We start from the raw sequence: 57,671 nt of genomic DNA on the forward strand, positions 1-57,671 counted from the left end.
AATCGCCGAATTCTGGTCCGCCTGTTCCAGTATCGTCACCGCTGCCCCATCCGTAGACTTCAACAGGATATTCTTGCCAAGAAAGTTAATGTTCTCGACATAAGTCCCGGGAGAAACATAAACCGTATCACCACTGTTGGATGCAACAATGGCCGCCTGAATACTCGGATAGTCGGTCGGGACGTTTATTATCGTAGCGAAAGACGGTTGCGTTAAGACCAACAATGCCATTGCCACTAATAGCACACGAAGTACCCGCGAATCAGCCTTTGAGTTGTTTTTCATCTTTTTGAGCCTATCCCCAAGAGAGTTAACTAATTGGCATTCAATATACATAAACTCGACAAATCTGTCAACGGCAATGAGCCGAATTGCGGCCTGTGAACTACTTGTAATCACTCGTCAATATTGCGTATATTTCTAACGGAGAAGATACAACTTGAAAACAGCCGCACCGACATCCGACCCCACTTCAAACTCACCAACCACCAGTCGAATACGCACGACCTTGCGGGCATTCCAGCACCGCAACTATCGACTCTACTTTTTCGGCCAGGCAATTTCTATTACCGGCACGTGGATGCAGTCGATAGCGCTTAACTGGCTGCTGTACAAGCTGACCGATTCGGTCTTTATGCTGGGACTGGTCGGATTTGTCCTGTACGCGCCGAATTTCTTCTTCGCTCCGATAGCAGGAGTATTCGCCGACCGCACCAGTCGCTTCAAAATGTTCTTCACTGCGCAAGTACTCGCCATGCTGCAAGCGCTCACGATGGCGGTACTGGTTCTGACCGATACGGTTCAAGTTTGGCATATCGTGACTCTGGCGGGTGTTTTAGGTGTGATCAATTCCTTTGATTTTCCCTCCCGCCAGTCGATGGTGGTCCTGTTGGTTGAGAACAAGAACGACCTTAGCAATGCAATTGCTCTCAATTCGTCGATGGTTAATCTTGCGCGGGTACTGGGTCCTTCATTAGCAGGTATCTTGATCGCCTTGATTGGCGAAGGTTGGTGCTTCCTCTTAAATGGTGTCAGCTATATCGCTGTACTCGGATGCCTGATGGCGATGCGCCTTCGACCACAGGAGGCAACGAAGTCCGTGGGCAACATCTGGGGCGGTTTCCGCGAAGGCGTCCGCTATGCCTTTAACTCGCCTTCGATACGCCCAATTCTGATACTGTTGGCGTTTGTGAGTGTGATCGGCATGCCTTACGCAGCTCTGATGCCGGTCTATGCTCGCGACATTCTCCTTGGTGACTCGCGCACGCTTGGATTCCTGATGGGCGCAACTGGACTCGGAGCAATCACGGCAGCAATCTATCTCGCCTCGCGACAGCGCGTACTTGGACTTGAAAAAATGTTGGCGATTGCAGCGACCGGCATGGGTAGCGGTCTTATCGCAATTTCCTTCATCCGCGATTTCTGGGTGGCAGTGCCATTCATGTATCTGATTGGCATTGGGATGATCTCGCAGATAGCCTGTACGAACACCATTCTGCAGACCCTCGTTGATGAAGACAAGCGCGGTCGCGTGATCAGCCTTTATGTCGCCGCCTTTGTAGGAATGTTGCCGTTCGGAAATCTGATAACTGGCACGTTGGCAAGCGCCATCGGCGCTCCGCATACGATGCTGGTCACTGGAATACTGTGTGTTGTCGCTTCAATCGTGTTTGCGACTCGACTGTCTCAATGGCGTTCGTTTGCATATCCAATCTTCATCGAGCGTGAGAAAGCAGCACTGAACAAAACATAGTCCAAATGAACTTGCGGAAAAGGGCTTGGATTTAACTGCCAAATTCTTTTACGTATCGCAGATGCCGAAACAAATCGGACCCGATTTTTGGAATCTATCGAAAGACTTGAACGCGTGAAATTACTTCGCAATTGCTCACAGCTGGTCACCTGCTCGAACGATGACTCTCAACCGAAGACAGGTGAGAAAATGAGTCATCTTGAGCTGATAGAGCAGGGTGCTCTCGTCTTTGAAGGCGAAACAATCAAATGGGTGGGAATTGAATCAGACGTCACCGCAGCTTTCCCCAAAGCACGCTTTGAAGAAGTCATCGACGCCAACGGCATGCTTGTTACCCCCGGCTTAGTCGATCCTCATACGCACCCGGTGTTTGCGGCGACTCGCGAAGATGAATTCTATATGCGCAATGCCGGCAAAACCTACATGGAAATTGCCGAAGCCGGCGGCGGCATAAGAAACTCCGCCCGACGCCTCCGTCAAGCAGACGAGGGAACTCTCTACAATAATGGCATACGTTTTCTCAACCGAATGCTCAAGAGCGGCACAACCACCGCCGAGGCCAAATCTGGATATGGACTCTCCACCGAATCCGAGGTAAAATCACTTGAAGTCATCCAACGTTTAGACAAAAATCACCCTATTGACTTAGTGCCGACTTTCCTCGGCGCTCACGAGTTTCCGGATGAATATCGCTCAGACCGCGAAGGCTACGTCCGGCTCCTTATCGAAGAAATGATACCGTTAGTTGCCAAACGCAATTTGGCGAAGTACTGCGATATCTTCACTGAAGCCGGAGTGTTTGATATCGATCAATCCCGGCGAATCATGTCGGCCGCCAAACAGAATGGATTCGAATTGAAGTTTCATGCCGACGAACTAAAATCGGTTGGCGGAGCCGAGTTAGCTGCCGAACTTGGCGCGGTTAGCGCTGACCATCTCGTTTACGCATCCGATAACGGAATTGCTGCTATGGCGAAAGCTAAGACCATTGCAGTGTTTCTGCCTTCGACGACTTTCTTCCTTGGGCATAAAGAGTACGCACCTGCGCGCAAGATGCTAACTGCCGGAGTCCCGGTGGCGCTGGCGACTGACTTCAATCCGGGTTCGTCCTGCAATACATCATTGCAGGCGACAATGACAATAGCGGCTATCTACCTGAAAATGACGCCCGAGGAGATCCTCAACGCAGTCACCTTCAATTCAGCCTGTGCGATTGGAATGCAAGAGAAGGTAGGTTCATTGCAAATTGGTAAGCTCGCCGACTTTGTCCTTTGGGATGCCGAAAACTACAAGCAGCTGCCTTACTTCTTTGCACAGAATCCAGTGACCGCCGTCTACAAGCGGGGACAGAAAGTCGTATGAAGTACCTGTTGGCGATTATTGCACTCTTGTGCGCCGGGTGCGGCGTCTACTCTTTTTCCAGCTCGTCACTTGGCGGCGTTAAATCAATCGCAGTACCGACGTTTGAGAATCAGTCGCTGGAGTATGGGATACAGGAGGATCTTACTCGTGAAATTATCAACCGCCTGATCCAGGACAATACACTCAAAGTAGTTGCCGCTGCAGATGCCGATGCTATTCTGCGCGGCGAGGTCATAAAATATGAGCGTAATGCTTATACTTACGATAAGTCCGACAATGTCTCAGAGTACCGCGTCAATATCTATGTCAATTTCGTGATGGAGCGCAAGGGTGGAAAGGCGCTGGCGGAACGGACCAATGTGTTGGGTTTCGGAGTCTACTCGGCTTCGACACAAACCGAGGACGAAGGCAAACTTCAAGCGATCGATAAACTGGCGCGCGATATTGTCGATGAATTAACGAAATCATGGTAGGAACTTTCGACGTCCTGCCGTACTATTATAGATGTTCATAGAATTCGCTAACAGACAACCCTGAGGAAATCGCAATGAGACAAATTGTCTTATTCTCCACTCTCCTGATGCTCGTTCTTTCGTCTACTCTTCTTGCCGGCAAGAGCAAGGTTGGTACTACCGCTTACCCGTTTCTTAAGATCGGAGTTGGTGCCAAGGCATTGTCGATGGGTGGAGCCTTCGTCGGATTGGCAAACGACGAATCTGCGATCTACTACAATCCTGCAGGATTGATAGGGATGCAAACCAAAGCGTTGTCGGCATCTTATATGAACTACATCGCAGATATTCAGTCCGGAAGTGTGATGTTCGTTATGCCGAAGGGAACTACCGAGACCGAAGAAGATCAGTACAGCTACGATGAAGAGGACGAGCCGACCATTTACGACAGCAAGTCGGCATTGGCATTTGCGATCACCTATTTGAGCTATGGCACGATTGACGAAACAAATTCATCCGGCCAGGTTATTGGTGACTTCTCTGGTTCTGATATGGCATTTACACTTGGATATGCCAATAAAGTAGCCAAGCAGCTTTCGGTCGGTGCAAACGTGAAGTTTATCTATCAGAAAATAGATGAGTTCTCTTCGCAGGGAATAGCCGCCGACCTTGGTTTACTTTACCGCCTGAAGGACGGGCGCACAAATCTCGGCCTCTCAGCATCCAATCTCGGCGTTCAATTGTCGGGATTATCTGAAGAACATAAAGACCCGCTCCCCATTCTGATTCGCGCCGGTCTCTCGCATCGACTCCGCGAGATTCCAATAACTGTGTCGGGCGAGGGGGTAATGCCGACTGACAATGATCTCTATGGCGCAATCGGACTCGAATTTCAGCCAGATAAAATCCCGCTTGCCGTTCGCGCCGGCTACTCAAGTTTCGGCAGCAACTATAAGACCGACGGCGACAAGGACAATACTGCTGGATTTTCATTCGGTGCCGGCTTTGCATTTCCCAAGATCAATATCGACTATGCTTTCCTTCCCTATGCTGATCTAGGCTCACTGCATCGTGTTAACCTGGCATATCGCTGGTAGCGCTTTGTCTCGACTAATCTGCATTCTCCCGATTGTTTCGGCGCTGATCATTGCCTCATGCGGTAATGATGGACCATCAGCGCGCCATCATGTTCTGGAATTCGTCCGGTTGATTCAGGCCGATTCGCTTGCCGACATAACTCCGTTCATTGACTTGGATTCCGTCGCCACTTACGAGTTCAGCGAAGGGAAGTACGACAGTCTCAACCTCGCAGCCAAGAAACAACGCCTCTTAACAGGTTTCATCGGTTCGGGCGAGTACCGAGGCGTTTGGGCAAAGTCTCAGATTGTCGTCAATGAAGAATTCCGCCGCGATGACTCCACGGCGTTGGTCGAAGTCTCATTTATTGACCGCACCACCCGCATCCAGTATTACTCCCAGATGGGCCTGAAACTCCGAAGCGGAAAATGGTCGATAACTAATTTCAAAGCCAATCAGGAAAATCGCGAATCCCGTTGAGCCGCACGAGCGGACAATCGCGAACTCAATAAATTATCCATGTCATCCTGGTTTCACTTCGGTAGCAACGAGCCCTCATCCAAAAGCATCAGCGAAATCTCAGTACAGGAACTGAAAGAGCGCCTTGATCGGGAATCCACGCTTCTTCTAATTGATGTCCGTACGCTCGAAGAGTACGAAAATGGTAGAGCACCGCATGTCAAGGCACGCATTGAGTATCAGGTCATCGCTGCTGAAATTGACGCCACACAATTTCCAAAAGACCAGCCGATTTACCTCATTTGTCGCGCCGGTCGGCGTAGCATGGTTGCTGCACGAGAACTCGCTGACTGCGGATATCTGAATCTGATCAATATCAAAGGCGGAATGAATGACTGGATAAAGTCGCACTTTCCGGTCATTAAACGATAGCGCCACGCCCAACGTCTTTCCATTGTCACTCTGATTGTCCCGCTCGTTTGAAATTGTGGTCTGCCATTATATTACGTCGTATCCATTTTCAGGAGACCGCCAAAAAATCCCTTGCATTTCCCGGACACGTTTTGTAAAGTGCGGACTGTTATTTTTTGATTATCACGTCTTTTAGATAGCTCTATGGAGGAGATGATGTCGGTTGGGAAGTCGGTTTATCTCGCAATAGGCGTACTGGTTTCGGCTTTGTTCTTATTTGGTTGCGAAGGTGACCAGGGATTAGAGGGACCTCAAGGGTTTGAAGGACCGATTGGTCCTCCCGGAAACAACTTCACGCCTCCACCCATTGCCACACAAAACTTTGGTTTGATGTTGAACAATAGCACCGCCAATGACTATAGCGGCGCTCCAAAGATCGAAATTACTTCTGACGCCAATGCCGTACCAAGTGCAAACAGAGTCGTTGCCCGCTTGATGGACGTTGCTCCGATGATCGACGGAATTGACGGCGGTACTCAGGAATGGGGAGATGCATTAACCTCAACTATTCCTTTGTCGAATCTTTCCGGAGCTGATAACGGAATCGCGACCGTCAAAGTCCGATTCGGTTACGACCGCACCTACGTCTACGCACAATTCATTTGGACCGAAGTCGCCACCGGTGACTTTACGGTAGGTGCTGATACTACCAAAGACTTCTGGAACCTATTCGAAGGCTCGTGGATTCGCTCGGGCGGCGAAGACAAACTTTTCCTTGCCTGGGAAATTTCTGACGTCGTTGGCTGGGATACGGAAGGATTGAATTCGATTTTCGATGGCACTTCCTTCAAGACGTCCAATATTGGTGAACTTGCCGACCTTTGGGTCTGGCAATCGACAGAGTCGTACTACGCGGACATAGTCTCCGATAATGTGGTGACTTTCGCGATCGACAATGGATTGACGAACGACCTTGGCACAACCGCTGTTTTGCCAAACGCTCCGTTGAACGGCCTTCCACGTTACATGAAATCAAATTCTCCAAGAGTGGGTACTAATTATCCACTGCAGATATTTGAATATTCGGAGTTCATAGCCAACTACAACTGGGCTGAAGGAGCGAAAATCCCGGGATACGTCACAAAGGTCCCAGCCGGTTCCGCTGCGGATATCCAAAGCGTCGGGACATTTTTTAGTGACACTTGGATTGTTGAATTGCGCAGACTTCGAAATACAGGACACGCCGACGATCTCGGCTTTTAATCTACGGCATCAATTTTTGGGAGTAATATAGCAATGCTTTTGATTTCGAATTCCAAGCTGCGGAGACTTCAGGGAGGATCAGATGCGTAGGGGAATAATGCTGCTGATTTGTCTCGGTCTGTTTTTCGGGATGTTCGTGATGAGTGGTTGTGAAGGCGATCAGGGCGAACCAGGCAAGATTGGCGATCCCGGCGACCGCGGAATCCCTGGAACTGATCCGGACTTGGATCGTCCACAGGACCGCTATTTTGGCGTTGGTGTCGTCAACGCGAATGATCGCGCTGTCAGCGGTAACAAGCGAGTGTTTGTTACTTTTGACTCAACTGCCCGTGCCACGCGCGACACTGTAGTTGCTGCACGCGCTGCCAATCCGCCTCTGATAAACGGAATTGACGGAGAAGAAGTCGAGTGGGGTGAACAAAAGTCCCGTATTCGTTCGAGCTTCCTGAATACAGGTGTTGGTCTCACTGATCCGGAAATATCCGAAATCGTCTGCCGAGTCGCTTGGGATGACTACTACATCTATTCCTTCTTCCAATGGAAGGAGCGCAAAGTATCGGTTATCACCCAGGCTGGCGACTCTACCATTTATGAGGTTACTACCTCCGACGGTCCGAACGAATTGGTGATGGATGCGCTTAGTAAGATTATCGAGGAGATTGAGCCATTCGATACGACACTTTTCAGTTGGGTACGCGTACCGGTGCTTGGTGTAGAAACACTTTTCTGTTTCTTTGATCCGACTGTACAGGAAACGATTTGCGAGGTCGATACCACCTTTGGCGATACAACATTGATCTGGGTTGACCCCAGTGTCGGCGAAGATAAACTCGCACTTTTCTGGGGCGATACAGAAGTTCAAGAATGGTCGGATTTGGCATTTCGCGAGTTCTTTGGAATGTCGGGTGCCGGCGGTGCGCTTCCGAATGGGCTGTTTGTCGATGCTTGGATTTGGGGTGCCGGAACTTCCAATCCTGTCTCAACCGCCGACGATTGGAATCTTACCAGCCGGGGGAAAGCCCCGGACGCCGGTGCCGCATCGTATATTCTTAATCACGTGCTGCCAGACTCAGTTCCACTTTACCAGAGCTTCCGTGATCCCAATTACAAATCTCAATTGAATCTTCAACGGGAAATCTATCCGCTGTGGTATTTCGATGTAGTTGGATTTAGTCCGGCAGGCTGGGATTTCGAACGCCCTGTATATCTTCCCGGAATTATCTCAACAATTCCTAGCGGCAGTCGTGCCGACATCTATGCCCGTGCAACTTTTGATGATTCGGGTGGCGGCGTATGGACCTTGGAAATTCGCCGTGCTCGCAGAACACATTCTGGCGACGACGTGGTCTTTTAGGAGGAGTGAGAAATGACAAATAAGATATTCTTGATACTTGCTGGGTTGTTGCTCAGTCTACTCGTGCTCACCCTAGTTGGCTGCGACGGCATTTCCGGAGATCGTGGCCTCAGCGGCCCTCCCGGGCCGGGTGGCGACGACTACGTATTGCCAATTCCTGAGAATCGATTCTTCTCATTGGCAATTACCAACAACAGTCAGCGCAGCCACAATGGTGCTCCCAAACTCTATCTCGCCTTTGATGGCGAACACCAGGCTGCGGGCGATACGGTCTATTGCTACCAGCTTCCAACAGGTGTCGCTCCTGCTATTGACGGCAAAGACGGCGAGGACGCTGGATGGGGAGATAAGTTCACGAACATTGAACTTGTCCGTGCTGCCGGAGACTACAACTTTATAGAATCTGCGCAAGTCCGTTCCGCATTCGATAATGAGTATCTCTACTTCCAGATACAATGGACTGAAGTTGCTAACGCCCAGTACGGACTTGAAGTCAGCAACAGTAATAATCCAGAGTACTGGATCTATCCTACAGACGGTGTGGGCAATCCTGATCGTTGGTCGAAATCGACCACGAATGAGGATCGCTTAAATCTGTTCTTCGAGATTACGTCGGTTACTCGCTATGCAAGCGACGGCTGTCTTGTTACGTGTCACACCGATGACGGAGTCGTTAACGGCAATTTCCACGCCACCAGAGGCTCACGCGAGCGCATGGACATTTGGCATTGGACTTCAGCGACAACAAATTTTACCGGCTATGCATTAGATCGCTTCTTGGATAACGGAGCAAGTGGTGGCGTAAAGAATGATGTCGGGTTGCCGGTTTATCGCCTCAATCGTGAATTCACGATTACCGCCGGTGATACGATTGATCGCCCGAAGTACATGGCGCCTGCTGATCCTAATAGCAATGCGAGTTATCCGCTTTGGGACTACCAAATCAGACCAACCACTTCGACTAATTGGGTCGTTGGTTCGACCGTTCCTGGATTTATCAACAGTATTCCTTGGGGCTCTACCGCAGACATTCAGGCTGTGGGCGAGTTCGACAATGGAGTCTGGACGGTTGAAATGAAACGCAAACGCTTCACCGGAAACGGTGACGACGCCCGCTTCTAAGACTGTTACATCATTTTGTAGGGTCATTGGCTTACTGCCAATGACCCTTTTTCTTTTTGGGAAAGATGATTGATTTTTGCAACATTTGAATGTAGCTTAGAAACACCATATTAAGGGAAACCACTCGATGATGCTGAAATCGAAGAGAATCTATCTGCGGCCGCCACGACGCAGCGACGCTAATGCGTTGTTTGACGCCATTGCGGCAAGCCGGAAAGAGCTTGATCAGTTTTTGCTCTGGCCGCCGCACACGACTAAGGTCAAACACAGCTCTGAGTTCATCCGCCGGACATTTGTTTGGCGCAGACGCGAAATGGCCTATGCGTTCAGCGTTTTCGACTCGGCGACCGATGAATATCTCGGAAACTGTGGGCTCCACGACGTCCGGCAACGAATTCGTTCTGCCGAAATCGGATACTGGATTCGTTCGGATCATGCAGGCAAAGGACTAACCACTGAAGCAGCAGCATTGCTCCTCCGATTTGCCTTCGAGGGGTTGCGACTCCATCGAATAGTCCTGCGTGCTGCCACAGACAATGCGGCTTCGATCCGTGTCGCCGAAAAACTCGGGTTCCAATTTGACGGAATTCACCGTCACGAGGATCTCTTGGCGCGCGGATGGATTGACTACAAGTATTTTTGTATGATCGAAGACGAATATCGGGCAGCGAAAGACAAACTTACAGCACTAATCACAAAGTAGCGCAATCGACGAATAATCTAGAATTTACATATCCCATTCTCAAAGAGGTTTGGCGTGTTAGCAAAGGTTGTTTCTTCGGCAGTATTGGGCATCGACGCCTACACGGTTGAGGTCGAGGCTGACATCACTCCGCAATTGCCCATGTTCGCCACAGTTGGTCTACCGGATGGCGCAGTCAAGGAAGCTAAAGAGCGGGTCATGTCGGCAATCAAGAACAGCGACTTCATTTTCCCGAACAAAAAGGTCACAATCAATCTGGCTCCGGCTGATATCCGCAAGGAAGGCTCAGCGTTTGATCTGCCCATGGCTGTTGGAATTCTGGCTGCGACTGGACAGGTAATGCGTGAAGAATTCCACGATGTCGTCATGCTTGGCGAGCTTTCGCTTGATGGCTCACTCAAGTCAATTGAAGGCGTTTTGCCGATGGCGATGAATGCCCAGAAGGTTGGCCTGCGCGCAATCGTGGTCCCGCGTGGAAATGCCCCTGAAGCTGCTATGGCGCAGGGAGTCGCCGTCTATCCGGTTGGCTCTCTCAAGGAAGCTATCGCATTTCTTGAGGATGAACGCTTGGTTTCGCAATTCACAATTGACATCAAAGCTGTCTTCGATACCGCTCGAAGCTATACCACTGACTTCGCCGAAGTCAAAGGCCAGGAAGGTACGAAGAGAGCCCTCGAAGTTGCGGCTGCCGGTGGCCACAACATCATTCTCGTTGGTCCCCCAGGCTCCGGCAAAACTATGCTCGCTCGACGCCTGCCAACAATCCTACCAGACATGACGCTCGATGAAGCTCTCGAAACTACCAAGATTCACTCGGTAGCGGGGCTTCTGCCTTCTGATACACCGCTCATTGCGACACGTCCGTTTCGCTCGCCACATCACACGATCAGTGATGCCGGTCTCATAGGTGGTGGGCGCATTCCACGACCCGGCGAAGTGAGCCTCTCGCACAACGGCGTGCTATTTCTCGATGAACTTCCCGAGTTTCGCAAGGATGTACTGGAAATGCTGCGTCAGCCGCTCGAAGACGGTTCAGTCACAATCTCGCGCGCGATGACCTCGCTGACTTATCCCTCTAAGATGATGTTAGCGGCGGCAATGAATCCTTGTCCGTGCGGGTACCATGGTGACCTCTCGCATGAGTGCACCTGCAATCCGATGCAGATTCAGAAATATCGCAGCAAGATCTCCGGCCCGTTGTTAGATCGTATCGATATTCACATTGAAGTCCCCGCTGTCAAGTTCAAAGAGCTATCCGATCTCAACCTTGCCGAAAAGTCAGAGAAAATCCGCCTGCGAGTCAATGAAGCACGTTCGCGTCAGCACACCCGCTTCGCCGGTCACAAGCAGCTCTATTGCAACGCCCACATGGAATCGCGTGATATTCGCGAGTTCTGCCCGCTGGATGATAAAAGTCAAGACCTGTTACGATTGGCAATTGGAAAACTGGGATTATCAGCACGGGCCTATGACCGCATTATCAAGGTCGCCCGCACAATTGCCGACCTGGAATGTTGCGACAATATTGATGTCCAGCACATCTCTGAGGCAATCCAGTACCGGAGTCTGGACAGAAGCCTTTGGACAAATTGACTTGGAACTTTGAGGCTGAGATTCTATTACTATTAAACAATCGGAGGCGCCGAACCGTTAAATAGGCGATGGACAAATAGCTTAGGAATGGAGACCAATCGATGAAGTCCGAAATTGTTTTCACTCTTTGTATTTTCCTTTGTATCAGTTTCGCTTCATCAATTTGCGGTTCCTCACTGGCTACCGACAAAGTGAACATCTCTTCTGAAAGACTCACTGGCGACTCCATCAAAGTGTGGATCTTCTTCACCGACAAAGGCGAGTCAGTTGGCGCCATCTCGAAACCAACAGCAGTATCTTCACACGCAATAGCGCGCAGATTGTCCCGTGCTGCTGCTGTCGATTTTGCCGCTCTTGATCGCTCGATTTCCGATGATTACCTCGCGCAAATTCAACCATACATCCTGAGAGTAGACAACCAGTCACGATGGCTCAACGGCGTAAGTGCCTATATCAACCCGTCCAACCTTGATGATTTCGCGCGCCTTGAATGCGTGAAAGAAATCCAATCTGTCGCGGTTTACCGGCGTCCAGCTGAACCCCTACTGCCGGAAATCGAGATTCTCGACAAACCTTCTGCGCCTTATCCGCCCGAATACGGCCCCTCCTGGTCACAGATGAACCAGATCCAAGTACCTGCGCTCCATACCTTGGGATTCAAAGGCGACGGAGTGAGAATTCTCGTGATGGACACCGGTTTTCGCATCGATCATCCGGTCTTTGTCAACACCGATATTGCGGCGACACACGATTTCATCAATGACGATGAAGATGTTCAGGACGATGGCGAGATTCCTGCGACACAGCAGTCACACGGTACGCAAACACTTTCGGTAATCGGAGCAAATGCACCAAACCTGATGTTGGGAGTTGCTTATGAAGCGACCTTTCTGCTGGCGAAGACAGAACTTTACGGCCCAGAAATCATCACCGAAGAGGACGACTGGGTTGCAGGACTTGAGTGGGGCGAAGCTCACGGCTGCGATGTAGTCTCAAGTTCTTTGGGTTACATTGATTGGTACGACTATGCCGACATGGACGGCAATACCGCTATCACAACCAAGGCAGCAGATATTGCCGCTTCGTTGGGCGTGATGGTAGTGAATTCAATTGGCAACGGTCAGCGCGTATCGGTACAACCTACACTGATTGCACCCTCCGATGGCGACAGTGTTTTCGCAATCGGCGCTGTGACTTCCGGCGGCGAGATCACACATTTCTCGTCAAATGGACCATCCGCCGACGGGCGCGTCAAACCCGATCTTTGTGCGTGGGGTTCAGGAAACACCGTCGCCAATCCAACAAGCAACGGCCTAACGACAAATAGCGGTACTTCGTTTTCTTGCCCGCTCGTTGCCGGAACCGTTGCGCTCCTGATTCAAGCAAAGCCCGAGTGGAAGTTCGGCGAAATCTTCGAGTCATTGACTTCCACTGCAACCCGCGCCAACGGTCCCGACTCGGTGTTTGGTTATGGCATCGTGCGAGCGTTTGACGCCCTCAATTATGAAAACCACGAAGAGCGCAATATTGTCGGCATCTCCGCGTATCCCAACCCATTTGCGACGAGGGTGAGTTTTGATTTCGAAGTTACCCCGCCCGGCGAGGTCGAAATCCGCATTTATACCATTGCCGGTGAAAAGGTTGCCACCATAACCCGTCCGCTGGGTGATCCTGCGCCGCTGACTTGGAACGGCACGAATCAGAATGGGGAAGAGGTCGCTGATGGTGTCTACATCGCCTACATCTTGGCGGAGGGCATATCTGAAACTCGAAAAGTCCTAAAAATCACCTCTATCATCAACCTCGATTAGATCAATATCTGGGACATTTGAACGCCACCCTTGTGAAAACCGTCACGTTTTTGCATTTGACTTGCGAAAATCCAGCGGCTATACTGATTGCCGAAACGCGGTTTAGCCCGCGTTTTCGCATAGTTACGTCGGGGCCAAAATCCCGACAAGATTAGTCTTAGCAGGAGTTGTTTATGCGCCTCTATGAATATGAAGCCAAAGATCTCTTCAGCAAGTTCAAGATTCCCATCAGCGCCGGTAAACTGGCAGACACACCAGACGAGACAATTCGAGTTGCTCTCGAAGCTGGTCTTCCGCGTGTGCTCAAATCGCAAGTTCTGACCGGTGGTCGCGGCAAAGCAGGCGGCATCAAAATCGTCAAGTCCGAAGCTGAACTTCGCGAAGCCGCAGCCGCACTTTTCAAATTGTCGATCAAGGGTTATCCCGTCGACAAGGTGCTGGTCGACGAAGTGCTGAACATCTCCCAGGAATACTATCTCGGTGTCACCATCGACCGCGCCAACTACAAGTTGGTTGTAATTGCCTGCGCCGATGGCGGTGTCGAGATCGAAGAGACTGCGCGCACTCACCCTGAAAAGATTCTCAAACTCTCCTACGATGTCGATGAAGACTTCCACAGCTTCGATGCAATCAAGGTCGCCAAATTTCTCGGCTTCTCGGGCGATCAGATCAAGGCATTCACGCCGATTGCAATAGGGCTCTACAACTTCTTTAAGAAATATGATGCCAAGCTGGCGGAGATAAATCCGCTGGTTCGTACCGCCGAAGGCAAACTTCTCGCCGCTGATGCACGGGTATCTCTCGATGAAGACGCGCTCTTCCGTCACGCCGACTTGCAGAGCATGGGAATCGAAGTTCGCCACGAAGAGGGCGAAATGACCCCGCGCGAAAAGCAGGCGCAGGAGTGGGAGATTCCGTACCTCGACTTGGACGGCGACATCGGCATGTTCCCTGGTGGCGCCGGGTTCGGTATCATGGGTAACGACTTCATTCAGTACTATGGCGGCAAACCCGCCAACTTCATGGATTCAGGCGGCGGCCCGACGCCGGAACGTCTCGCTAAAATGCTAATCCTTCTCGATGAAAACCCGCAAGTGAAAGCCATCTTCGGTGCCCGCTTCGGCGGTATCAGCCGCTGCGACGACTTCGCCAAGGGCGTTGTGATGTTCCTGAAGGATCACGGACTCTCCAAACCGATGGTGATGCGCTTCACCGGCAACATGTGGCGCGAAGGAATGCAGATTTTCGAAGATGCCAAGAAAGAAGATCCCAAAATGTTCGAGAAGATCGAATACCACGGCATCGAGACTCCGATCGAAGAGATCGCCAAGCGCGCCGTCGCTTTGGTGAAGGAGGTCAAATAACATGGCTATTCTCGTTGACAAAAAATCGCGCGTCATCGTGCAGGGCATCACCGGCGGCGCCGGATCGTTCCATGCCAAACGCATGAAGACCTATGGCACCAACATCGTCGGCGGCACTTCGCCGGGCAAGGGCGGCTCGTCAGTTGAAGGCACACCGGTATTCGACACCGTCGAAGAAGCCGTCAAGCAGACCGGTGCAGATACATCAGTCGTATTTCTACCGGCAAAATTCGTCATGGAAGCCGCCATCGAAGCGATTCGCGCAGGTATCAAGTTCATCGTCGTCGTGCCGGAACATATTCCGATTCACGATATGCTCAAAGTCCGCAAGGAAGCCGTCAAATACGGCGCAACCGTACTCGGCGGCAACACTGCCGGAATCATCACGCCGGGACAGGCGAATCTCGGCATTATGCCTGATATCGCCTTCACGCCGGGTCGCGTTGGAACGGTGAGCCGCTCCGGATCGTTGACCTACTATATTGCCGATACCCTGACCTCAGCCGGCTACGGTGAAACGACCTGCGTCGGTTTGGGCGGCGATCCGGTTCTCGGTTCAACATTTGATGAAATCCTCTGGAAGTTCGAGCAGGACGACGCTACCAAAGCAATTGTGATGGCTGGTGAAATCGGCGGCGTCTATGAAGAACGCGCTCAGGACGTTATCAAGAAGATGAAGAAACCGGTGATTGTAATGATAGGCGGCGTCTTTGCCCCTCCCGGCAAACGCATGGGTCATGCCGGCGCTATCGTCGAAGGCAACATGGGAACGGCTGAATCAAAATTGAAGATTCTCGAAGAAGCCGGCGCGCACCGCGCCAAGACATTCTTGGATATTCCGAGGATACTGAAGTCGCTGAGTATATAGTTTTCTTCGGTAGGTTAGTAAGTAGGTCAAGAGCCCTGTGCTACTGACAACTCGCCACTGGTGAGTCATTCCGGCGAAAGCCGGAATCTAGGTTTCGCTTCTATCACACGAATCGGGTGCCCCACCGCTTGCGGTGGGACAATAGGTCAATAGGAAGGGAACTCTGCGTTCCTGACAAACACGAACCATTCTTATCCAACGAAACAGATTGCGATGTTCAATGACTAATACCGAAATCCTCTCCGAAGTCCGCCGCAACGGCACCGTCGAGTCCGTTCACTACGGTTCGATCGTCGTCACCGACAACAAGGGCACTGTGCTGTACCATGTCGGCGATCCGGAACTTGTAACCTTCACAAGGTCATCTGCAAAGGCATTCCAATTCCTACCGGTGTTTGAATCGGGTGCGACAAAACACTTCGGCCACAGCCTTCAGCAAATGGCAATTATGCTCGGCTCGCACAACGGCAGCGAATTGCATCAGAAGGTCGCGAAGTCAAACCTCGACCTGATTGGACTCGACGAATCATACCTGAAATGCGGCTCACATTTACCTGTCGAGTTGAAGCTGAAAGGCGAACTCCCAGTGACGGGTGTCAAATACACTTCGCTCGCGCACAATTGCTCTGGCAAACATTCCGGCCAGTTGGCGCTCGCTGTCCACATCGGCGATGACCCAAACAATTACATCGACCCGGAATCCAAAACGCAGAAACTGGTCAAGCAGGCTGTGTCGGAAGCGTACGACTACCCAATCGACCAAATCAAAATGGGCACCGACGGCTGTTCACTGCCGAACTTCTGCTTGCCTTTGCGTAACATGGCGAAAGCCTATGCCTGCATCGTGACCAAGACTTCCGACAGCCCGATTCGTCGCGAAGCGTATCAGACCATCTACGACGCAATGTCACATTTTCCTCTAATGGTTTCTGGCAACAAACGCTGCGACCTTGCCGTAACTGAAGCCTGCAAGGGTGATGTCATTCTCAAAGTCGGCGGCGAGGCAGTCCAAACCATCGGCGTGGTTTCAAAGGGCATCGGCATCGCGATCAAGGTCATCGACGGCAACACGCGTGGGCTTTTCCCAGCAATTTGCGAAGTCTTGCGCCAATTGGACGTCATCGATGACGCAACTTTCAAATCGCTTGGCGTTTTCAGCCGTCCGCAATTATATAATGACAGAAAAATCAACATCGGCGAAATCGTGCCGGTTTTCACCCTTAAACGAGGTTAGTCGTGAGAGAATTCCTCAAATCCAAGTTTCCTGAATTGAACGACATCAAGGATGCCAAACTTCGTGAAAGCGTCCTCGATGTTATGGTCGAAGCCGTCGAGCTTAGTGGCTTCAAGAAAGAAGAACTCGAAAGCGTTCCCTTTACTCTGCTGATTCCAGGGACGCCCGTGGGTCTCATTCATCATATCCGTGCAGTAACCGATACCGCTTTGCGGGCGGCGGATTCCATGACGCAGTTCTTTGGCGACAGAATCCCGATCAATCGCGATTACCTGATAGCGGGCGGATTATTGCACGACATCGGCAAGTTCTCGGAGTACAAGAACGAAGCCGGCAAATTCGGCAAATCAGACTTCGGCAAGTTAGTGCGCCACCCGTTTTCGGGGGCCGGATTGGCGATGAAACACGGCCTTCCGGCAGAAATCGTGCATCTCATTGCGACACACGCGGGTGAGGGAGACAAAGGCTACCGCTCGCCAATGTCAGTGATCTTACATCACGCCGATTTTATCAATTTCGAGGCTCTGGGCGGCAAGATCTAAGCTCACTTCAGATAAACGAGTTACAGGGGCGCAGTTTTCTGCGCTCTTGTTGCTTCTGTACTCCCCAAAACACCTTGTAATCGACACATTTTGCGATATATTGTCTGTTCGGTCCGGCCGGAATTGAGTTTCCTCCGGACAGAGCCGAAGCTTATTAATGGAGCAGACGATGGACCACTTTGCCGAGCCTTACCGAATTAAAGTCGTAGAAGCAATCAATCTCATCTCCCGCGAAGAGCGCGAACAGCGCATCCGCGAAGCACACTTCAATATCTTTAACCTGAAATCGCAGGATGTCTTTGTCGACCTGTTGACCGATTCCGGCACCAGCGCGATGAGCGACAACCAGTGGGCGGGAATGATGCTCGGCGACGAGGCCTACGCGCAATGCCGCAATTACCAACATTTCGAAGAAACGCTGCGCGACGTGTTCGGCTTTAAGTACTTCATCCCAGTACACCAAGGCCGCGTGGCTGAGAATCTCCTGTTCTCGACGATTGTCAAGCCCGGCGACTACATCATCAACAACACGCATTTTGATACCACCCGTGCCAACACGATGCACAAAGGTGGAATTCCGATCGACCTCATCTGCAAAGAGGCTCGCGACCCGCACGCCAAGTTTCCGTTCAAGGGCAATATGGATGTCGCCAAGCTCGAGGATTTCATCCGTGAGAAGGGCGCCGAAAAAATTCCGGCCTGCTTCATGACATTGACCAACAACTCCTGCGGTGGACAGCCGGTATCAATGGAAAATATCAAAGCCGTGAGCGCAGTGCTCAAGAAATTCGAGATACCATTCTACTTTGACTGCGCCCGCTTTGCCGAGAATGCCTACTTCATCAAGACTCGCGAGAAGGGCTTCGAAAACAAATCAGTCAAAGATATTACTCGCGAGATGTTCAGCTATGCCGATGGCGCTCTAATGTCTGCCAAGAAAGACGGTCTCGTCAACATGGGCGGTTTCCTCGCGCTGAACGATGGTGAGTTGGAACAGAAAATCACAAATCTGATGATCTTGATTGAAGGCTTCCGCACCTATGGCGGACTTTCTGGCCGCGATCTGGAAGCCATCGCCCGCGGCATCTATGAGGCGTTGGATGAACGCTATCTCGAGTTTCGCACCAAACAAGTAGCTTTCCTCGGTGAAGAGTTAATGAAGCGCGGGGTTCCGATCATCGAACCGACCGGCGGCCACGCCGTATTCATCAATGCCGGCGAGTTTCTGCCGCATATCGACAAGGGCGCATTTCCGGGACAATCTCTGGTGGTTGCACTTTATCGCGAAGGCGGAATCCGTTGCTGCGAGATCGGCTCTATAATGTTCGAGACTAAGGACGCCATCACCGGCAAGAGCGAATATGCACCTTACGAACTGGTCCGCCTGGCCGTGCCGCGTCGCGTTTATACCAACGCCCACCTGATGCACGTTGCTCTCTGCATGGAGAAGATTTGCAGCTACAAGGAGAAGTTGGTCGGATTTGAATTCGTCTACGAAGCTCAATACCTCCGCCACTTCACCATGAAGTTACGCGAGAAGGCGGCAGTCAGCGCGAAAGTGTAGGACACACTTAAAGCAATGGGTGAATGACCTTCCGCCAAGTTTTACAGCCATTGCGCTGGGGCGGTTGATTCCCAGATAGTCACCCCATCTTGGGACTGGTAGTGCATATACTTTCGTTATTCCCCTTAGCAAAGGGGTTGGGGTGACGCGCCACCACACTGAAGCGCGGCCGAAAAAAGCCCCCGGGCCCCGAAGGTGGAAAGGGGAGTGGGCGCGGGGGAGGCACCAGAGAACAAATGCCAGGACTTCCGTTGCGTTTGATGCGCGAAAGAGTGGAAGGGTACTTCGTATTCTGAACGATCACATCGATAAGTGGAGGGTCGAATACAACCCCCTAACCCCCTTTGCTAAGGGGGAATAACGAAATTATGCACAATGGTTGACCCGGAGTATCGGTGGATCACACTGTGCGCTACTGTCGTTCGCTGGTGCTAAATATCGTCTGAAGGTTTCTCCTGTCTCTACCGACTCACCCTCACATCTCCCAATCCAGCCTTTGCAAACAATCTGATCTTGACGTCCGCGCTACCAAAGTCAGGGTCGACATGCTCCAACTGGCAGCCGAATCCATCTTTGCGTGAACTGAACACTTCAACATCCCCAGCGCCGACCTGCGCTGATACCGATGCCGGTATTCCGTGGGGAAGTACGATCTTCGCATCACCGATGCCCAGACTCACTTCAATATAGTTCTCGCCGGCGTTCAATGTGGTTGCCGACAGGTCAAGATTGATATCGCCCATTCCTTCTTCCACCCGCAACCCTTTAGGGTCGAGGGACTGCGGCTTGAGGCTTACATCGCCAAATGTCTTCTTGTATTGCCGACCATCAAAGTTCTTCCACTCAAAATCATATTTCTTGGGCCGAGTCTTCTCATAAATCATCCAACCGCCAAGCGCAATCAGGACTAACGGCCAGAAGCGGTGAATGAGATCACCGAGGTCAAAATCGAACCAACGCAGATTATCGCCGAGAAAGGCAACACCCAGTAGAACTAACAAGGCTCCCCAAAACATCTTCATAAAGTACTCCCTTCCAACTCCAAGCGGCGTTTGATCTTCGCCGAATCTCACCAACTGTTGCGGCATGCCGAGGCACGCCGCAGTGCTCTGATATCTTTCTCGTAAGTGTACGAAAAACGAATATGATAAGTTCTAATCAACGATATCAACAAATTTCCTTGACTCTTTTCTCCTCCCCCAATAGCTTCAGCGCGATTTGGATTTTGATAATGAGGAGAATTGTGCCATGAAGAGAGACTTTCTTGCCGAGACCGATTTTACGACCGATGAGATCAATCGGGTATTTGAACTGTGCCACCAGATGAAGCAGGGTGAAATCAGCCCAAAACCGCTGCTGGGCAAGACCGTCGGCTGTATCTTCCACAAAGCCTCTTTACGGACCAGAATCTCTTTCGAGGTCGGCGTCAGTGAGCTCGGCGGCACATCCCTTTACATCACCGAAAAGGAAATCGAACTCGGCAAACGTGAGTCGATTTATGATGCGGCCAAGGTGCTGTCCCGCTATTTGGCGATGATCACCATCCGTACCTTCGCCCATTCCGATGTCGAACAGCTGGCAAAGCATGCCGAAATCCCGGTAATCAATGCCCTTACCGATTTGCTTCACCCTTGTCAAATCCTCGGGGATGCTTTCACTATTATAGAGAAGAAGAAAAAGCTCGATGGACTGAAGATTGTCTATCTGGGCGATGGCAACAATATCACCAATTCCTTCATCAATTTGGCCCGTCGATTCCCGATTCACTTCGTCATCGGCACTAACCCCAGCACCATGCCGGATGCCGAGTTAATCAAGCTCGCACAGGCTGAAAAGGTTGGCCGCGTTGAAGTTATCTTCGATCCTAAAGAAGCCGTCCGCAATGCCGATGTAGTCTATACGGATGTGTGGGCGAGTATGGGTCAGAAGCATTTGGCAGAGGAAAAGGCGGCATTGCTAAAGGACTTCCAGGTGAACGACAACCTCATGAAGTTGACAAAGCCTGATTGTCTTGTTATGCACTGTCTGCCTGCTCTAAGAAATGCTGAGATAACCGACTCTGTGATCGACGGTCCAAACTCGGTAGTTTTCGATCAGGCCGAAAACAGACTCCACATCCAAAAAGCGATTATGCTCGTGTTAATGGATGACAAAAGACTGAAGAACTAATTTTTCTTCAAAGGAGTCACATATGTTTCGCCGCAGTATTTTTGCGGGACTTTTCTTAGTCCTCGCGGCAATGTTTACTTTCGTCGGCTGCTCGGATGATGCCAACCCGAACAATTCTAATGTCGGCGATCCCAATTCTCCTGAGTTTCAACAAATGAAAGCGGCAATAACCACCGCGGTTGATTCTACCTTGGGCACTTCCATGAAGTTCGCCTACAAGCCGAATCGTTTTCCAACCGATCTTGGCTGGGACGACGGTCCAGTGCTTGGTCCGACCGACTCGCTGCTGTACAACTATAATGGCGGCTGGCATATTCTGTACCTTGGCCTTACCGCAAGCGTCGACTACAGCTTCACGTTCGTCGACTCAGCCCGTTTCCTGGAAGGCTCGAATGTCGCCCAGTTCTTCCGCTCACGCGCATGTACTGGTCTTGACCTGATCCACCATCAATCGTCGGCTTACAATGGAACTGACGATGATTACACCGATTTGCAGAGCTATGCTGACTTGAGTTTCCGCAATCGTCTCGAACCGAATCCGTACTTCTATGGTCATGTGAACCACACGATTGATCACTACTACAAAGTTGGCGGCGAGCAGAAGCAGATCAGCTACGAATTCGACCTGGTTGCTAATGACGTCACTTACGAAGTCGACTATTCCGGCGAGTGGCAAAATTCTAATGTCACCGGCGGCGAGCTGATAATCTCCGTGATTGTCGACAACGGTACCGACTCGATTGAATGGGATATCAACATCGAATTTAACGAGAGCGGCCAAGCTATGGTCGAAGCCTCAAATGGCGAGAAGACCTACTCATTTACAATCACGCCGCAATACCAGTAAAACAGAATTGGAATTTTGCTGATACGAAGGCGCACCTTTACGGTGCGCCTTCTGCATTTGTGGCTACTTCTTCAGGCACGAACCGCTTTTCCCAATTGACTGAAAGTCAATTCGTCTCTATACTCCTTCAATGCCAAAGGAAGTCGTTAGGTACAACCACTGTTTCGTCTGCGGTCCCGATAATCCGATCGGTCTGAATCTCAAGTTCCTTTCCGAAGGTAACCGCGCCTGGACAGAATTCCAACCCGATCGACGCCACGAGGGCTACAAGGGAATCCTCCACGGCGGAATAATCGGTGCCATACTTGACGAAGTGATGATCAAAGCGGCATTGGCGCAAGGCATCATCTGCGTTACGGCATCAATGGAAATCCGCTACAAAGCCCCCGCGAACTTGACTTCTCGATTTCATTTTGAAGCATTCGTCACTAAGATCCGTGGCAGAATCATCGAAACAAGCGGATTGATGACCGACGAAACAGGGAAGTTGATTGCAGAATCCACTGCAAAATACATGACAGTCACTCCGGAAATGCAGGCACGCCTCAACCAATCCCTCTCAGAATAACACCGGTATTACGCAAAACTGTGCAGCTACTTAGCAGCTTCAGTCACAACCGAATTCTCACCGATGCCACCGCCTAAATCCTCTGGTAGTCCAATGCCTTGATATAGCACGACTTCGGGAAGAGTCATTTTGACTCTGACATTTGACGGCCGAATCTGAATCACGGCACGACGCTTGCAAAAGGAGTAGTCATGCGAGGACCTATGATAAGCTGTTACTTCCACGGAACGAATCTTCATCATGAAAAGCTCACCGTCAACAAGGGACTCATCTCTTTTGCGGTTCCCGACTACGGAGTGATCTTCCGCGCCCAGCACGAGGGCAATCGCTATGAGTGCGAATACGCTGCCGGTATCGCTCTGATCCGGTTTATGCAGGTTAATCAGAATCACTTCCACGGCAAGGGAATCAAGCTCCTTACCGATTCCCCGATCGTCGTTTATCAGGTCAACAACAAGATCTCGGCAACTCAAAGCCTTCTTCGGTTTCGCGATCTGTTTTTGTTCTATAAGCGTAAACTGGGATTTGATCTGACCTGGATACCTACCAAAATGAACCGTGCTGAGATGGGATTGGATGAAATCGCCGTCAACCGAAACGCACTGAAATTCAATTTCGATATCTTCGACGAGTCGACAAGACGCAAAGACCTGACTCGCCCAGCTAATAAACAGGCAATTCGCATTACCTAGTCAGATTCTGCTTTACTCCAGCCACACTTGTTCGATAATAGTAGCAAGCGACTGAACGAAATTTCGGTCAGCCGCGTAACTAACTGAGTACAACCAGGGCGAACTGTCCTTTGATAACGTGTGTTTAGGCAAACAATCGAGCTACTATGATCAAGACTGCAATTCTGTTACTGGCAATTCAATTCACTGCGGCCGCGACGCTCTTGTCGGAGCCATATTCTGTTGATCCTGAACTAATCGACACGGTTGAGACTGAAGGCTATAAACGAATCTGGGGTAGCCCCGAAGGGGCATTCTTCCTGCTCAAGAAATCGGGCGCTGAGATTCGTCAATATCCCGGCTCTGATATTCGCAATATCAGTGTCAAGGGCACACAAAAGTTGATCTCTTCTGAACGGGGAAATTACTATGCCCTTATCAGCTACAGCAATTTTCTGCCAACCCAACTTCAAGTTACTGCCGTCTCCGTTTATGATCGAAGTGGTGAGTTGTTGTGGACTAAAGAAGGCCCAGGCTGCAATGCTTTCATAATGTGTGACAGCGCGCCGCTCTTGGTCGGAATCGAAGGAGCCGAGGGATTCCCGGAGTCTCGATTGGTATTCTTTAACTCATCAGGTGAGACGGTCGGAAACGCCAAAGTACAGAATTTCTACAATGGTCAATTCTGTGAAAACGGCGAGTTCTTCTTCGGCATTTCCGGGGCAGGAAGCCTTCTGAAGTTCACCAATACCGGTAAACTGGTTTACGACTTCGGCCACGCAATCCGATATCATAGCAGCTTCGACGGCAAGCTTGTCGCAGTTGTCGCTGATTCGGTAACGACCATCCATTCCGATGTGAACACTGTCGTCACCTGGCCAGTCTCACAAAGATCATTGCGCGAAATCCGTTTTTCCCGCGACAACGCTTATGTCGCCGCTCTCTACGGCGACCGACTCAATGTCTTTGATATCACCGCAAATAGCATCGTGGCCGAACACACTCTTGACGATCCAGCCTTCCGATTCTTCCGTTTCGATGCCGACCCGAATTTCAACTACTTCGTCTGCGGCGCAAGCAATTCCGCCGATTCACCCGAATCTCGAAACACCAAAGGTCGAGTCATGCTTCTCGGAGCAGGTGGCAACTTGTTGTGGGGCGAAGAAGTTGTCTACGAGGAATGGTCAGTGAAGTATCCGGACGTACGCCTTGATTCTTCCAGACGCGTGCTGTCGCTGTTAACTCCCAGCACACTGCAGGTCTTCAAGTTCTAATTCAGTTTCGGCGTCTTAAAAGCGAAAAAGCGGATCCTGCGATCCGCTTCTCTCAAAAACTAATCCGGAAATTTGCGCGATTCTACTTTGACTCAGCTTTTTTGTTGAGCATCTTCGTCAAACGGCTTTTCTTCCGGGCGGCGGTGTTCTTGTGAACAATATTACGCTTCACCGCTTTGTCGAGCAATGCCGTCAATGATGACATCGCGGCTTTGGGATTCTCCTCACCGGTCTCGACCAATCTCACTGCTGTCTTAAGCTGACCCTTAATCGTACGATTGCGCGAACGCAACTTAACTGATTGTCTGTGTCTCTTTTTAACTGACTTATGTACTGCCAATGTTTTATACCTCCGTATGGCACTCTCTTAAAGCTAACTAATATACGTTTGGGCGATGGGATGTCAATTGGAAAGTAAACAACCCGCCAAGAGCAGTCTGGCGCGTTCTGCCGGCATTGTCTCGGGCGCGACCCTGATTTCGCGCGTCCTTGGTCTTGTCCGAGAGCAGGTTACAGCATATCTCTTTGGTGCCTCGGACGCTGTTGACGCCTTCAAATCCGCATTTCGTATCCCGAATCTGCTGCGAGATATGTTTGCCGAAGGGGCGCTCTCAGCAGGTTTTATCCCTATTTTCTCCGAGAAACTGCGTTCTGGCTCCAAGGAAGAGGCAATCCGCTTCGCTGGGCTGGTTTTCGGTGCAATGACGGCCATCGTCGCTGTAGTCGTTCTCTTGATGATGATGCTCACTCCCCAGCTTGTAACCCTGATCGCCGAAGGATTCGAACAAGTCCCGGGAAAACTCGATTCGACCATTACAATGGCAAGATTTATGATGCCGTTCCTTTTGATGGTCTCGCTCGCAGCATTGCTTATGGGCATTCTCAACTCACTGGGCAAATTCTTCGTCCCGGCAATTGCTCCGGCAATGATGAATCTCGGCATGATTATCTGCTCGGTTGCTCTAACTCCGTTCGTTGATCCACCGGTTCTGAGTCTCGCCATTGGTGTGCTTGTCGGTGGGGCAGCACAATTCTTCGTCCAGTATTTGGCACTCAAGAAGGCAGGGTTTCGCTTTCCGCTGATTATCGACTTCGCCAACCCCGACCTATTGCGGCTATTCTTGCTGATCCTGCCAACTACTATTGGTTTAGCAGCAACCCAGATTAACGTCGCTGTGATTAATCGAATTGCGTCGACAGATTCCGGCGCCGTCTCATATCTTGACTACGCGTTCCGCCTCCTGCATCTGCCGCTCGGCTTGTTTGCAATCGCCATCGCGACTGTTGCTCTGCCGCGTCTCTCTGCCGAAGCCGCTGCCGGAAACGACTCACAATTTGGATACATCCACTCCAGTGCACTACGGCTTGGTTTGTTTTTCAGCCTGCCCGCTACCGTCGTCATGCTTTTGCTCTCAGAGCAGATTTGTGCTGCTGTTTATCAATATGGTGCATTTACATCCGAAGATACGATCCACACCGCTCGAGCGCTGGCGATGTATGCGTTTGGCCTGCCGTTCTTTACCTTAGTCCGAATTACTGTGCCGGCATTTTATGCTCTCAAGGATACCCGCACACCGGCAATCATCTCGCTAATCAGTGTACTCGCCAACATTCTAATGTGTTTTCAACTGAGAGATAACTTCGGATTTGCCGGACTTGCTTTGGCGGCGTCTCTTGCCGGCGTTGTGAACTTCGTCCTTCTAACCTATCTATTGCGCAAGCGCATTCGCATCATCGAAGATGGACCAGTCCTAAAGGCGCTCTTGCGTATTGTCGCCGCGACAGTTTTGACTGGTGCCGTTGTTTGGCTATCTCGCGAGTTCGTTATTGAGCCATATATCGAGGATAAAGCGCACCACATTTTTGAGTTGATTCTTCTCGGCGGAATAGCGATAGTAGCATTTGTAGCAAGTTGCTTTTTGCTCGGAGTTGAAGAATTGTCGCAAATCACGAAAAAACTCAAGGGTAGATTCGGTCGGACTTAGCCAAGTAAGGCGGGCAGATGCGCGCTCCTGCGCTGTACGCACTCATCTTTTTCGTATGCGGTATTGTCATTGCTTCGTACACGTCTTTGCCGGCAATGGCGTACCTTGGAATTGCTGCAATTTCAACTGCCGCTGCAGTAATCTACACACTAGCCAATCGCACTTTATCAAGCAGAATCACACTCTGCATTGCACTGATATCAGCAGCCGCTTTCCTGACATGCCTGCAACTCCGTGAAATTCCTTCAAATCACATTTCTCATTTTCTCGATCTCGACGGAAAGTCAACCATTGTCGGGCGCATCGTTTCTGAACCCGACATTCGACCAACCAAGACATTCCTGACGGTCGAAGCTGAATCATTGAGTCGGCAGGGAATCACGATAGCGACTTCTGGCGCAGTCAGACTGCGAATCAGCAAGGCGACCAATGAGTTTAACATTGATGATCGCATCAGATTCAACGGTTTCGTTGTCCGTCCCCTCGATTCGCGCAATCCCGGCGCCTTCGACTACCGCCGTTACTTGGAAATCCGCGGCATCGCAGCAATCTGCAATCTCGGTGATTATGATCAGGTCGAAAGGCTCGAAACGCAGGGAAGTGTTGGGTTCATCAAGTCAATCGTGGCTCCAGCGCGCAGCTATATCACGCAAGTTTTCGAAGAGAATCTTCAGCCGGACCATTCCGCCCTTATGCGTGGCTTTTTGATAGGGGATGTGCGGTTCATTCCAAGCGATGTCTACCAGCGTTTCAAAGATACTGGCACTTTGCATGTACTCGCTGCATCAGGGTCAAACGTCGGCTATGTGACGCTTACGATATTCCTCGTGGCCAGCCTGTTTAGGCTGCCTCGGCGTTCGCGATACCTTCTGGCGATAGCGGGTGTGGTCTTGTTCTCGTTTCTGGCTTACAATCAGCCCTCGGTGGTGCGTGCTTCAGTTATGGCGGTAGTTGCTTTGATAGGCTTATCGCTGCGCCGCGACCAGAACTGGCTCAACACAATCTCAGTTGCTGGATTGATTGTTCTGGCGTTCCATCCGTTGTATCTGTTTGACCTTGGCACTCAGTTATCATTCGCTGCCGCCTTCGCATTGATCCTATTTATGCCGCCGCTTGAGCCGCTTCTTCCCAAGAGCAAGAGAGTCTCAATGCGCATCATTCGCTACTTCTTGATCATCTTTTTCGGAAGCGTCGTCGCCCAAATCGGAGTCATACCGATACTCCTATATCACTTTCATACGGTACCGCTCGTGAGTTTTCTCTCCAACCTGCTAATCGTCCCACTCGTGGGCGTCGCAGCAATTGTAGGCATAGTACTGGTCTTCATTTCTGCAATTCCGATAATCACCGGAGTTTGCAGCGCCTTCCTGCAGTTTCTTCTTGATTGTATCCACTGGTCGACCTTGTTCTTCGAGAATCTTCAAATCCCTCCCATTCAAATTGGAGCGCCAGAGTTGTTAACAGTGCTCTCATACTATCTCCTGCTACAGATCGTGTTAGCGATCGGCGTCAGGAGCCGGCATTTCTTGTCCTTTCTGATGATATTCATTGTCACCTTAAATGTCATCGTGTGGAGAGCCGTCGTCGCCGGCCCTGAAGCCGGAACTCGAATCACGATTCTCGACACGTCCAAGATTACCACGATCTTCACTGAAGAGCCAAGCGGCAAGACTACTCTGATAAACGGCGGCGGCAAGAGCCGATTCTTCGACAATGGCGAATCCGTGGTCTTGCCATTCCTGCGATTTCGAGGCATTGGATCCATCAGCGAAGTCTGCTGGACATCTCAGCGAGAAGGCAATCTCCAGTCCTTGGCAACGATTAGGGAGGCGACTCGCAGCCACGACCACTCGATTTCCGCCGCTCTTGGAGATTCGCTCAAGTACCTAAACCCGGCAATTCAGCTACAATGGGACAGTTTGTGTCTCGTTTTTGTCACCGAAGCAGTGGCTGTTCAAAGTTTGAACACGAGCCGATGTAATGCTAACATTCTTGGACTAACTTGGTCCTTCCTTGCGAACAATTCTGCAGAACAAATCATCGAGTTGTTTCAGCCCGAAACCGTCGTATTCACTGACTACTCCAGTCGTTATGCTCAGCGCGACAAACTCGTTGCGTTGCGAAACAAATACCCTCAAATCAAGATACTGTCAGTGCTCGAAAGCGGGGCTGTAGAGATCTTGGTCGACCACGGCCGCGCCTCAATTAGGACCGCAGCCGAAATGTGAACAGCACCACCATCCTTGAAACGGGCACCTCGCCAACCTTAAATCCAAATCGTCCTTAAGAAACATCCTTACGCTCCCGATAAAGAATATGAAGTAGACTCTGCGGACAGACATGTCCGTCGCGAGTTAAATATTGAACAGTTTAACAAGTTGAGATCATGAGCTTTACCGGCAATCTCCAAACGGTGACATTTCCTGATTTGCTGCAGTTGTTCTCTGCCGGCAAAAAAACCGGCACGGTGAATATCATTCGCGGCAATATTCGCAAAGAGATTGTCTTCAAAGAAGGCAACATCATTAGCGCTACTTCTCAGGACGCCGAAGAAGATTATCTCGGACAAATCCTTCTGAAGACGGGGCGACTGACCAAGACCGACCTTCAGCGAGCCATCTACATGCACAAGACCTCCGGCAAACGGATTGGTCAAGTGCTCGTCGAGATGAAGCTGCTGTCGCGTGAGGAATTGGGGCTGTTCCTTAAGCAACAAGTCGAAGAGATCATTTACAATCTCTTCAGTTGGAAAGAAGGTGAGTTCATCTTCAAAGAGGGCCAGCTCCCGGCGACACGCGAGGGCTTGGTCGATCTCAACACGATGAACATCATCATGGAAGGCACTCGTCGAATCGATGAGTGGGTCGAAATCCAAAAAGTCCTTCCCAATGACCACCAGATACTCCGCGTCGTGTCCTCACCGCAAGTCAAGTCGGACGAAGTCACAATCTCGCTCGACGAATTCCGCGTCATCACGTTGATCGACGGTACCCGTACTCTGCAGGAGATTCTGGAGCAGTCGCCGCTTGGTGACTTTGCTACCTCCCGCGCCATTTACAAACTTATGCTCGGAAAACTCGTGGAAGTTTCCGGCGCCAAGGAAGCCGAAGTCGCCGACCCGCGCGAGGAAGACTCGCTCTTCTGGCTGCTTCTGCGCGTATATGCCGCTTCCTTCACGACGATTCAGCGCACGCTCGAAAAGAAGCTTGGCACAGAGAACGAAAAACTTCAGATCACGTTGGCGAATTTCCGCAAAGGAATCTGGGCCTACTTCAACGGTGTAAACCATGCGGACTTCCCGACGAACTTTGAAGCGCTCAAACGTGCCATTAGCAAGACTCCGAAAGAGACACGTACCCTCAAGCTGATCAGCGGATTGAATCAGATCCTCGAAGAACAGCTTGCTTATGTCTACAACTACCTCGGTATCGAGATTCGCAAGCAAGTGGCATCCGATATCAAGAAAGAGGTCGCTTTGCCGCTGGCAGAACGCCGCGAGATCGACAAGAAATACGATGTCGGCAACGAACTCTACCGGATTCTCAAGGAAGTAAAAGTGACCAAGGAGGTCCTGTGAAGAATAGCTACCGGCTGGCTATGATACTGGCCATTGTCTTGTGCCTGCTGCCGATCAACGGCGCTTGGGCGCAATCGAATCCGGCCAATGATACCTCGGCTATGAGTGTGGCGATCGACGTTTTGTTGCTCGTCGCCGGACTGCTCTGCTTTTCAATGTGTATGAAGATATTCACTCTCCTCAAAGGCGGAGAGTTGTCGCCGGGTTGGCAGTTGTTATCAGTGTCGTTCTTGATCTTCGCGATCGGACAGGCACTCGGTATTTCGCGCGAACTCGACTTTATAGCTCTTCCCAAGAGTGCTGTCAGCGCCCTTCACGTGCTGGCGCTGTTCATGATCGTGCTCGGTGTAGCGCGGATCAAGAAGAGTCTGACCTGAACCCTAACTTTTGTAGGTCTCTATGATGGAATCTGCAAGTCTGGCGGATCGTATCGAAAAATGCGAACGAATTCTCAAAGAGAATTCCAATTCGCAGGTTTTTGCCGCTTTGGCCGATGCTTACCGCTCTAAAGGTGATCTCGATCAGGCATTTCGCGTCTGTCGGCAAGGTCTGCGCCTTCATCCCGAGTACGGCCCCGGTCATCTGGTAATGGCGAAGATCAACTTCGAACGCAAAATGTTTGACTGGGCTGAACAAGAGCTCGATGAAGCTGTCTCTGTCGATGGCGAGACACGCGCAACCCAACAACTGCGGGTTGAGATCTACATCGCCAAATCCAACTATGTCGAAGCGGAAAATGCGATCAAGAAATTGCGCGCTACCGGCGTCAATCCAATCATGATTCAAGAGCTTCAACAGAGATTGGAAAGACAGAAGAAAGAGGCTCGTCGCCGTCGCGTAGACCAACCCGGAAGCAATGGCCAGTCACCTGCCGGCGGATTTGGTTCAAGTGGATCAGCGAGTCGAACCGCTGTTGTCAGCGCCGAACCGCAGACCATTACACTCAATCAGGCGCTTGACCGTCTGTCGCAAGTCGCTGGCGTGCGTTGCATCGTCTGTGCTAACCACGACGGAACTGTCATTGACAGCCGTGGCCGATGTGTTCCCGATTGCGTTGAAATCGCGGCTTTCGGAGTGGAAATGAGCCGAAACGCCGAAACCGAAGCTGCTTACATGTGCCTGGGCGATCCGCAACAAATCTGGATCGAGTCTCAGGATGCTATGATTTTAATCGTCAAGCTGAACCGCTATGGGTTGGTCTTGATGTGCGATAAGGAAGTCAATTCCGGTTCGATGCGTCTCACCCTGGATGAGATCGTCGACCGTCTGCTGGACAGTTAATGTTTGCGAGGCAATTATGGCTTTGTCGGTAAGAGATACTAGACACATCTTCCTGGTTTCGCTGATTATTGCGGCGCTGCCAATGCTGGTCTACCCGAATCAACTCGGGTTCGACTTCGGTCTGAGCGCTCCGCTCTACATACTTTGCGAGGTTGCATTCTTTGTCGCAGCCGCAATGGTCATCAATCGCGACAACTCGCCGCTGCACGGCGGACTCTGTGCCGCGATCTACCTCGTTGGGCGTTTAACGACTTCGCTCATTTTTTGCGCCTATCTGATGTTGATGGAGCGTGTTCCGCTTGGAGAAGCGGTCGGAAGTGCTCTGATCAATTTCAAACCGGCAGTGGTTCTGTTTACTCTGACAGCGCCATTCGTCTTCGGCTCATTCAGCCGGAACATCTTGGGCATTCGCAATCGCCATTTCACCAAGGGCAATCAAGAGCGCAAGATCATCGATGGCGTCAACCGTCAGGAACCGGCATACACCACTGTCCACGAACCGCTGCACCATCATCAAGCGCCGGCCCGCTCGGTCAATGAGTTCTTCAGCCGCACCTTCAATGATGCAGTCGCTCATGTCGGTCAATACTCCGGCGTTCATTGCGCCATGTTGATCGATTCCGAGGGACTTCCGGTAGCCGCCTGGAGCCGCGGTCGTTATGATCAGGAAATGTGGGGAGCGCTGTCGCGCAAACTTGTGGATGACGTCACTGCCACTTGCGAATACGGCGGCGTGACTCAACCTGACTCGCTCGAATTCCGTTCCGGCAACGAACGCTTTAGCTTACAGCGCGTCGCCGACATGTGGCTGGTTTCGATTGCTGATGCCGCCTCCGATGAACTCGAAAAAATCCGCGTCAACCAGGCTGTTGAAATGGTGACGCGCCATTTGCAGGAAAGATATAAAAACGTCTATACGACTGAAGCAGGGAGAACATATGCGGGAAGTACTGTCTGAACTGAATAAGACTTCCGGTATCACCGGCAGCATGCTGGTGGGACATGACGGCATCGTGATTGCGGCTGATCTGAACAGCAGATATGACGACGAAACTATCGGTGCTCTCGCCGGATCAATTAGTTCCACGGTTGCCAAAAGTCTTGACCGGATGAATCAAACACCGCTCCAGCAACTGACAATCGAAGCGGACAAGGGGAAAATGTTCATCGCTTCGACACCAGTCGGTTACTTGGTCGTCACCGCAGAATCGCGCGTTAACATTGGTTTAATCAGACTGGAAATCAAGAACGCTATTACGCAGATCAGTCTGTAGCCGCGTTACAGGGAGAACTTAAATGGTATCGATCAACTATTCAAGCCGGGAAGTCAACTGCAAGATTGTCTATTATGGGCCCGGCTTGTCGGGAAAGACAACCAATTTGCAGTATGTGCACGCCAAGGTGCCAAAGAAGACGCGCGGTGATTTGATCAGCCTTGCGACCGATGCCGACCGCACGCTCTACTTTGACTTTCTGCCGATCAACATCGGCGCGATCAATGGCTTCGCTACCAAATTCCAACTCTACACCGTGCCGGGACAGGTTTTCTACAATGCCACCCGCAAACTGGTGCTGCGCGGAGTTGATGGTGTGGTCTTTGTCGGTGATTCGCAGCGCTCCAAAAAGGAAGAGAACATCGAGTCGTTGAACAATCTCAAAGAGAACTTGGTCGAATACGGCTATGACATCATGAGTCTGCCGATCGTTCTTCAGTACAACAAGCGCGACCTTCCGGACGTCATGAGCATTGCCGAACTGCAAGCCGATCTCAATTGGAATAATCTTCCTTACTTTGAAGCCTCCGCCGTTAAGGGCGTGGGAGTCTTCGATACGCTCAAGCTGATTACCAAGCTCGTTCTCAACAAGGCGAAGAAAGGCGACGAGGTCGTCTCCAATTCGGATCCGGGTATCAGTGCCGGCGAGACTCCGCAATATTCAGTGAGCGCAAACCAGCACTCGGCTCCGTTCCCGGAAATTCACAATGCGCCGGAACCGGAATTTGCCCGTACTGCTGCTTCCGCTCAGACGAAAACGACCACGGTTGCACCTGCTCCGGCGGCCGCGTCTCAGCGACGTGTAGAAGTCAACGCCAAACCGAGCGAAGACTGGAACATGGCTCAAGTCGCCGACGCACCGTTGCCCGCGGCCAAGTCCGAAAGAAATCCGCGCACAACGCTGTCGGATATCGAAAGTAAACTCACACCGATCGGTAATGATGACTTCAATTCAATGAAGGCAGATAATGCGCCACAACCGCAAGCACGAGTTGAATCATCGGCATCCGATTTTGCGGACGCCTTCGAAGTTCCCAAAGTCATGGGAATGCAGAAGAGCACGCGCGTTAAAAAGAAAAAAAGAAAATTCTTCTTATTCCGCTGGTTCAGCCGGGATAATGACTAATCAGGAGGTCTGTAGTGGCTGGCGACAAACTAATCGTTTATTGGGACGACACCGAGAAGATCGATACGGTGATGACCAGGCTTTTGAAAGGATCAGAAGCAAAATGTGCGCTACTGGTGGATAAGGACGGACATCTCATCGCCCGGCACGGGTTCACGCAAACGCTGGACACCACCGCGCTCTCGGCGTTGATGGCTGGCAGCTTTGCCTCCACCGCTGAAATCGCCAAACTCGTTGGCGAACCCGAATTTTCGGTCTTGTTCCATCAGGGTAAAAAAGACCACATCCACATGGGTCTGGTCGGTGACCGCTCGATTCTTGCTGTCGTCTTCGACGATCGCACGACTATCGGCATGGTCCGCCTCTATGCCAAGGAAGCGGCAGAGGAATTGCAGAAGGTCTTCGAAACCGTTCTGCAGAAAATCAACAGCGATGACCAGGGATTGTCGGAGGAGTTCACAACCTCCGCGGAAAACAAGCTGGAAGACATCTTCCGCGAGTAACAGCTTAGCAGGATTCTCGAGGCAGCACCAGGAAGGAATATGCCAGCCGCAAAAGATTTAGGGACGATGCTCGTTGATGCGGGCAAGATCAGCAGCGATCAACTGACTCAGGCGCTCACCCTTGTTGAAAAAGGGAAGGGACGTCTGGAACAGGTGCTGATCCAGATAGGAGCGGTTAACGATGAAGAGGAATTGACCTCGTTTATCGGAAAACAACTCAATATCGGTGCTATTCGTCTGTCTGATCTTGAGCTCAACCCGGAAATCGTCAAGCTGATTCCTTCAGACATTGCGCGCAAGTTCAATGTCATCGCAGTGAGTAAACTCGGTAAGACGCTGGTTGTCGCAATCAGCGATCCGAATAATATCTATGTTCTCGATGCCATCAAGTTCATTACCGGCTGCACTGTTCAACCGGTCATCTCGCCTGAAGGAACAATCCAGAAGGCGATCGAACATTACTATTCGAATTCGTCGCAGTATACGGAAATTCTCAAAGGACTCGAAGATTCTGAGCTTGAAGTCATATCAGCTACTTCAGAAGAAGTCAGCGACATGGAGCTGCAGTCGGCAGTCCAGGACAAACCGCTGGTCAAGCTTGTCGACTCTATCATCTCTGAAGCTGTTCGCAAGGGTGCTTCGGATATTCACATCGAAACCTACGAAAAGCGACTTCGCTTGCGCTATCGTATCGACGGCGAACTGATGGAAATGTCCCCGCTTCCGTTCAAGTATCGCGCAGCCATCGTCAGCCGCGTCAAGATCATGGCCGAACTCGACAGTTCCGAACGCCGTCTGCCTCAGGACGGACGCATCAAGATCAAGATCGCCGACCGTGCTATCGACTTGCGCGTTTCGGTGCTTCCAACAATCTTCGGCGAAAAAGTCGTAATGCGAATTCTCGACCCGAAGTCACTGATGCATGATCTGACGCATCTCGGCTTCCCCGAAATGTCATTGAAGAAATTCCAGCACGCGATTGGCTTGCCCTATGGAATCGTACTCGTAACCGGTCCAACCGGTTCTGGTAAAACGACGACGCTATACTCGGCGCTCAAAGCAATCAATACTACCGATGTCAACATCATGACCGCCGAGGACCCGGTCGAATTCAACTTCGACGGCATCAATCAGGTTGCTGTCCGCTCCGACATCGGACTAAGCTTTGCCGCCGCGCTTAGATCCTTCCTTCGTCAGGACCCGGATGTGGTCATGATCGGTGAAATTCGTGACGCCGAAACGGCGGAAATTGCGGTGCGTGCATCGCTGACAGGGCATTTGGTGTTCAGCACTCTGCACACCAACGATGCTCCATCATCGGTGAACCGACTCATTGATATGGGTATTCCGAATTACCTCGTGGCTTCGGCCGCAAAATTGATCATGGCACAACGTATGGTCCGCAAAATTTGCAAGCGTTGTAAAGAAGAAGCCAAAGTGCTTCCTGAGGTTCTGATCAAGCTGGGTGTCGCTGAAGATGAACTCGCAACATTCAAGGCGTACGAGGGCCGCGGCTGCAGCGAGTGCAACAACACCGGCATGTCCGGCCGTACCGGTCTGTTTGAAGTCATGGAAATTACGCCGGGGGTCGAGCGCCTGATTTTGGAAAGCGCCTCTGCACCTGATCTTCAGGCGGCAGCGATTCAAGAAGGTATGCAAACACTTCGCATGGCCGGAATTGAGAAAGTTAGAAACGGAATCTGCAATATAGAACAGATTCTTGCCGAGACTTCATAGTCCTGGCGGCAATTAGGTATGAGTAAAATGCTATTGAGATACAGGAGAGATGCATGATTAATCTGCGTGAACTGCTGGAGATTCTTCTGGAGAAGAAGGGCTCCGATCTGCACTTATCAGTCGGAACGCCGCCACAAATTCGCGTGGATGGCCGCCTTGTATCGCTAGATATGGACGTCTTGACTCCGGAAACGACTAAGAAGCTTGCTTACAGCATGATGTCTGAAAAACAGAAGCAGCGTTTCGAGGAAAATAACGAACTCGACATGTCGTTCGGTATTGAAAACATGAGCCGCTTTCGCTGTAACGTGTTTACCCAACGAGGTAATATCTCGGTGGCTCTCCGACAGATTCCATTTAAGGTGCCATCGTTTGAAGAACTCGGCGTCGACAAGACCGTTGTCGAATTCGCCAATACTCCCAAGGGTCTGGTTCTGATTACGGGACCTACCGGTTCCGGCAAATCTACAACCTTGGCGGCTTTGATCGACAAAATCAACAAGGAACGGCACTCGCATATCCTGACAGTCGAAGATCCAATCGAATATCTGCATCGCCACCAGAATTGTCTGGTGAATCAACGCGAAGTCGGCGCCGACACCCGCTCGTTCGCAATAGCGCTCAAATACGCACTGCGTCAAGATCCTGACGTCGTGCTCGTCGGCGAAATGAGAGATCTCGAAACCGTCTCTGAAGCGTTGAACATATCCGAGACGGGTCACTTGACCTTTGCAACTTTGCATACTAATAGCTGCGCGGAGACAATCAACCGTGTCATCGACGTGTTCCCGGTTAACCAACAGGAGCAGATTCGCGTGACGCTCTCCTTCGTGCTGCAGGGCGTTGTGTCCCAGCAACTGATTCCGCGCATTGGAGGCGGCCGCTGCCTCGCAACCGAAATCATGGTCTGCACGCCGGCTATTCGCGCGTTGATTCGCGACGACAAAATACACCAGGTATACAGCATGCTCCAGTCAGGTCAGAAGTATGGCATGAAAACCATGAACATGTCGCTGGCTGAGCTTTACTTGTCGCGCAAGATCACCATCGGCGAAGCGATGTCGCGCTCGTCGAATGTTCAGGAACTCAATGAGATGCTCTCGCGCGTTCAATCCGTCGCAGAAGTTCATCGTTAACGAGGATAATTGGAGGTAGTTATGCCGGTTTTTGAATACAAAGGCAAAACGGTCACCGGGTCCGCCGTCGAAGGCGAACTTAAGGTAAAAGACCGTGGCGAGCTCGAACGGATTTTACGACGCAACAAGATCCTCGTTGACAAGGTCAATAGGAAGCCTTCGCAGGTGTCGTTCAAGATCGGTACGGGCGTCAAGAAGATTCACGTTTCCCGTTTTACGCGCCAGTTCGCAACGATGATCGGCGCCGGTCTGCCGATGGTTCAGTGTCTTGACATCTTGTCAAAGCAGATGGACTCGCAGGAATTCTGCAAGATCATCGGCGAGATTAAAGACGCCGTCTCTTCGGGCTCGACTCTTTCCGAAGCAATGAGCAAGCACAAAAAGGTGTTTGACGAACTTTATGTCAACATGGTAGAAGCAGGCGAAATGGGCGGTGCTCTCGATACGATTCTCGTACGACTTGCCAACTATCGCGAAAAGGCCGACGCATTGACTCGCAAGGTCAAAGGCGCATTGGTCTATCCGGCCGTCGTTTCATTCGTTGCTACCGCCGTTACGGTTGCCATGTTAACCTTTATTGTGCCGATTTTCGCCAAGATGTTTGCCAACCTCGGCGCTGAGCTTCCCGCACCGACGCAGGTCGTGCTGCAAATCTCTGAATTCTTGCAGCGCTTTTTCCTTTTGATTATTGGCTTCGTCATTGCTGCTGTTGTCGGTCTTAAGATGATGCTCAAGAATGAAGAAGGCCGCTTCCAGTTCGACAAGTTCATGCTCAAGACTCCCGTCTTCGGCGACCTGATTCGTAAATCAGCCGTCGCACGTTTCACCAGAACGCTTGGTACGCTGATTCAGTCCGGTGTAACGATTCTCGACGCACTGGAAATCACTGCCAAGACCGCAGGCAACAAGGTTCTGCAGAGAGCAATTAAGAAATCAGTACTCTCTATCGCCGAAGGTGACACGATTACCAACCCGTTGAAAGAGTCTGGTGTGTTCCCTCCGATGGTTATTCAGATGATCGGCGTCGGCGAAAAGACCGGCGGCTTGGATGACATGTTGTCCAAGATCGCCGACTTCTACGACGAAGAAGTGGACGCTGCCGTGCACGCTCTGACCTCGATGATCGAACCACTGGTTATCGTCGTAATGGGTGTGGTTATCGGCGGTATTTTGATCGCTATGTATCTTCCGATGTTCGACATTATCGGCAAGATCAGCTAAATTCAATCAACCGGCAAACTCGTGAGCCACCCTTGTTAGTGCAGGGGTGGCTTTTTCTCAGGAAGTATGAAGCAGCGTAAGAAAAAACTAAAAGAAGAACTCCGCAGTTTCTGGTTCATCCCGCTGCGGCTGTCTATATTCCTGCTCCTTTTTGGCGCCGTCGTGCTAACCGAGAGCATTCAGCGGCAGACTTTTTGGCCGTTTCTGCTTTATTCACTGGCAACGCTGGTCTTCTTGCTTGTTATCGAAGTCGATGCGCGCCTCTTCCGGCCCGGATTTCTGCGATTTATTATCTTCTTCCATTTTGTTTTCGAGCTGTTTGCCGAAGCAGCTCTGATCCGTAGTTCCGGCCAAATCACAACGCAGTATTCGATACTTTTCCTGTTGACCATCGTCTCGGCGAGCCTGGTCTACCGATTGGTCGGAACGATTTCCATTGCGACGCTGGCCGCTTTCACTTACGCGTTCGCTTCTGGGCTGAACAATGTTTTCGAACGAGGCACAACACTCTCGCTCGAACAAATTCGCACAACTTTCCAGGGTGATGATGTCTTCTATGCCATATTCCTGCACGTCTGCACATTCTATTTGGTTGCATTCATATCCGGATTCTTGGCGCAGAAGCTTCGAGCAAAGGAAGGTGAGTTGTCGCACGCTTCCGAAGAACTCGAGCGTGTGCAACTCGATACTGATGACATCTTGCAGAATCTTCATTCCGGATTGGTGACAATCGACAACGTCGGAAAGATCGTCTATTTCAACCGTGCCGCCGAGTCGATTCTCGGATACCGACACATCGACATCAAGGGCAAGAACTTCCTCGAGGTCTTCAATCGTCAAATGCCTGAGTTCTGCGAACGAATACTTTCCGTGCTGAAGCTTGCCAAACCAAGCGTCCGAACCGAGCTCGAGGTCGTCTGCAAAGATGGTTCACGCCTTCCAATCGGTCTCAGTGCTTCTGTACTGGGTGATGAGCGCGTCGGTATCCGCGGCGTCGTAGCGGTATTCCAGGACCTGACCATCGCCAAGGAGATGGAAAGGGCGCTGATGAAGGCCGACCGACTCGCTGCCGTCGGTGAGCTCTCGGCTCGAATCGCCCACGAAATTCGCAATCCGCTCGCGTCAATTTCCGGTTCGGTAGAAGTACTCAAAAGCGAAACTGACCTGCACGGTGACAATGCCCGCTTGATGGAGTTAATCGTCAAGGAGTCGGAACGTCTCTCGCGAATACTAACCAACTTCCTTAGCTATGCCCGCACTGCACCTGTGCTCTCGACAAAAATCGAACTCGTTTCGACTATCGGCGACACACTTGACTTGATGCGCCATAGTCAGAAAATTCCTCAAGGTGTAGCGCTCGAATTTGCCACCGAACAGCCGCTGGTCTACGTCATCGGTGAGGAGGACCAGATTCGTCAAATTGTCATCAACATCATTGGCAATGCGCTCGACGCCGTCGATCCGGAAGATGGCAAGGTCACTGTCAAAGTCGAATCCCCGGCGCCCGATGGACGATTCTCAACAACTGATTGGGTACAATTGACGATCTCCGACAATGGCATCGGCCTTAACAGTGAAGTCCGCGAAAAATTATTCGAGCCATTTTTCTCTCGGAAAAAGGGCGGAACGGGTTTGGGTCTGGCTATTGTCAAACGCTGCCTTGATAACATAAAGGGGCAAATCAGCGTTGAATCTGCGCCGGGGGCGGGCGCGAAGTTTCGCATTTACTTGCGTCGCTACATCCAGACACGCGAAGAAGAGTCCGCCAAGTCGCCGGCATCAGCTGAAATGAAATCCCCAGTCGCCTAACTATTTCCTCGCCTCACAACAAACAATCGTATATACCACACGCTGCGTAGTCCATTGATGAAAGCACAATCTGCTGCAACCGTGGCGGCGGTAATACTATGGTTCATTTTCGTCGCGACAGCCGGCTGCACTGAATATAGGAACACTTCGATGCACTCACATACCAACAAACTTGTCAACGAAACATCTCCGTATCTTTTGCAGCACGCCCACAATCCGGTCGATTGGTACCCGTGGGGCGAGGAAGCATTCGCCAAAGCCCGCGCCGAGGACAAACCGATCTTCCTGTCGATAGGCTACTCCGCCTGCCATTGGTGCCACGTAATGGAACGCGAGTCGTTCGAGAATGACTCGATTGCAGCAATTATGAATGAACACTTCGTCAACATCAAAGTAGATCGCGAAGAACGCCCAGATTTGGATGACATCTACATGTCATTTGTGCAGATGTCGACCGGTTCCGGCGGCTGGCCGATGTCGGTATTTCTGACACCCGACGCCAAACCGTTCTTCGGTGGTACTTACTTCCCGCCGCAAGACGCCTACGGCCGACCCGGATTTCCCCAAATTCTCTATGCCGTCGACGAAGCCTGGAAAACCGACCGCGAGGGAGTAACTCATGGCGCGCAAACTGCGGTCGAACGTCTGCAATCAGTTTTACAGTCACTACCCGAACCCACTGCATTTGATCCGGCGTCAATTGACACTGCTGTGAGTCAAATGCTCCAACGCTTTGACCCGATTGACGGCGGCTTTTCCGGTGCTCCGAAATTCCCGCCAAGTTACGCTCTCTCGGTCTTGTTGCGCCAATACCATCGAACCAAAGAGCCGCGCCTCCTGAAAGCAGTAACCTTCACCCTCGATAAGATGGCTAAGGGCGGCCTCTACGATCAATTGGGCGGTGGCTTTCATCGATACTCTGTCGATGCTCAGTGGCTGGTTCCGCACTTCGAGAAGATGCTCTACGACAATGCGCTCCTGATAGTCGCCTATTGCGACGCCTTTCAGCTAACGCGCAAACCGCTCTACAAGCGCATCGTTTCCGAAACGCTCGACTACATTCTGCGCGATATGACGGATTCTTCCGGTGGTTTCCACTCCGCCGAAGACGCCGACAGCGAAGGGGAAGAGGGCAAGTTCTACGTTTGGTCACCGGACGAAATCATGTCTGTGCTCGGGCCACAAGACGCCAAGATGTTCTGCGACTATTTCGACGCCTCAAACGAGGGCAATTTCGAACACCAGCGGTCAATACTTCATGTTCGAGTTGCGACAGCAGAGTTTGCGGGCCGATACTCTCTGAGTGAATTTGAGTTTGAGTCGCGCCTCACCGCAATGAAGGCCAAGCTTCTCCAAGTCCGCAGCCTCCGAGCTCGTCCAAACAAGGACGACAAAGTTCTTACCGATTGGAACGGACTGATGATCTCTGCTCTCTCGCGCGGCTATCAGATAACCGGCGACATGAGATACCGTTCAGCAGCGCAAAAGTGCGCGAGCTTCCTTCACCAAACACTCTACTCATCCAGTCAACTCAATCGTGTTTATCGAAACGGTACTGTCAAACAGCACGGATTCATCACCGACTATGCCTTCCTGCTCAACGGGCTCGTCGATCTGTACGAATCCGACTTTGACATCAAATGGCTCGACTGGGCCGATAAGCTTGCTACCGAAATGATTGCAAGATTCGAAGACTCCCTCAATGGCGGCTTCTACATGACCATTGCCGATCAAAATGATCTGCTGGTTCGTCAGAAGGATAGCTATGACGGCGCAATTCCCTCAGGAACCTCTGTTGCGTCCATCGCATTGCTGCGCCTCGCTGTGCTTCTCGACAAAGCGGAGTATCGTACTGTTGCCGAAAAAGCGCTGCGGTCCCTTGCCGCCAACGCAAACAAAGTACCAATGGCCTACATGAATCTCTTGAACGCCGCCGCTCTAACCATCCACCATCCTCACGAGATTTCCATCGTAGGGGATGAAAGTAGCGAAGCAACTCGCAGACTCATCGAATGCGCCTACTCTACCTTTGCACCCGGAAGAGCTATTGCCCTGCTCAATCCCGAATCGCCAACGGCGAACACTACAGCCAATCGCGTCCCGATTCTCAAAGGTCGTGCCCTGTCCAGCGGCCAACCGTGCGCTTATGTCTGCCGCAACTTCGTTTGCAAGTTACCCGTAACGACGACGTCTGAACTAATAGCGTTACTCGAATAGTGTGCGAACGCCCTAAACCAATGGAAACAGGTGCAGAACGTAGTATTGTCAACAATCTGGTTGAATCTAATCTACTTTCGGTCCGATTTTGCTAAACCTCTGGCGCAATAATTGCTTGACAGTCAACTCACGCTTCATATATTTGGCGCCTACAGTCAGGTGGGTCTGAAGATGCCGGAAAAAGATGAGAAGAAATCCAGCTCTCTTAGACAAGTCAGCCTACTTGGTACGATTCCAATTCTGATGGCAGTAGGTCCCTTAGTGGGCTACTTCATCGGAAGCCTGATTGACGACTGGTTGGGTACCAGACCTTGGTTCATAGCCATATTTTTAATTCTGGGATTTGTAGCGGCAGGCAAAGAAATTTACAATATTGTGCGTAAGGTCAATAAGGACTTGTAACTTTTTTCACAAGCGATGGGATTGGAATTCATAACACGCATCATTAAGACCACGGCAGTAGTGTCGCTGGTCGTCTCCCTTTGCATTTCCTATTACTTCGATTGGAAAATCGGGCTTGGCTTTTCGTAGGTTCCGCTTGGAGTCTGATTAATCTCTTTTTCATCCGTACATTGATCAAAGAAGTCGTTTCTCCCAACGAAGCCCGCAAGTCAATAACAGCGGTTCTGGCATTGCTCAAGTTTCCTTTATTATATGTCGCCGGTTACTTCATTGTCGCGTCGGAGTTCTTCTCTGTCTACGCGCTGCTTGCCGGCTTCTCGTTGTTGTTTGCTGTCATCGTTCTCAAAGTGCTTGGTCGCCTGATTCTCGGTCTTGATGTACCGGGAGTCCGCACCAAACAGCCGGAGGGCACCGTTTGATCTCGCAATATCTTCTGACAATTGTCTCAACGACTGAACATGAAGTCGGCCAAGTCGCCGATACTTTGGCGCATGCCGCAGGTGCTGCACATGGCGGCGCTCATGAAGAGTCACACGAACTTCCGAATATCCTCCACATGGCGTACAAGGCCTTCGGAGACGCCTTCTCTGGTGTATATCACTGGGAAAACATCATCTTCGCTTTTGTGGCTTTGACTTTCTTGTGCGTGGTTTCGACCTCTGTCGCCCGTAAGCGCAAGATGATCCCGGGACGTCTGCAGAGCCTGGTCGAATTGGTAGTGGAAGGACTCTACAACTTCTTCCATAGCATGTTGGGCGATCACGCTCGCCGCTACACACCGTTCCTGGGAACGCTCTTCGTTTACATTCTCACAATGAACTGGATGGGAATGTTCCCGTTCTTGAAAGCTCCCAGCTCGGCGGCTACGATCACAGTCTCTTTGGCATTGATTGTATTCGTCTATTCGCAAGCTGTCGGCTTCAAACACCTCGGTGTCGGTGGCTGGTTCTTCCACTTGATGGGCTCGCCCCGCGACGTTATCGGCTGGTGTCTGGTGCCGTTGAACTTGCCGATTCACGTGATCGGCGAATTCGCCAAGCCGCTTTCATTGTCTTTACGTCTCTTTGGAAATATCACCGGAGAAGACATTCTGATCGCCGCCTTTACCGGCGTCGGTATCATGATGCTCTCCTTTATGCACTCGCCCGTTGGTGTGCCGCTTCAGTTGCCGTTTTATTTCCTCGGCCTGCTGATGTCCACCATTCAGGCGCTGGTATTCACTTCGTTGTCGGCAATTTATATCGCTATGATGTTGCCGCACGAGGAACACGCTGAAAGTCATTAATTTTTAATAACTGTTAGTCAGGAGGTCACATGGATTTCAGATTTGCATTAGCTCTGGCGCTGCCGCTCGCTATCGGGTTGGCCGCTATCGGTTCGGGCATGGGCCTGGGTCGTGCGGTTGGACAGGCGATGGAAGCCATCGGTCGTCAGCCGGAAGCTGCGGGCAAGATTCAGACCGCGATGATCATCGGCGCTGCGTTCATCGAAGCGTTGACCATCTACGCATTGGTCGCATTCTTCCTGCTCCAGGGCAAGATTGCTTAATCCGAAAGATTCAGGTGGGCGAAGTTAGTCGCTTCGCCCGCTGTATCGATTAACAGTTGAATGAGGTAAGGACCTTTGTTAGATCAAATATTAGGCGCTCTCAAAATTGAAATCCCCCAGCTGATAACGCATATCATCGGCTTTATCATCGCGCTGTGGATTCTCAAAAAGTTCGCTTGGAAGCCGCTGCTCGGCCTGCTCGACGAACGTCGCGAGCGCATCAAGAACAGCTTCGATGAAATCGATGCTAAGAATGCCGAAGCCGAATCGCTGAATCAGCAATATCAAGCTAAACTGCGCGATATTGACACTGAAGCCCGCAAACGCTTGACAGAAGCGGTCCAAGAAGGCGAGAAAATCGCGGCCAAGATCAAGGACGATGCGCGCGTCGAAGCCAAAGATATCATGGCTCGCACCAAGTCCGAACTCGAGCAGGATTTCGCCAAGGCGCGCATCCAACTCAAGGAAGACGTAGTCAACCTGACGATTGACGCCACCGAGAAGATCATCCGCGAACGTCTCGATACGCAGAAGCACCGCGAGATGATCGGTCGCTTCATCGAAGACGTTGAGAAAGTAAAGTAAGGGAAGCGCGCTTTGGACAAACAGATCATTGCCCGGCGTTATGCGCACGGCCTGTTCGAGTACACGGAAGAGAACAAGTCTTCCGACACTGTTCAAGTTGATTTCGAGAGTCTGGCCGATATTCTCAAGGCCGACGACTCATTGATTCAGTTTCTTGCCGCGCCGCAATTGCTCGATTCCGATAAACACGCTGTCGTCGACAAAGTGTTTCAGGGCAAGGTTCATGAGAACCTCTACAGCCTGATTCATCTTCTCGTCGCGAAACACCGCACCGATTTCATGGTCGAAATTGCCGACGAGTATGAAGCGCTCTACAATGAAAGTCGCGCCATCGTTGGCACTAGGTTGATCACGGCTGTCCCGTTGACACCGGAAGAGGTCAACGCCATCCGTGCCAAACTCAATAAGCTCACTGGCCGCCAAATTGACCTCGAACCAGAAGTCGATGAAAAAATTATTGCCGGTGTAATCGCTATCGTCGGCGACAAAATCATTGATCGTTCCGTACGCCACGAACTGGAAGTCCTGCGCGAGCAGTTGATGGAGTTGAAGGTAAACTAATTATAGACCGTAGCGGCGCGGTCTGCGCGCCCAACTGAACATGAGAATAATGATTACAAATAGAGGAGTCCAGTTCACATGGCTCTGAAACCAGAAGAAGTAAGTTCGATAATTAAACAGCAGATCGCCGGTTACCAGACCAAGCTCGAGATGGAGTCGGTCGGTACGGTTCTGCAGGTCGGCGATGGTATCGCGCGTGTCTGGGGTCTTCGTGACGTCCAGATGTCCGAACTCGTGACCTTCCCCGGTGACGTCACTGGCGTCGTGCTCAACCTTGAAGCCGACAACGTCGGCGTAGCGTTGATGGGCGACGATCGCAAAATCAACGAAGGCGACACCGTCCGCCGCACGGGCCGTATTGCATCGGTCCCTGTGGGCGAGGCTATGGTAGGTCGCGTGGTCAGCCCGCTGGGCGAGCCGCTCGATGCCAAGGGTCCGATTGCGACCAAGGAATTTCGCAACGTCGAATCACCCGCGCCAAACGTCGTACAGCGCCAGCCAGTGAAAGAGCCGTTGCAGACGGGCCTCAAGGCCATCGACTCGATGATCCCGATTGGCCGCGGCCAGCGCGAATTGATCATCGGCGACCGTCAAACTGGCAAAACCGCTATCGCCATCGACACGATTATCAATCAGAAGAACACTGACGTAATTTGCATCTATGTCGCCATCGGCCAGAAAGCTTCCACGATCGCCCAAACAGTTGGCATCTTGGAAGAAAACGGCGCCATGGGATATACTATCGTCGTTGCTGCCTCAGCGAATACACCAGCTCCGCTGCAATTCTTGGCACCGTATGCAGGTGTCGCAATGGGCGAATACTTCATGCTCAAAGGCAAGCACGTCCTTTGCGTTTACGATGATCTTTCCAAACACGCGCAAGCGTATCGCCAATTGTCGCTGCTGCTTCGTCGTCCGCCGGGACGTGAGGCCTACCCGGGCGACGTGTTCTACTTGCATTCGCGCCTATTGGAGCGTGCTGCCAAATTGTCTGATGAGCTCGGTGGCGGTTCATTGACCGCACTTCCGGTCATCGAAACTCAGGCTGGCGACGTGTCCGCTTACATTCCGACAAACGTAATTTCGATTACCGACGGCCAGATCTTCCTTGAAGGCGATCTGTTCTACTCAGGTACGCGTCCCGCCATCAACGTCGGTATCTCGGTATCGCGCGTCGGCGGTAATGCACAGACCAAGGCTATGAAGAAAGTCGCCGGCAGATTGCGTCTCGATTTGGCGCAATATCGCTCGCTTGCCGCGTTTGCTCAGTTCGGTTCCGACCTCGACGAAGCCACTCAGGCGCAGTTGACGCGCGGTTCTCGTACGGCAGAAATTCTCAAACAGGGTCAGTACATTCCGATGCCGCTCGAGAAACAGGTAGCCATCATCTGGGCCGCAGTAAATGGATACCTCGATTCAGTACCGCTTGAACGCGTTAAGGCATTTGAAGACGGATATTACCCGTTCATCGAGAAGAATTATCCCGACATCTTTCATGTCATTCGCGATTCAAAAACTCTCGATGATGCGACAGAAGCAAAACTGAAAGAAGCAGTCGCCAAATACAAAGCGGAGTTCATGAAGTAAACCATGGCAACACTTCGCGACATCCGTAAACGAATTCGCGCCGTCAAAAGCACGACGCAAATCACCAAAGCAATGGAAATGGTCGCGGCCGCTCGCTTGCGCCGTGCCCAGCAAATGGTCGAACAGTCGCGCCCTTATTCCGAGAAGATGCGCTTGATCTTGGAGCAAATCTCGGCAGCCGCCGGTTCGATTGACCATCCGTTCTTTGAACAGCGCGAAGTCAAGCGCAAGATGCTGGTGGTGTTTACATCTGACCGCGGTCTTTGCGGTTCGTTCAATTCGAACATCATTCGACCTGCCACCAAGTGGATGAGGGAGAACGAGCAGTTCCAGCCGCAGTTGGTATTGGTTGGTAAGAAGGGCGAAGATTTCTTCCGCCGTCAGAAATGGCCGATTGCCAAGGTCTATAAGAACATGCAGGGCCGCATGAATCTTGATGTTGTTCGCGACCTGACTCATTTCTTGATCGAGTCGTTCGTCTCCGGCAATGTCGACCAGGTTCAGCTTATCTATACGAAGTTCTTGTCGACGACTTCCTATCGCGTCGGCGTCCACGGCTTCTTGCCGATTGCACCGCCAAAGGCAGATAACAAGTCGCAGAAACACTATATCTTTGAGCCCGATCCCGAACACATCTTCGAATCGTTGATGCCTTCTTATGCGTTGACTATCGCGCAGATGGCGCTGGCAGACACATTCGCCTCCGAACACGGAGCACGTATGATCGCAATGGGACAGGCAACCCGCAATGCTAACGAAATGATCGACGCCCTTACCTTGCAGTACAACAAAGCCCGTCAAGCGACGATTACCAAGGAACTCCTCGAAGTCGTCACCGGTGCCGAGGCGTTGAGGGGTTAATCAGTGATGATGAATATTTTTGATAATTCCAAATACAGGAGCTGTAATGGCTGATAACTGGGGAAAGATCGTTCAGGTAATCGGTCCGACCGTCGACTGCGAGTTCGAATCGGATAAATTGCCGAACCTTCTCAATGCACTCAAGATTGAAGACCCCGCCAAGGGAATCGACCTAACCATCGAAGTAGCATTGCACATAGGTGACAACATCGTGCGCTGCGTCTCGCTCGGATCGACCGACGGTCTCGTGCGCGGAATGAAAGTTGGTGACACCGGTGGTCCGATTACGGTGCCGGTCGGTGAAAGATCGCTCGGCCGTCTCTTCAACCTGCTCGGCGAACCGCTTGACAAGATCGGCCCGCTTCCTGCCGACACCAAGCGCTATCCGATTCATCGTTCCGCACCGCCGCTCTCAGAACAAGAGACGAAGTACACGCTGTTCGAAACTGGAATCAAGGTCATCGACCTGCTGGAACCTTACGCCAAGGGTGGAAAGGTCGGTCTTTTCGGCGGCGCCGGCGTAGGCAAAACCGTTATCATTCAGGAGTTGATTCGTAATATCGCGACCGAACATGGCGGTTACTCAGTCTTCTGCGGTGTTGGTGAACGTACCCGTGAAGGCAACGATCTCTGGCTTGAAATGAAAGAGTCCGGTGTATTGGCAAAGACCGCTCTTGTCTTTGGCCAAATGAACGAGCCCCCAGGCTCGCGTCTGCGCGTCGCACTATCCGGCCTGACAATGGCCGAATACTTCCGCGAAGAAGAACATCAGGACGTGCTGCTGTTTATTGACAACATTTTCCGTTTCGTGCAGGCAGGCTCCGAAGTATCCGCTCTGTTGGGACGCATGCCGTCCGCAGTAGGATACCAGCCAACCCTGACATCCGAAATGAGCGCCTTGCAGGAACGCATTACGTCCACCAAGTCCGGCTCAATCACCTCGGTGCAGGCCATTTACGTACCCGCAGACGACTTGACCGATCCTGCCCCGGCAACAACCTTCTCACATCTGGACGCCACAACCGTGTTGTCTCGTCAGATTTCCGAGTTGGGAATTTACCCGGCAGTCGATCCGCTCGACTCGACCTCGCGTATTCTCGATCCGAACGTTGTCGGACACGAACACTACAACGTCGCCCGCGGTGTGCAGAACATTTTGCAGAGATACAAAGATTTGCAGGATATCATTGCAATTCTGGGAATTGACGAACTTTCGGAAGATCAGAAAATCATCGTCTCACGTGCACGCAAGATTCAACGCTTCCTGTCACAGCCGTTCTTTGTTGCTGAACAATTCACCGGCCGTCAGGGTCGCTACGTTAAGCTCAAAGACACGATTGCTTCATTCCGTGAACTCATCGACGGCAATTGCGATGATATGCCGGAGCAGGCGTTGTATATGGTCGGCAGTCTCGATGAAGCTCGCGAGCAGGCGAAGAAGATGCGTGAAGGAAAAGCATAATGTCGTTCAAGCTGTCGATTGTGTCACCCGAACGCATTCTTTTTGAAGACGAAGTCGTATCGCTGGTGGTGCCGGGTGGCGAAGGCTATCTCGGCATCCTTTCCAATCACGCTCCCTTAATCTCGACGCTCAAAGTCGGCGAGATCAAGTTCCGCGACAAGAACAACAAGGAACTCTGGATGGCAACCTCCGGCGGATTTATCGAGGTCTCGAACAACAAGGCTACCATCCTTGCCGATACCGCCGAATTCGTCCACGAGATCGACCACGGCCGTGCCATGAAGGAATTGGAGCGCGCCGAGGGTCTTCTCAATATGGACTTGTCGTCAACCGACCGCGAAGTTGCCAAGCACTCACGCGAAAAGGCGAAAAATCGCCTCGACTGCATCAAGAAGCACAAATAAGGGCGCATTTCTCGCGCCCGAATGAATTTCCCATCGGCTGCATTTGTTCGCCAATCATGTTTTACCCTCCCGTATTTATCGGTTCGTACAAAACAATTTCGGCGTATAAGAATGGTAGCCGATGCTATTTGTATCGGGCTGCGACGCTATTCGTTTTACCGTTTTGGTTGCAGTAAAAGAATTGATATATTGAATTACTAACAACTTAACCTTCACTCAACTGAAGAGAGGATCAAAATGAAGTTTACCCTGAAAGTGATGATTGTGCTTATGGCGATGTTCATGACCGTCAATGCCGAAGATGCCAAGACGAAGAAACCGATCGTTGTCCTTGAAACATCTGAAGGCATTATCGAGCTTGAACTCTACCCGCAAGTTGCTCCACAGCATGTCGCCAATTTCCTTGAACTTGCCAATAAAGGCTTCTACAACGGCGTGATTTTCCATCGCGTAATGTCTGGATTCATGATTCAGGGCGGCGATCCGACCGGCACTGGTATGGGTGATTCAGGCAAGAAACTTAATGCGGAATTCAATGATTCGCTTCATCATGCCGGCACCCTTTCGATGGCACGCTCGCCACAGGGTCCGAATACGGCTTCGTGTCAGTTTTTCATCTGCCTTGAGGACGCGCATTTTCTTGATCACAAATACACGGTGTTCGGCAACACGATCAAGGGATTTGACGTCGTTCAAAAGATCGGAAAAACCCAAACATCCGGCAGTAATGACAGAATCAGAAGTGACGCCGCTTGGAAAGCTGAGTTGTTGAAGAAAAAGACCGAAGGCGCCGATGTCTATCTTGATCCCCAAGGCACTCCAGCTCCCGATCGTCCGTTGAAGACGGTCAAGATTATCAAGGCCTACGAAAAGAAGTGAGACGAATAGCCGTCTTCGGCTCGACCGGATCTATCGGTGCGAGTCTCCTTGATATTGTCCGAAACAATCGGCAGCACTACCAGATAGTGCTGCTCTCCAGCAATCAGAATCACAAACTCCTGTTCGAACAAACGCAGGAGTTTGCTGTTGAAAACGTCCACCTGTTCGATGAATCTGCGGCTTCCGTAGCGAACTCGACACTTCCTACCGGAATCCATTTACATTCTGGGCATTCCAGTGTTTCGAAACTGATCGATAACTTGCACTGCGACATTGTAGTCAACGCCATTGTCGGCGCAGCCGGTCTCGAAGTCTCATACTATACTCTCAATCGCGGACTCAACCTCGCTCTCGCAAATAAAGAGTCAATGATCGCCGGTGGAGAATTGCTTAACGAAACCGCCGCTCGTAAGGGTGCTACAATCCTCCCGATCGACTCCGAACACTCGGCACTGTTCCAGTGCCTGCAATCCGGAAAACACTCCGAGGTCGAAAAGCTCCTACTTACGGCATCCGGTGGTCCATTTCGCCAGCGTCCCTTTGACACCTTCGAAGACATCACTGTAGCTGAGGCGCTCCGTCATCCCAAGTGGTCTATGGGCAGCAAAATTACCATCGACTCAGCGACCATGATGAACAAGGGCCTCGAAGTTATCGAGGCGCATTACTTATTCAACATCGATGTCGACTCCATCGAAATCGTCATCCACCCTCAATCAATTGTCCATTCAATGGTGCAGTTCCATGACGGTTCCGTTATTGCCCAGCTTTCGCCTCCTGATATGCGGCTGCCTATCGCTTATGCCTTGGAATACCCAAGTCGTCTCTTGACCAACCTTCCGCGACTCGATATCTCCGCTCCTTTCAGTCTTGATTTCGCACCACCAGACATTCGCCGATTTCCGTCGATATCGTTGGCATACAACGCCTTGCGCGACGGTGGGTTCGCACCGCTGACTCTCAATGCCGCCAACGAAATTGCAGTCGCAGCTTTTCTTGCGGAAGAGATTAAATTTACCGAAATTCCGGCGATTGTAGAACAGGCGCTCGGAATGCCGATTTCAGGATCGCCAATGAATCTTGGCGACTTGTTGGAAGCCGATCTCAAGGTCCGCAAAGCAACCGAAGCGCTCATTAGTGGCGGAACTTTAGCAAGAACAAGGCGTTAATAAAACCGTGATATTAGAAATACTCTCATTCATCTTCGTCCTCGGACTCCTCATATTCGTTCACGAACTTGGTCACTTTGCCGTAGCCAAGTGGTGCGGTATTCGCGTCGAAACTTTCTCACTGGGCTTTCCGCCTAAAATGATCGGTTTCCGCAAAGGCGATACCGAGTATTGTATCTCGTGGATACCGTTGGGCGGATACGTTAAGATGTCCGGTGAACGTCCCGACGAGGCCGACATCCACGGTCGTCCGTATGAGTTCATGTCAAAGCCGGCATGGCAGCGCGCCGCGGTGATTTTCGCCGGCCCTGCTATGAATTACATCCTCGCAGTATTCTTGCTGTTCGGAATCTATTTGGTCAATGGCCAGCCGAAGCCCAATCAAGCATCGGTGATTGGTACCGTCGTCGAAGGCGATCCCGCTGCCGCGGCAGGACTTCAGGCTGGAGATCAGATCATCGCCGTTGATGATTCACCGATATCGACCTTTGAGGAAATGTACGGTCTGGTCACCGTCAAGCCTGCACAGGAAATCAAACTCACTTGGCTGCGCGGCGCTGACACCATGTACGCTTTCACTACCACGCGCCCCGACACAGTGATGAACATGCAGGGCGAGGTCGAGACTATCGGCAAAATCGGAGTTTCGCGCCAAATCGAATACGAAAGCATGGGATTTTTCGCCTCGCTCAAGGGCGGCTTTGATATGGCGAATTTCTACGTATTACAGATCTTCCAATTCCTGAAAGACGTCATCTCCGGTTCGGTCTCTTCCAAACTAATTGGCGGACCGCTTTTCATCGCTCAAGCCGCTGGGGAAGCCGCCAAACAGGGACTGTTGCCTCTGTTGTTCTTGGCTTCGATTCTTAGTGTCAATCTCTGCGTCGTTAACTTGGTGCCAATTCCCGTACTCGATGGTGGCCAGCTCCTTTTCCTCTTGATTGAAAAGATCAAAGGCAGCCCCGTCTCCATGAAGGGGAGAGCCATCGCCCAACAGGTCGGCTTCGTTTTTCTAATCATATTGATCATCTTCGTAACCAAGAACGACATCTGGAGAATCAACATCTTCGGTTGGTAGTCGATCGCCCGCTTTTACAGTCTAAACGAGAACCCCAGGAACGGCGTGAAGTCATCCGCGTATCTGTTTAACCCTAAATTCACTCCCAAATCAAGCTGCACGTTTTCACCGATTGCGAATGTCAATCCGGTATCAAACGTCGGCACCCACGGTTGATTTCCGGCCAAATCTACGCTTTGAAACAACTCGACATACCATCCGAAAATCCGGCTCACATCCACTGCGGTCGTTGCCGAGGTAACAAGCTCCAGATGGTGTCCGTCACCGCCTTCATCTGATACATAGTCAAACTCGACCATTACGCCTGCACCCATCCTCTCATTGATTGCAAAGCCCGCTGGCACAATCAGTCCACCTTCCCAGTTGTCCGATGTCGCCTCGTCGGCCCCGATCGGAATCGTAACATATGGCATCAATGCGAACGCAGAGCCTCCGTCGTCATTCCCCTTCAAGTTGATCTTGACGCGTATTTGTGGGTCACCAAATTCTACCGCCGGGTACTTACTTTGACCAACCGATGAATCGTCCTCGAACCACTCACCACCTGCTGAACGATTGTACTCAAACCATCGACTTTCGCCGGTATACATCAGCAGGAGTTGAACATCCACATTGTCGGACACTCCGTACTTTGCCAGTCCGCCAAAATCTCCGGTTCGAAGAAACTCCTTAGTCCCTCCGGCAAGCTCACTATTCCGAAACGCCATGCTGAACGGTTGAAGCTCAAACTGAAATCGCCCCTTTTCGACCGTATATGGGCTCTCCGTTTTGTCTGGTCGATCTGTGCTTAAGTCTCGCTTGAATTCGGCGCTTGCTGGATTCGCCCCTATTGCAAATAATCCTATCGCTACTACCATTATGAGTGCTTTTCGGTGCATCTGCCTCTCCCTGTCAAAAATAATTGAATTAATTGCTCAACTTTGTCGTATAATATACGAAACGATATTTAGGCATAACTAAATAAATTAGTAGGTATGACAAAAAACTCGACTCGCAGCTCAATCTCAACCGAAGATTACCTCAAAGGTATCTATCGGTTGACCGGTGAAACTGAAGAATTCGCCACTACCAACGCTATTGCCGAATCATTGGGCATCTCCGCGCCATCTGTAACGGGTATGCTCAAGAAACTCGCGCAATCTCGCTTGGTGAAACACAGCCCGTATCATGGCGTTCGGCTGACCGAAGCCGGCCGCAGCCGCGCCGTCAAAATTCTTCGCCGCCACCGATTGGTTGAGCTGTTTCTGCAGAAATGTCTGCGTATGAGCTGGGATGAGATTCATCAGGAAGCAGAAGTCCTCGAACACGCACTCTCAGAACGGCTCGAATCGCGCATCGACGAATGGCTCGGGCATCCGCGCTTTGATCCGCATGGCGCTCCCATTCCTGATGCCGACGGAAACATCATTCCTCGCAAAGTCCTCAAGCTTTCCGATATCGAGACTCGATGCGATGCCGTCGTCGCGCAAGTTATGGGGCAAGACTCCGAGTTACTCGGCTACTTCGAAGAACGGCGCATACTTCCCAATCGCCGCATCACCGTTCTGGAGAAAGAGAAGTTTGGCGGATCGCTCAAAGTGCGTGTCTCGGGTAAAATTCAATTCGTCGGCCTCAAGGCCGCGCAACAAGTATTGGTTGAACAAATCTAAGGAGTATAGAAATGCGTTTTGCATTGATTGGAATCTTAGTACTAACAATGGCACAATTTGGATTGGCCGCTGGGATACCGCGCGCTGTGGCCACCACGACTATGATCTACGATTTAGTAAAGCAAATCGGCGGTGACAAGGTTGAAGTCCGCGGCCTCTTGGCTGCTGGCGCCGACCCACATACGTATAAACCTGTTCCCGGTGATGCCATGGCTATTGCCGAATCGCAAATTGTCTTCCGCAACGGCCTCAAACTCGAAGGCTGGATGGACAAACTCGTGGAAAACGCCGGCGGCCAGAGACCGATCATCACCGTCAGCGACGGAATGCCTGCAGTCGATGACCCGGCACAAGCCGGCCATCCCGATCCCCACATCTGGTTCAGCATTCCTTCTTGGAAACTTGCTGTCGACAACGTAGTGAAAGCACTTTCCGATCTCGCCCCAGAATCCAAAGACCTTTTTCTTGCTCGCGCAGTTTCCTACAAGAGGGAACTTGACTCGTTGCATAATTGGGCGAAGATCGAAATGGCAAAGATTCCCGAATCGCGTCGCTATCTCGTCACCTCCCACGACGCCTTCAACTACTTCGGCAAAGAATACGGCCTGACCGTTATCGGCGTACAGGGTATCTCCACCGAGACCCAAGCCAGCAGTCAAGACGTTGCCGGCATTGTGAAATTCATCAAACAGCATAGCATCCCGGCGATCTTCGTTGAGACTTCCGTAAATCCCAAATTGATCGAGGAAATCTCCCGCCAATCCGGCGTCAAAGTCGGCGGTACCCTTTACGGCGATTCAACCGGCCCGGTCGGAAGTGGAGCCGATACCTACATCGGCATGATCTCCTCAAATGTGCGAACCATTGTGGCGGCCTTGGGAGGGAAGTAATGACCGTTCCTCCGATTGAAATCCACGACTTGACGATTTCGTATCACAAGCGCCCTGTGTTGTGGGGAATCGACCTCGATATTCCCGAGGGCGCACTCGTCGGAATCATCGGCCCCAACGGAGCAGGGAAGTCCACCCTTATCAAAGGCGTGATGGGTATGCTGCCATTGGCTTCGGGATACGTGAAGATTTACGGTGAAGAACTCCAGCGTCGCCGAAAAGATATCGCTTACGTTCCACAGCGCGAATCAGTCGATTGGGATTTTCCGGTTACGGTTCGTGATGTTGTCATGATGGGGCGCTACGGTGAACTATCGCTATTCGGGCGTCCAAGCAAGGCAGACAAGGCAAAGGTCGAAGAGGCACTTGATCAAATCGGAATGGCAGGCTATGCCGACCGTCAGATCGGAAATCTCTCTGGTGGCCAACAACAGCGCGTGTTTCTTGCTCGCGCTCTTGCGCAGGATGCCCGCATCTACCTGATGGACGAACCGTTCGTCGGCGTCGATGCCGCAACCGAGCGGGTTATCATCGACCTCTTGCGAGCATTGCGTTCCAAGGGAAATACCGTCGTTGTGGTCAATCACGATTTGCAGGCGGCAAAAGACTATTTCGACTATCTGCTGTTGATCAACATGCGCAAAGTCGCGTTTGGTCCAACTGCCGAAGTATTCACGCCCGAATTGCTGCAAAAAACTTACGGCGGTAAACTTACAATTCTAACTGAAGCCGCAGAAGCGACAAAACTCCATGGCGCGCTACCTAAGAAATAGTCTTCTCACAGCAACAGTTATCTTGATTCCGCACCTGCTTTTTGCTGCGCGGATTTCCGAGATACAGCAAACTTCGTTGATCGAGCAAATTACCGAGTTCTTCAGCCTCAGCTCGCCCACCGTAGTAAACACCTTGCTTGGCTGTACGCTCCTCGGAATCCTCGGCGGAGTACTGGGCTGCTTTCTAATCCTGCGCCGTATGGCATTGGTCGGCGATGCGCTCGGACATGCACTGTTACCCGGCATTGCCCTGGCATTCCTCGTTGTCGGTTCCAAATCGATTATTCCACTGTTTTTCGGCGCAGTCATTGCCGGTGTGCTCTACAGTCTTGTGCTGAGCTTTGTTCAACGGCAACGCCGGGTGAAACCGGACGCCGCCATCGGACTTACATTCACCGCTTTCTTCGGATTCGGAATTGTGTTGATGAGCTATATCCAGAGCTCAAGCACCGGCAGCCAATCAGGCCTCGACAAGTTCCTCTTCGGGCAGGCCGCCGCGCTCTCATCCGATGACGTCCAAATTGCCGCCGGCCTCTTGCTTGTATCAATTGCGCTCATCACGCTTTTCTTCCGTCAACTCAAAGCAATGTCCTTCGACCCAACCTTCGCGACCGCAATCGGACTCAACGTCAAGACGCTCCACTATGCTATGATGGTCTTCATTACCCTCGCCATCGTCGTTTCGGTGCAAGCTGTCGGTGTCGTGCTTGTCTCGGCGCTCTTGATTATTCCCGGCGCGGCGGCGTACTTGTTGGTCAAGCGACTACACATGATGATCATCCTTGCCGGAATGTTCGGTTTGGCTTCCGGCGTCATCGGTGCCTTCCTGTCTTATGTCCTCCCCGGAATACCGACCGGTCCGGTGGTCGTTCTTGCGGCTTCAGCCCTGTTCGGCTTGGTTATTCTCTTCGCTCCTAATGACGGCATCATTCCGCGAACGATCCGCCGTATCCGCCGTCGCCAGCGCATGGAACAGGAGAATCTTCTCAAAGCCGCGGTCGAGTTTGGTCAGGCAGACAAGGCAGGGGACAATTGGATCAGTGTCTCCGATTTCATCAAGTTCGATAACCGCGATCTCAAGAAACTACTGCCGTTGCTGAAACGACTGCATTCGAACCGCTTCCTGTTCTTTGATTCCCCGAGTCAGTTTCGGTTGACAGTCTCCGGTGCGGAAATCGGTGAGCGCGTCCTGCGCAATCACTTGCTGTGGGAAATATATCTTTCTGAATTCACCGACATCGGCACCGACCACATTCACTATGACGCCGAACGTATCGAGCATGTCCTGACTCCGGATATTGTAGCACATCTTGAGGCTACTCTCGGAAAACGCACACTTGGCGGAGTCGATCCGCATCGGAGCCCGGCATGAGTTTGCACCAGATGTTCATCGAACCCTTGACCTATGCTTGGATGATCAAAGGCCTCCTGATCGCATGCCTCGTAAGCTTGGCTCTCGGCCTCCTTGGATGCTTCCTTGTCCTTCGGCGCCTGTC

Annotated in this window: 58 protein-coding genes (1 of these 58 running past the window's edge); 54 read left to right on the forward strand and 4 right to left on the reverse strand. The window is 51.4% G+C overall.

All coding sequences use genetic code 11. The annotated features are described in order from the left end of the window. Positions 1–285, reverse strand: a 285-nt coding sequence (locus tag IPH59_07905) for a hypothetical protein (protein ID MBK7091629.1), incomplete at its 3' end; no start/stop codon positions are given. A 154-nt stretch (positions 286–439) separates the two neighbouring features. On the opposite strand from IPH59_07905, the gene IPH59_07910 reads away from it, so the two are divergent. The 17 genes from IPH59_07910 to IPH59_07990 all read left to right on the forward strand — a co-directional run bounded on the left by IPH59_07910 (position 440) and on the right by IPH59_07990 (position 18,932). Beyond that, positions 440–1,753 (forward strand): MFS transporter, encoded by a 1,314-nt coding sequence (locus IPH59_07910; GenBank protein MBK7091630.1) that lies wholly within the window; start codon positions 440–442, stop codon positions 1,751–1,753. 114 nt (positions 1,754–1,867) lie between these two features. Beyond that, positions 1,868–3,115: an imidazolonepropionase gene (locus tag IPH59_07915; protein ID MBK7091631.1), complete on the forward strand. Its 1,248-nt coding sequence runs from the start codon at positions 1,868–1,870 to the stop codon at positions 3,113–3,115. Further along, positions 3,112–3,588, forward strand: coding sequence for a hypothetical protein (locus tag IPH59_07920; protein ID MBK7091632.1), 477 nt, complete (start codon positions 3,112–3,114; stop codon positions 3,586–3,588). The genes IPH59_07915 and IPH59_07920 overlap by 4 nt, the downstream gene beginning before the upstream one ends. A gap of 74 nt (positions 3,589–3,662) precedes the next feature. Then, positions 3,663–4,664, forward strand: coding sequence for a PorV/PorQ family protein (locus IPH59_07925; GenBank protein MBK7091633.1), 1,002 nt, complete (start codon positions 3,663–3,665; stop codon positions 4,662–4,664). 4 nt (positions 4,665–4,668) lie between these two features. After that, the gene (locus tag IPH59_07930; protein ID MBK7091634.1) at positions 4,669–5,124 is read left to right on the forward strand and encodes a hypothetical protein; all 456 of its coding nucleotides are present in this window, start codon (positions 4,669–4,671) and stop codon (positions 5,122–5,124) included. Positions 5,125–5,163: 39 nt separating this feature from the next. Further along, the gene (locus IPH59_07935) at positions 5,164–5,535 is read left to right on the forward strand and encodes a rhodanese-like domain-containing protein (GenBank protein MBK7091635.1); all 372 of its coding nucleotides are present in this window, start codon (positions 5,164–5,166) and stop codon (positions 5,533–5,535) included. A 192-nt stretch (positions 5,536–5,727) separates the two neighbouring features. Beyond that, entirely contained in the window at positions 5,728–6,777 is a 1,050-nt protein-coding gene (locus IPH59_07940; protein ID MBK7091636.1) for a hypothetical protein, read from the forward strand. An 82-nt stretch (positions 6,778–6,859) separates the two neighbouring features. After that, entirely contained in the window at positions 6,860–8,131 is a 1,272-nt protein-coding gene (locus tag IPH59_07945; protein ID MBK7091637.1) for a hypothetical protein, read from the forward strand. 12 nt (positions 8,132–8,143) lie between these two features. After that, positions 8,144–9,253, forward strand: coding sequence for a hypothetical protein (locus IPH59_07950; GenBank protein ID MBK7091638.1), 1,110 nt, complete (start codon positions 8,144–8,146; stop codon positions 9,251–9,253). 127 nt (positions 9,254–9,380) lie between these two features. Next, positions 9,381–9,956, forward strand: a complete 576-nt coding sequence (locus IPH59_07955; protein MBK7091639.1) for a GNAT family N-acetyltransferase — start codon at positions 9,381–9,383, stop codon at positions 9,954–9,956. Between the two features lie 54 nt (positions 9,957–10,010). Further along, positions 10,011–11,549: a YifB family Mg chelatase-like AAA ATPase gene (locus IPH59_07960; GenBank protein ID MBK7091640.1), complete on the forward strand. Its 1,539-nt coding sequence runs from the start codon at positions 10,011–10,013 to the stop codon at positions 11,547–11,549. Between the two features lie 101 nt (positions 11,550–11,650). Continuing rightward, on the forward strand, positions 11,651–13,360 hold the full coding sequence (locus IPH59_07965; GenBank protein MBK7091641.1) for a S8 family peptidase: 1,710 nt from the start codon (positions 11,651–11,653) through the stop codon (positions 13,358–13,360). Positions 13,361–13,533: 173 nt separating this feature from the next. Next, a complete protein-coding gene (locus IPH59_07970) occupies positions 13,534–14,724 on the forward strand; it encodes an acetate--CoA ligase family protein (protein ID MBK7091642.1) in 1,191 nt (396 codons plus the stop codon). Between the two features lies 1 nt (position 14,725). Beyond that, positions 14,726–15,592 carry a succinate--CoA ligase subunit alpha gene (sucD, locus tag IPH59_07975; GenBank protein MBK7091643.1) on the forward strand — a complete coding sequence of 289 codons (867 nt, stop codon included), beginning with the start codon at positions 14,726–14,728 and terminating at the stop codon, positions 15,590–15,592. Positions 15,593–15,812: 220 nt separating this feature from the next. Beyond that, positions 15,813–16,826, forward strand: a complete 1,014-nt coding sequence (locus IPH59_07980; protein ID MBK7091644.1) for an asparaginase — start codon at positions 15,813–15,815, stop codon at positions 16,824–16,826. Between the two features lie 83 nt (positions 16,827–16,909). Continuing rightward, complete coding sequence (locus IPH59_07985; protein ID MBK7091645.1) at positions 16,910–17,368, forward strand: HD domain-containing protein; 459 nt, start codon at positions 16,910–16,912, stop codon at positions 17,366–17,368. Between the two features lie 169 nt (positions 17,369–17,537). Next, positions 17,538–18,932 carry a tryptophanase gene (locus IPH59_07990; GenBank protein MBK7091646.1) on the forward strand — a complete coding sequence of 465 codons (1,395 nt, stop codon included), beginning with the start codon at positions 17,538–17,540 and terminating at the stop codon, positions 18,930–18,932. A gap of 461 nt (positions 18,933–19,393) precedes the next feature. On the opposite strand, the gene IPH59_07995 is transcribed toward IPH59_07990, so the two are convergent. Further along, the gene (locus IPH59_07995) at positions 19,394–19,954 is read right to left on the reverse strand and encodes a hypothetical protein (GenBank protein ID MBK7091647.1); all 561 of its coding nucleotides are present in this window, start codon (positions 19,952–19,954) and stop codon (positions 19,394–19,396) included. A gap of 226 nt (positions 19,955–20,180) precedes the next feature. Here IPH59_07995 and argF point away from each other — a divergent pair, with 226 nt between their 5' ends. The 5 genes from argF to IPH59_08020 all read left to right on the forward strand — a co-directional run bounded on the left by argF (position 20,181) and on the right by IPH59_08020 (position 24,461). Next, positions 20,181–21,101: an ornithine carbamoyltransferase gene (gene argF, locus IPH59_08000; protein MBK7091648.1), complete on the forward strand. Its 921-nt coding sequence runs from the start codon at positions 20,181–20,183 to the stop codon at positions 21,099–21,101. A gap of 22 nt (positions 21,102–21,123) precedes the next feature. Then, positions 21,124–21,948 carry a hypothetical protein gene (locus IPH59_08005; protein MBK7091649.1) on the forward strand — a complete coding sequence of 275 codons (825 nt, stop codon included), beginning with the start codon at positions 21,124–21,126 and terminating at the stop codon, positions 21,946–21,948. Positions 21,949–22,078: 130 nt separating this feature from the next. Further along, positions 22,079–22,516: a PaaI family thioesterase gene (locus IPH59_08010; protein ID MBK7091650.1), complete on the forward strand. Its 438-nt coding sequence runs from the start codon at positions 22,079–22,081 to the stop codon at positions 22,514–22,516. Between the two features lie 203 nt (positions 22,517–22,719). Next, the gene (locus IPH59_08015) at positions 22,720–23,208 is read left to right on the forward strand and encodes a hypothetical protein (GenBank protein MBK7091651.1); all 489 of its coding nucleotides are present in this window, start codon (positions 22,720–22,722) and stop codon (positions 23,206–23,208) included. A 146-nt stretch (positions 23,209–23,354) separates the two neighbouring features. Then, positions 23,355–24,461 carry a hypothetical protein gene (locus IPH59_08020; protein ID MBK7091652.1) on the forward strand — a complete coding sequence of 369 codons (1,107 nt, stop codon included), beginning with the start codon at positions 23,355–23,357 and terminating at the stop codon, positions 24,459–24,461. A gap of 82 nt (positions 24,462–24,543) precedes the next feature. Here IPH59_08020 and rpsT read toward each other — a convergent pair whose 3' ends face one another. After that, positions 24,544–24,801: a 30S ribosomal protein S20 gene (gene rpsT, locus IPH59_08025; protein MBK7091653.1), complete on the reverse strand. Its 258-nt coding sequence runs from the start codon at positions 24,799–24,801 to the stop codon at positions 24,544–24,546. A gap of 67 nt (positions 24,802–24,868) precedes the next feature. On the opposite strand from rpsT, the gene murJ reads away from it, so the two are divergent. The 27 genes from murJ to rseP all read left to right on the forward strand — a co-directional run bounded on the left by murJ (position 24,869) and on the right by rseP (position 52,863). Further along, positions 24,869–26,446, forward strand: a complete 1,578-nt coding sequence (gene murJ / locus IPH59_08030) for a murein biosynthesis integral membrane protein MurJ (protein MBK7091654.1) — start codon at positions 24,869–24,871, stop codon at positions 26,444–26,446. Positions 26,447–26,463: 17 nt separating this feature from the next. After that, positions 26,464–28,674 (forward strand): ComEC family competence protein, encoded by a 2,211-nt coding sequence (locus IPH59_08035; GenBank protein MBK7091655.1) that lies wholly within the window; start codon positions 26,464–26,466, stop codon positions 28,672–28,674. A gap of 158 nt (positions 28,675–28,832) precedes the next feature. Further along, positions 28,833–30,023 (forward strand): DUF4388 domain-containing protein, encoded by a 1,191-nt coding sequence (locus IPH59_08040; protein MBK7091656.1) that lies wholly within the window; start codon positions 28,833–28,835, stop codon positions 30,021–30,023. After that, positions 30,020–30,400, forward strand: a complete 381-nt coding sequence (locus IPH59_08045; GenBank protein MBK7091657.1) for a hypothetical protein — start codon at positions 30,020–30,022, stop codon at positions 30,398–30,400. The genes IPH59_08040 and IPH59_08045 overlap by 4 nt, the downstream gene beginning before the upstream one ends. Before the next feature lie 22 nt (positions 30,401–30,422). Continuing rightward, entirely contained in the window at positions 30,423–31,304 is an 882-nt protein-coding gene (locus IPH59_08050; GenBank protein ID MBK7091658.1) for a tetratricopeptide repeat protein, read from the forward strand. 16 nt (positions 31,305–31,320) lie between these two features. Beyond that, complete coding sequence (locus IPH59_08055) at positions 31,321–32,262, forward strand: hypothetical protein (GenBank protein ID MBK7091659.1); 942 nt, start codon at positions 31,321–31,323, stop codon at positions 32,260–32,262. Further along, positions 32,243–32,578 carry a roadblock/LC7 domain-containing protein gene (locus IPH59_08060; GenBank protein ID MBK7091660.1) on the forward strand — a complete coding sequence of 112 codons (336 nt, stop codon included), beginning with the start codon at positions 32,243–32,245 and terminating at the stop codon, positions 32,576–32,578. The genes IPH59_08055 and IPH59_08060 overlap by 20 nt, the downstream gene beginning before the upstream one ends. Before the next feature lie 22 nt (positions 32,579–32,600). Next, positions 32,601–33,704 carry a GTPase domain-containing protein gene (locus IPH59_08065; GenBank protein ID MBK7091661.1) on the forward strand — a complete coding sequence of 368 codons (1,104 nt, stop codon included), beginning with the start codon at positions 32,601–32,603 and terminating at the stop codon, positions 33,702–33,704. A 14-nt stretch (positions 33,705–33,718) separates the two neighbouring features. Next, entirely contained in the window at positions 33,719–34,207 is a 489-nt protein-coding gene (locus tag IPH59_08070) for a roadblock/LC7 domain-containing protein (protein ID MBK7091662.1), read from the forward strand. Positions 34,208–34,246: 39 nt separating this feature from the next. Then, positions 34,247–35,944, forward strand: a complete 1,698-nt coding sequence (gene pilB, locus IPH59_08075) for a type IV-A pilus assembly ATPase PilB (GenBank protein MBK7091663.1) — start codon at positions 34,247–34,249, stop codon at positions 35,942–35,944. A gap of 53 nt (positions 35,945–35,997) precedes the next feature. Next, on the forward strand, positions 35,998–37,080 hold the full coding sequence (locus IPH59_08080; GenBank protein ID MBK7091664.1) for a type IV pilus twitching motility protein PilT: 1,083 nt from the start codon (positions 35,998–36,000) through the stop codon (positions 37,078–37,080). Between the two features lie 21 nt (positions 37,081–37,101). Continuing rightward, a complete protein-coding gene (locus IPH59_08085) occupies positions 37,102–38,301 on the forward strand; it encodes a type II secretion system F family protein (protein MBK7091665.1) in 1,200 nt (399 codons plus the stop codon). A 66-nt stretch (positions 38,302–38,367) separates the two neighbouring features. Beyond that, a complete protein-coding gene (locus IPH59_08090; GenBank protein ID MBK7091666.1) occupies positions 38,368–40,110 on the forward strand; it encodes a PAS domain S-box protein in 1,743 nt (580 codons plus the stop codon). Between the two features lie 150 nt (positions 40,111–40,260). Further along, positions 40,261–42,327: a thioredoxin domain-containing protein gene (locus tag IPH59_08095; GenBank protein ID MBK7091667.1), complete on the forward strand. Its 2,067-nt coding sequence runs from the start codon at positions 40,261–40,263 to the stop codon at positions 42,325–42,327. Between the two features lie 171 nt (positions 42,328–42,498). Continuing rightward, positions 42,499–42,729, forward strand: coding sequence for an AtpZ/AtpI family protein (locus tag IPH59_08100; GenBank protein ID MBK7091668.1), 231 nt, complete (start codon positions 42,499–42,501; stop codon positions 42,727–42,729). A gap of 101 nt (positions 42,730–42,830) precedes the next feature. Next, a complete protein-coding gene (locus IPH59_08105; GenBank protein ID MBK7091669.1) occupies positions 42,831–43,148 on the forward strand; it encodes a hypothetical protein in 318 nt (105 codons plus the stop codon). After that, positions 43,145–44,014, forward strand: coding sequence for a F0F1 ATP synthase subunit A (gene atpB, locus IPH59_08110; GenBank protein MBK7091670.1), 870 nt, complete (start codon positions 43,145–43,147; stop codon positions 44,012–44,014). Before IPH59_08105 ends, atpB begins: the two co-directional genes overlap by 4 nt. A gap of 29 nt (positions 44,015–44,043) precedes the next feature. After that, positions 44,044–44,277 (forward strand): ATP synthase F0 subunit C, encoded by a 234-nt coding sequence (gene atpE, locus IPH59_08115; GenBank protein MBK7091671.1) that lies wholly within the window; start codon positions 44,044–44,046, stop codon positions 44,275–44,277. A gap of 75 nt (positions 44,278–44,352) precedes the next feature. After that, positions 44,353–44,862 (forward strand): F0F1 ATP synthase subunit B, encoded by a 510-nt coding sequence (gene atpF, locus IPH59_08120; GenBank protein ID MBK7091672.1) that lies wholly within the window; start codon positions 44,353–44,355, stop codon positions 44,860–44,862. A 12-nt stretch (positions 44,863–44,874) separates the two neighbouring features. Next, a complete protein-coding gene (gene atpH, locus IPH59_08125) occupies positions 44,875–45,423 on the forward strand; it encodes an ATP synthase F1 subunit delta (GenBank protein MBK7091673.1) in 549 nt (182 codons plus the stop codon). Between the two features lie 78 nt (positions 45,424–45,501). After that, entirely contained in the window at positions 45,502–47,010 is a 1,509-nt protein-coding gene (locus IPH59_08130; protein ID MBK7091674.1) for a F0F1 ATP synthase subunit alpha, read from the forward strand. A 3-nt stretch (positions 47,011–47,013) separates the two neighbouring features. After that, positions 47,014–47,871 (forward strand): ATP synthase F1 subunit gamma, encoded by an 858-nt coding sequence (atpG, locus tag IPH59_08135; protein ID MBK7091675.1) that lies wholly within the window; start codon positions 47,014–47,016, stop codon positions 47,869–47,871. Between the two features lie 46 nt (positions 47,872–47,917). Next, positions 47,918–49,333 (forward strand): F0F1 ATP synthase subunit beta, encoded by a 1,416-nt coding sequence (atpD, locus tag IPH59_08140; GenBank protein MBK7091676.1) that lies wholly within the window; start codon positions 47,918–47,920, stop codon positions 49,331–49,333. Beyond that, entirely contained in the window at positions 49,333–49,737 is a 405-nt protein-coding gene (gene atpC, locus IPH59_08145) for an ATP synthase F1 subunit epsilon (GenBank protein MBK7091677.1), read from the forward strand. The genes atpD and atpC overlap by 1 nt, the downstream gene beginning before the upstream one ends. Positions 49,738–50,019: 282 nt before the next feature. Beyond that, positions 50,020–50,616 carry a peptidylprolyl isomerase gene (locus IPH59_08150; protein MBK7091678.1) on the forward strand — a complete coding sequence of 199 codons (597 nt, stop codon included), beginning with the start codon at positions 50,020–50,022 and terminating at the stop codon, positions 50,614–50,616. Continuing rightward, on the forward strand, positions 50,613–51,785 hold the full coding sequence (locus IPH59_08155; protein ID MBK7091679.1) for a 1-deoxy-D-xylulose-5-phosphate reductoisomerase: 1,173 nt from the start codon (positions 50,613–50,615) through the stop codon (positions 51,783–51,785). Before IPH59_08150 ends, IPH59_08155 begins: the two co-directional genes overlap by 4 nt. 7 nt (positions 51,786–51,792) lie before the next feature. Beyond that, entirely contained in the window at positions 51,793–52,863 is a 1,071-nt protein-coding gene (gene rseP / locus IPH59_08160) for an RIP metalloprotease RseP (protein ID MBK7091680.1), read from the forward strand. 14 nt (positions 52,864–52,877) lie between these two features. On the opposite strand, the gene IPH59_08165 is transcribed toward rseP, so the two are convergent. Next, the gene (locus tag IPH59_08165; protein MBK7091681.1) at positions 52,878–53,741 is read right to left on the reverse strand and encodes a transporter; all 864 of its coding nucleotides are present in this window, start codon (positions 53,739–53,741) and stop codon (positions 52,878–52,880) included. A gap of 96 nt (positions 53,742–53,837) precedes the next feature. On the opposite strand from IPH59_08165, the gene IPH59_08170 reads away from it, so the two are divergent. The 5 genes in view from IPH59_08170 to IPH59_08190 are tightly spaced (at most 11 nt apart) and all read left to right on the forward strand, a layout consistent with a single transcriptional unit that may run on beyond the window. After that, positions 53,838–54,512 (forward strand): metal-dependent transcriptional regulator, encoded by a 675-nt coding sequence (locus tag IPH59_08170; protein MBK7091682.1) that lies wholly within the window; start codon positions 53,838–53,840, stop codon positions 54,510–54,512. A gap of 11 nt (positions 54,513–54,523) precedes the next feature. After that, positions 54,524–55,402 carry a zinc ABC transporter substrate-binding protein gene (locus IPH59_08175; protein MBK7091683.1) on the forward strand — a complete coding sequence of 293 codons (879 nt, stop codon included), beginning with the start codon at positions 54,524–54,526 and terminating at the stop codon, positions 55,400–55,402. Next, positions 55,402–56,175, forward strand: a complete 774-nt coding sequence (locus IPH59_08180) for a metal ABC transporter ATP-binding protein (protein MBK7091684.1) — start codon at positions 55,402–55,404, stop codon at positions 56,173–56,175. The genes IPH59_08175 and IPH59_08180 overlap by 1 nt, the downstream gene beginning before the upstream one ends. Continuing rightward, complete coding sequence (locus IPH59_08185; GenBank protein MBK7091685.1) at positions 56,153–57,547, forward strand: metal ABC transporter permease; 1,395 nt, start codon at positions 56,153–56,155, stop codon at positions 57,545–57,547. Before IPH59_08180 ends, IPH59_08185 begins: the two co-directional genes overlap by 23 nt. Beyond that, a protein-coding gene (locus IPH59_08190; protein ID MBK7091686.1) for a metal ABC transporter permease crosses the window boundary here: on the forward strand, positions 57,544–57,671 show its 5' portion. Its footprint extends 1,153 nt past the window's final position; the window shows 128 of its 1,281 coding nt (coding positions 1–128); the start codon lies at positions 57,544–57,546; the stop codon falls past the right edge of the window. Before IPH59_08185 ends, IPH59_08190 begins: the two co-directional genes overlap by 4 nt.

The organism is bacterium (genome assembly GCA_016708315.1).
GTDB lineage: Bacteria > Zixibacteria > MSB-5A5 > CAIYYT01 > CAIYYT01 > JADJGC01.

What these genes read in the sequence shown, in the direction of transcription:
- IPH59_07920 (MBK7091632.1), top strand. Translation starts at nt 3,112, where the DNA reads ATGAAGTACCTGTTGGCGATTATTGCACTCTTGTGCGCCGGGTGCGGC.
- IPH59_07925 (MBK7091633.1), top strand. Translation starts at nt 3,663, where the DNA reads ATGAGACAAATTGTCTTATTCTCCACTCTCCTGATGCTCGTTCTTTCG.
- IPH59_07935 (MBK7091635.1), top strand. Translation starts at nt 5,164, where the DNA reads ATGTCATCCTGGTTTCACTTCGGTAGCAACGAGCCCTCATCCAAAAGC.
- IPH59_07940 (MBK7091636.1), top strand. Translation starts at nt 5,728, where the DNA reads ATGATGTCGGTTGGGAAGTCGGTTTATCTCGCAATAGGCGTACTGGTT.
- IPH59_07945 (MBK7091637.1), top strand. Translation starts at nt 6,860, where the DNA reads ATGCGTAGGGGAATAATGCTGCTGATTTGTCTCGGTCTGTTTTTCGGG.
- IPH59_07950 (MBK7091638.1), top strand. Translation starts at nt 8,144, where the DNA reads ATGACAAATAAGATATTCTTGATACTTGCTGGGTTGTTGCTCAGTCTA.
- IPH59_07955 (MBK7091639.1), top strand. Translation starts at nt 9,381, where the DNA reads ATGATGCTGAAATCGAAGAGAATCTATCTGCGGCCGCCACGACGCAGC.
- IPH59_07965 (MBK7091641.1), top strand. Translation starts at nt 11,651, where the DNA reads ATGAAGTCCGAAATTGTTTTCACTCTTTGTATTTTCCTTTGTATCAGT.
- IPH59_07970 (MBK7091642.1), top strand. Translation starts at nt 13,534, where the DNA reads ATGCGCCTCTATGAATATGAAGCCAAAGATCTCTTCAGCAAGTTCAAG.
- sucD (MBK7091643.1), top strand. Translation starts at nt 14,726, where the DNA reads ATGGCTATTCTCGTTGACAAAAAATCGCGCGTCATCGTGCAGGGCATC.
- IPH59_07980 (MBK7091644.1), top strand. Translation starts at nt 15,813, where the DNA reads ATGACTAATACCGAAATCCTCTCCGAAGTCCGCCGCAACGGCACCGTC.
- IPH59_07985 (MBK7091645.1), top strand. Translation starts at nt 16,910, where the DNA reads ATGGTCGAAGCCGTCGAGCTTAGTGGCTTCAAGAAAGAAGAACTCGAA.
- IPH59_07990 (MBK7091646.1), top strand. Translation starts at nt 17,538, where the DNA reads ATGGACCACTTTGCCGAGCCTTACCGAATTAAAGTCGTAGAAGCAATC.
- IPH59_07995 (MBK7091647.1), bottom strand. Translation starts at nt 19,954, where the DNA reads ATGAAGATGTTTTGGGGAGCCTTGTTAGTTCTACTGGGTGTTGCCTTT.
- argF (MBK7091648.1), top strand. Translation starts at nt 20,181, where the DNA reads ATGAAGAGAGACTTTCTTGCCGAGACCGATTTTACGACCGATGAGATC.
- IPH59_08005 (MBK7091649.1), top strand. Translation starts at nt 21,124, where the DNA reads ATGTTTCGCCGCAGTATTTTTGCGGGACTTTTCTTAGTCCTCGCGGCA.
- IPH59_08010 (MBK7091650.1), top strand. Translation starts at nt 22,079, where the DNA reads ATGCCAAAGGAAGTCGTTAGGTACAACCACTGTTTCGTCTGCGGTCCC.
- IPH59_08015 (MBK7091651.1), top strand. Translation starts at nt 22,720, where the DNA reads ATGATAAGCTGTTACTTCCACGGAACGAATCTTCATCATGAAAAGCTC.
- IPH59_08020 (MBK7091652.1), top strand. Translation starts at nt 23,355, where the DNA reads ATGATCAAGACTGCAATTCTGTTACTGGCAATTCAATTCACTGCGGCC.
- IPH59_08035 (MBK7091655.1), top strand. Translation starts at nt 26,464, where the DNA reads ATGCGCGCTCCTGCGCTGTACGCACTCATCTTTTTCGTATGCGGTATT.
- IPH59_08040 (MBK7091656.1), top strand. Translation starts at nt 28,833, where the DNA reads ATGAGCTTTACCGGCAATCTCCAAACGGTGACATTTCCTGATTTGCTG.
- IPH59_08050 (MBK7091658.1), top strand. Translation starts at nt 30,423, where the DNA reads ATGATGGAATCTGCAAGTCTGGCGGATCGTATCGAAAAATGCGAACGA.
- IPH59_08055 (MBK7091659.1), top strand. Translation starts at nt 31,321, where the DNA reads ATGGCTTTGTCGGTAAGAGATACTAGACACATCTTCCTGGTTTCGCTG.
- IPH59_08060 (MBK7091660.1), top strand. Translation starts at nt 32,243, where the DNA reads ATGCGGGAAGTACTGTCTGAACTGAATAAGACTTCCGGTATCACCGGC.
- IPH59_08065 (MBK7091661.1), top strand. Translation starts at nt 32,601, where the DNA reads ATGGTATCGATCAACTATTCAAGCCGGGAAGTCAACTGCAAGATTGTC.
- pilB (MBK7091663.1), top strand. Translation starts at nt 34,247, where the DNA reads ATGCCAGCCGCAAAAGATTTAGGGACGATGCTCGTTGATGCGGGCAAG.
- IPH59_08080 (MBK7091664.1), top strand. Translation starts at nt 35,998, where the DNA reads ATGATTAATCTGCGTGAACTGCTGGAGATTCTTCTGGAGAAGAAGGGC.
- IPH59_08085 (MBK7091665.1), top strand. Translation starts at nt 37,102, where the DNA reads ATGCCGGTTTTTGAATACAAAGGCAAAACGGTCACCGGGTCCGCCGTC.
- IPH59_08090 (MBK7091666.1), top strand. Translation starts at nt 38,368, where the DNA reads ATGAAGCAGCGTAAGAAAAAACTAAAAGAAGAACTCCGCAGTTTCTGG.
- IPH59_08095 (MBK7091667.1), top strand. Translation starts at nt 40,261, where the DNA reads ATGCACTCACATACCAACAAACTTGTCAACGAAACATCTCCGTATCTT.
- IPH59_08100 (MBK7091668.1), top strand. Translation starts at nt 42,499, where the DNA reads ATGCCGGAAAAAGATGAGAAGAAATCCAGCTCTCTTAGACAAGTCAGC.
- atpE (MBK7091671.1), top strand. Translation starts at nt 44,044, where the DNA reads ATGGATTTCAGATTTGCATTAGCTCTGGCGCTGCCGCTCGCTATCGGG.
- IPH59_08130 (MBK7091674.1), top strand. Translation starts at nt 45,502, where the DNA reads ATGGCTCTGAAACCAGAAGAAGTAAGTTCGATAATTAAACAGCAGATC.
- atpG (MBK7091675.1), top strand. Translation starts at nt 47,014, where the DNA reads ATGGCAACACTTCGCGACATCCGTAAACGAATTCGCGCCGTCAAAAGC.
- atpD (MBK7091676.1), top strand. Translation starts at nt 47,918, where the DNA reads ATGGCTGATAACTGGGGAAAGATCGTTCAGGTAATCGGTCCGACCGTC.
- atpC (MBK7091677.1), top strand. Translation starts at nt 49,333, where the DNA reads ATGTCGTTCAAGCTGTCGATTGTGTCACCCGAACGCATTCTTTTTGAA.
- IPH59_08150 (MBK7091678.1), top strand. Translation starts at nt 50,020, where the DNA reads ATGACCGTCAATGCCGAAGATGCCAAGACGAAGAAACCGATCGTTGTC.
- IPH59_08165 (MBK7091681.1), bottom strand. Translation starts at nt 53,741, where the DNA reads ATGCACCGAAAAGCACTCATAATGGTAGTAGCGATAGGATTATTTGCA.
- IPH59_08170 (MBK7091682.1), top strand. Translation starts at nt 53,838, where the DNA reads ATGACAAAAAACTCGACTCGCAGCTCAATCTCAACCGAAGATTACCTC.
- IPH59_08175 (MBK7091683.1), top strand. Translation starts at nt 54,524, where the DNA reads ATGCGTTTTGCATTGATTGGAATCTTAGTACTAACAATGGCACAATTT.
- IPH59_08180 (MBK7091684.1), top strand. Translation starts at nt 55,402, where the DNA reads ATGACCGTTCCTCCGATTGAAATCCACGACTTGACGATTTCGTATCAC.
- IPH59_08185 (MBK7091685.1), top strand. Translation starts at nt 56,153, where the DNA reads ATGGCGCGCTACCTAAGAAATAGTCTTCTCACAGCAACAGTTATCTTG.